Origin of the sequence: Burkholderia sp. Bp9090 (assembly GCF_003857985.1) — a bacterium.
In the GTDB taxonomy this organism is placed as follows: domain Bacteria; phylum Pseudomonadota; class Gammaproteobacteria; order Burkholderiales; family Burkholderiaceae; genus Burkholderia.
This window is the reverse complement of record NZ_QTPV01000001.1, coordinates 171,665-229,335: the sequence shown is the minus strand read 5'-3', so window position 1 is coordinate 229,335 and position 57,671 is coordinate 171,665. Positions and strand designations below refer to the sequence as shown.

The window sequence follows — 57,671 nt, the reverse complement described above, 5'->3', positions numbered from 1 at the left end:
GGCAGCAACATAAATTGTCAGTAATTCTCATATAACGAAATCGCATTTCACAAGACGGTGACGTTTCTTTATGATTAGGGTTATCCCTAACTCGCCACCTACATGGGGCTTCGTCATGCAAACGTCTAATGTCTCCGATCGTTCCACCCAATCCGCTGGCTGGCTCGCACGTGTCGGCGAGCTGCTTGCAGAAGCATGGGCACTGCACCTCGAGAACTGCGCAGTCATCGCTGAAGCGCACGCACGCCTGCCGCGCTGAGCGCGGCGCCCGGCCGCCAGCCGGCCACGCGCTATCTCCATCCGTCTGATGCGCCTTGCGGGGACGCGCGCCGAAAGGCCGCCGCGTCCGGCACGAGGCGCCGGACGGAAGTCGCAAAAAAAGGGCGCATACCCTCGATGGCATGGTGCTCACGCGCTGTGAGCACGGTCGCAGCGATGTCGATACGCGGATGCCGGTCCCGACGAACTTGTCGGCACGGTGTTGATCGCAGCTTCCCGGAATGTCCGGCCGCTGCGTAGCCGATGCATGCCCGCTGCGCGCCACGCGCCGGGCCTGGCCGTCACGGAAGATTCATCCGTTTTCCCGCCGCGCGGGCACGGCCTGCCGGTATCCGGCTCCGGGCCGCGCGCAACGGGCGCGACAGCCCGCTTCCCACCCTTCTCCAGCACCGCCGCGAACCGCGTCGTCACGACGCCGCGCGGCGCGTCGCCCCCGTCTTCACACCTGAATCGACGGCACGTCTTTCATGCACCGCAGCGCGAACATCGAGCGGCTGTGGCGAATGCTCGAAATCCTGTACAGCTTCTCGCGCAGGAAGCGTTCGTAGCCGGCCGTGCCGTCCACCGCGACCTTGATCCAGTAGTCGTATTCGCCCGATACGAGGTAGGCCTCGAGCACTTCGGGCAGTGCCGCGAGTTCGGCGCCGAAACGCGCGAGCGCATCGTCCTCGTGGCGATCGAGGGTGACTTCGAGGATCACGATGTCCGCGTAGCCGAGCATGCGCTGGTTGACCAGCGCGACGTAGCCGTCGATGTAACCGTCGAGTTCGAGCTGCCGCGTGCGGTTCCAGCAGGCGGTGGTCGACATGCCGATCTGTTCGGCCAGTTCGGCGTTCGACAGGCGCGCATTTTTTTGCAGTGCACCGAGGATCTTGCGGTCCTGGTTGTCGAGGGTTTTCGGCGTGCGTTCGCGGATAGCCATGACAGGAAGAATCTTCTACAGAAAATCCGCATTCTATCCGAACAGGCTTCCGGTTTCGGGTGCGTTTTACTGGAAAACAGGAAGCCTTTTAACCGGCCGGCTTGATACATTTTCTCCATGCCTGGTGTCCGGCACGCTCCCTGCGACAACCCCTTCGCACCGGGACGCCTGGCCGCAATCACGAGTTGCGGCGCAGGACACGCAGGCATGCAACGTCCCGCCCCCCGCGCGCCTACCCGGTCGCACGGGCCGGCGCCTGATCCTCCGTTTCCGCACTCCCGTCATGTCGTTCAGGCTTTATCTGTCGTTCCTCGCTGCGTCCGCCGTCCTCATCTACGCCCCCGGCCCCGTCAACCTCCTCACGATGAACCAGGCATTGCGCGCCGGCTGGCGCCGCGCGCTGCCGTGCGTCTGGGGCGGCACGCTCGCCGTGCTGCTGCAGCTCGCGCTTACAGCGCTGTGCCTGAATTCGCTGGTTCACCTCGACGAGCACGCGCTGACCGTGCTGCGCTGGGCCGGCGCCGCCTACCTCGTATGGCTCGGCTGCAAGCAATGGCTCGGCCGGGCGCCGGTCACCGCGCCCGCCGCGTCGACGGACGCCGGCAACACGGCACCCGACGACACCGCCACCGGACGCGCGCTGTTCTGGCGCGGCGTCGCCACCTCCGGCCTGAACCCGAAGACGCTGCTGTTCTTTCCGTCGTTCTTTCCGCAGTTCATCGTCCCGGATCCCGACTGGAGCCTGAACGCGCAATTCCTGCTGCTCGCGGCGAGCTTCGCGCTGCTGTTCGCCGGCGGCGTCGCGTCGATGGCGCTGTTCTCGCACCGGCTGAGCCGTGCGCTGCAGCGGCCGGCGCGGATGCGCGCGATGAATCGCGTGACGGGCGGGCTGCTGGTCGGGATGGGCGCGATCATGGTCGGATGGAACTGAGCGGCCGCCTGAGCGCGTGACGTCGCGCGCTGCGGCGCGCGCCACCCCACGCCGGCCGACGCGCGGCCGGTACGACCAGTACAATCGCGCGATGTCCGAACTGCTCACTTACGGCGGCCTGTTCGCCGTGTCGATGGTCGCCGCGACCCTGTTGCCGCTCCAGTCCGAAGCCGTGCTTGCGGGCCTGCTGCTCGCCGGGCGCGAACCGGTGTGGGCGCTGGTGCTGGTGGCGAGCGTCGGCAACGTCGCGGGCGCGGCGATCAACTGGACACTCGGCCGCGGCATCGAGCACTTCCGCGACCGCCGCTGGTTTCCGGTGAAACCGGCCGCGCTCGCGCGCGCCGAGGGCTGGTATCGGCGCTATGGCCGCTGGTCGCTGCTGCTGAGCTGGGCGCCGGTGATCGGCGACCCGCTGACGATGATCGCCGGCGTGCTGCGCGAGCCGCTGCCGACCTTCGTCGCGATCGTGACGATCGCGAAGGTCGGGCGGTATCTGGCGATCGCGTGGCTCGTCGTGCCTTGACGCCTTGACGCCTTGACGCCTTGACGCCTTGACGCCTTGACGCCTTGACGCCTTGACGCCTTGACGCCTTGACGCATTCACGTATCAAGGCGTCCGCCCGCACGACGCCCCGTCGACGTTACTTCTTGTCTCCCGCCAGGTCGATCGCCTTGTCCGATCCGACCGCGTTGCGCAGCTGGAATTTCTGGATCTTGCCGGTCGACGTCTTCGGCAGCTCGCCGAAGCGCACGACCTTCGGCACCTTGAAACCCGCGAGCAACTGCCGGCAGTGGGCGACGATCTCCGCCTCGGTCGCGCTCGCGCCTTCGCGCAGCTCGACGAACGCGCACGGCACCTCGCCCCACTTCGGGTCGGGCATTGCGACCACCGCCGCGACCGCGACGGCCGGATGCCGGTACAGCGCATCCTCGACCTCGATGCTCGAGATGTTCTCGCCGCCCGAAATGATGATGTCCTTGCGGCGATCCTTGATGCGGATGTAGCCGTCCGGCGTCAGCACGCCGAGATCGCCCGTATGGAACCAGCCGCCGTGGAACGCTTCCTCCGTCGCGTGCGGGTTCTTCAGGTAGCCCTTCATGCAGATGTTGCCGCGGAACATGATCTCGCCGAGCGTCTCGCCGTCGGCCGGCACCGGCGTCATCGTGTCCGGATCGAGCACCGTCGCGCCCGCTTCCAGGTGATAGCGCACGCCCTGCCGCGCATTGAGCCGCGCGCGCTCGTCGTCGGGCAGCTCGTCCCAGTGCGCCTGCTTCGCGCAGACGGTCGCCGGGCCATAGACCTCGGTCAATCCGTACACGTGCAGCAGGTCGAAGCCGATCTCCTTCATCTTCGCGATCACGGCCGGCGCGGGCGCGGCACCGGCGACCATCGCGTGCACCGTGTGATCGATGCCGGCGCGCAACTCGGCCGGCGCATTCGCGATCGCGCTCTGTACGATCGGCGCGCCGCAGTAATGCGTGATGCGCTCGCGGCGGATCAGGTCGAACACCGTCTTCGCGTCGAACTTGCGCAGGCACACGTTCACGCCCGCGCGCGCCGCGACGGCCCACGGGAAGCACCAGCCGTTGCAGTGGAACATCGGCAGCGTCCACAGATACACCGCGTGCTTCGGCATGTCCCATTCGAGGATGTTGCTGATCGCCGCGAGATACGCGCCGCGATGGTGATACACGACGCCCTTCGGGTCGCCCGTCGTGCCGGACGTGTAGTTCAGCGCGATCGCCTCCCACTCGTCGGCGGGCGGCGTCCATGCGTAGTCGGGGTCGCCGCCCGCGACGAACGCCTCGTAGTCGGTCGCGCCCGCGAAGCGCGCGGGGTCGGCCGGCATCGCATCGGCAACGCTGACGATCTTCAGGCCCGGCACTTCGAGCGCCGCGCGATGCGCGAGCTCCGCGTATTCGGTGTCGACGATCAGCACCTTCGCCTCGCCGTGACGCAGCATGAACAGCACCGATGAAATGTCGAGCCGCGTGTTGATCGTGTTGAGCACGGCGCCGGCCATCGGCACGCCGAAGTGCGCCTCGACCATCGCCGGGATGTTCGGCAGCAGCGCGGCCACCGTCTCGCCGCGCGCGACGCCGGCCCGCGCGAGCGCGCTCGCGAGCTGCTTCGCCCGCGTGTAGGTCTCGCCCCACGTGCGCCGCACGTCGCCGTGCACGATCGCGAGGCGCGCGCCGTAGACTTCGGCCGCACGGACCAGAAAGTCGATCGGCGTGAGCGGCACGTAGTTGGCATCGCGGCGGCCGAGTCCGGCCTCGAACATCTGCGTCATGATCCTGTCTCCCGTTTTCTGTCGACCGGCGCGTGCGTCGGCCTCGTATCCGGCAAGTGTGCATGCACCCCGACCGGTCTTGATGTGGTTCAATTGCCGACAGCCTAACGGGCGCTATTGTGAGCCGTCTGTCATCGAAACGACAGAGTGCCTCATGAGCGCTGCGCGTTATCCCTATCCTCGCAAACCCGCATCCATGCACGACCACCTCGTTGCGCCGCCCGACGCGGCCGCCGCCGCTGTCAGCCCGCCGGCCAGCCCGCCGGCCGACACGCCGCTCGAACCGGGCCCGTTGCCCGCCCTGTCCGTGCTGTTCGGCCAGTGCGCGTGGTTCCGCGCGCTGGCGCCGGAACACCAGGCGCTCGTGCTCGCGCAGTCGCGCGCCGAGCAGCACGAGGCCGGCGACGTGATCGCGCAGCGGCTCGCACCGTCCGAATACTGGATCGGCGTGCATCGCGGGTTGCTGAAGCTCGCGATCTTCAACGCGTCGGGGCGCGGCTGCACGTTTTCCGGCGTGCCGTCGGGCGGCTGGTTCGGCGAAGGCAGCGTGATCAAGCGCGAGCTGCGCAAGTACGAAGTCGTCGCCGTCCAGCGCTCGATCGTGCTGTTCGTCCCGGTCGACACGTTCCATGCGCTGCTCGACACGAGCCTGCCGTTCACGCGCTTCGTGATCCACCAGTTGAACAACCGGATGGGCGAGTTCATCGCGTCGATCCAGAACAGCCGGCTGCTCGATGTCGACGCGCGCGTCGCACAGGCGCTCGCGCAGCTGTTCAACCCCGCGCTGTACCCGGACACCGGCCCGTCGCTCGCGATCTCGCAGGAGGAACTGGGAATGCTCGTCGGCGTGTCGCGGCAGCGGATCAACCAGGCGTTGCAGCAACTCGAGAAACTCGGCGTGCTGCGGCTCGCGTACAACCAGATCGAAGTCGTCGACCTGGCCGCGCTCGCGCAGGTCGGGATGGAACAGATCTGAGCGACGCCCGATGAACGGAAGCGTCGCTGCTGCGGCATGCGCGTGCGGTGCGGCGGCCTTTTTCGGGCATCGGCGTCCGCGCGCGTTTTCATCCGATCAATCGGCCTGAAGTCGCCTCGGTCGCCGCGCGCCGAACCTGACAAATCCGCCAGTTTCGTGTCAGTGACTCGTTCAGCCCCGACGCCTATCATTCGGGTTCCCCTCACCGCCGCCTGATCACCGCCTGTCCCGCCGCCTCCATGTGGATCGTCAATCTCGCGCTCAGGCGCCCCTACACGTTCATCGTGATGGCCATCATGATCGTGCTGGCCACCCCGCTCGCGCTGATGCGCACGCCTGTCGACGTCCTGCCGGCGGTCAACATTCCCGTCATCAGCGTGATCTGGAATTACACCGGCTTCTCCGCGAAGGAGATGACCAACCGCATCACGGCCGTCCATGAACGGATCCTCACGACGACCGTCAACAACATCCAGCACATCGAGTCGACGTCGCTGCCGGGCATCGCGGTCGTGAAGGTGTTCCTGCAACCCGGCGCGAACGTGCAGACCGCGATCGCGCAGACGGTCTCGTCCGCGCAGGCGATCGTGCGGCAGATGCCGCAGGGCGCGACGCCGCCGCTCGTGATCACCTATTCGGCGTCGAGCATCCCGGTGATCCAGCTCGGGCTGTCGAGCAAGACGCTCAGCGAACAGTCGCTCGCCGACATCGCGCTCAACTTCCTGCGGCCGCAACTGATCACGATCCCGGGCGCGCAGATCCCGTTTCCGTACGGCGGCCGCACGCGCGTGGTCGCGATCGACCTCGATCCGCAGGCGCTGCTCGCGAAGGGCCTCACGCCCGCCGACATCGTCAACGCGGTCAACGCGCAGAACCTCGTGCTGCCGACCGGCACCGCGAAGATGGGCCAGACCGAATACCGGATCGACACGAACGCGTCGGCCGACACGGTCGCGGACATCAACGGCCTGCCGGTCCAGACCGTCAACGGCGCGACGACCTACCTGCGCGAGGTCGCGTCGGTGCGCGACGGCTTCGCGCCGCAAACGAACGTCGTGCGCCAGAACGGCCAGCGCGGCGTGCTGATGTCGATCCTGAAGACCGGCGACGCGTCGACGCTGAAGGTCGTGTCGGACCTGAAGGCACTGCTGCCGAAGGTGATCCCGACGCTGCCCGAAGGACTCACGATCACGCCGCTGTTCGACCAGTCGGTGTTCGTCAACGCCGCCGTGCAGGGCGTGATCCACGAGGCGCTGATCGCCGCCGTGCTGACCGCGATGATGATCCTGCTGTTCCTCGGCAACTGGCGCAGCACGCTGATCATCGCGATCTCGATTCCGCTGTCGATCTTCACGTCGCTGATCGCACTCTCCGCGCTCGGCGAGACGATCAACATCATGACGCTCGGCGGCCTCGCACTCGCGGTCGGGATCCTGGTCGACGACGCGACCGTCACGATCGAGAACATCGAGCGGCACCTGCATCTCGGTACGAATCTGCACGACGCGATCCTCGAAGGCGCGGGCGAGATCGCGGTGCCCGCGTTCGTGTCGACGCTGTGCATCTGCATCGTGTTCGTGCCGATGTTCTTCCTGACGGGCGTCGCGCGCTTCCTGTTCGTGCCGCTCGCCGAAGCCGTGGTGTTCGCGATGCTCGCGTCCTACGTGCTGTCGCGCACGCTCGTGCCGACGCTGGCGATGCTGCTGTTCCGCCCGCAGCAGGCCACGAGCGGCCCCGATCATGCGACGTCGCGGTTCGCGCGCCTCCATCACGCGTTCAACGCCGCGTTCGAGCGGCTACGCGCGTGGTACATCGTGCTGCTCAGCATGCTGCTGGTGCGCCGCCGCTTCTACGCGACGTGCTTCCTCGGCTTCTGCGTGCTGTCGACCGGCCTCGTGTTCGTGCTCGGCCGCGACTTCTTCCCGAACGCCGATTCCGGCAACCTGCGGCTGCACATGCGCGCGCCGACCGGCTACCGGATCGAGGAGACCGCGCGCCTTGCCGACCAGGTCGAGCGCGTGATCCGCGAAACCGTGCCGGCGGACGAGCTCGGCGCGATCGTCGACAACCTCGGGCTGCCGGTGAGCGGCATCAACCTGTCGTACAGCAATGCCGGCACGATCGGCACGCTCGACGGCGAACTGATGATCGCGCTGAAGCCTGGCCACCGCGCGACCGCGCACTACGTGCAGACGCTGCGCACGCTGCTGCCGCAGCGCTTCCCGGGCGTCGAGTTCTTCTTCCAGCCGTCGGACATCATCACGCAGATCCTCAACTTCGGTCAGCCCGCCGCGATCGACGTGCAGGTGCTCGGCAACGATCTCGCGAGTAACATGGCTATCGCGAGCAGCCTGATGAAGAAGATCAGGCAAATCCCCGGCACCGTCGACGTGCACGTACTGCAGCGCAACGACGAACCGACCCTGGTGGCCGACATGGACCGTACGCGCATGCAGCAGCTCAGCCTCTCCGCGCAGAACGTCGCGCAGAACATGCTGATCTCGCTGTCCGGCAGTTCCCAGACGACCCCGTCGTTCTGGATCAATCCGCGCTCGGGCGTCCAGTACCCGCTGCAGATCCAGACCCCGCAATACAGCATCGCGTCGATCGACGACCTGCTCGGCACGCCGATTTCCGCGAGCGGGCGCACCGGCATGCCGCTGCAATTGCTCGGCAACCTCGTGCAGATCCATCCCGTCGCGAACCCGGCGGTGATCACGCACTACAACATCCGCCCGGCGATCGACCTGTACGTGAGCGTCGAGGGCCGCGACCTCGGCTCGGTCGCGGGCGCGATCGACCGCATCGTGTCCGACGCGCGCGCGACGCTGCCGCGCGGCACCGACCTGTCGGTGCGCGGCCAGGTCGAGACGATGCGCACGTCGTACCTCGGCCTCGGCGCGGGAGTCGCGATGGCGATCGTGCTCGTCTACCTGCTGATCGTCGTGAATTTCCAGTCGTGGCTCGATCCGCTGATCATCATCAGCGCGATGCCGGCCGCGCTCGCCGGCATCGCGTGGATGCTGTTCATCACCGGCACGCACCTGAGCGTGCCCGCGCTGACGGGCGCGATCATGACGGTGGGCGTCGCGACCGCCAACAGCATCCTGGTCGTGTCGTTCGCGCGCCAGCGCCTCGCGACCGGCGCGCCGCCGCTCACGGCCGCACTGGAGGCCGGCGCGACGCGGATCCGCCCGGTGCTGATGACGGCGCTCGCGATGATCATCGGGATGGTGCCGATGGCGCTCGGTCTCGGCGAAGGCGCCGAGCAGAACGCGCCGCTCGGCCGCGCGGTGATCGGCGGCCTGCTGTTCGCCACCGTTTCGACGCTGCTGTTCGTGCCGCTCGTGTTCGGCGGCGTGCATGCGCGGCTGGCCCGCCGGCGCGCGCGCCCGGCCGGACACTGACTTTCTAGCCTATCGACCCGGTCAATTCATGGAAGAGAAACATCACAGCTCCGTCGGCATCCAGGTGGACGAACACGGCATGCACCTGCCGACGCGCACGTCGGTGTCGCGGCGCGGGCGGGTCGTCCTGATCGTGATCGGCGTGCTGCTGGCCGCGGGCGCCGCGCGCACGATCGTCGTCAACGTGCTGAACCGGAATCACCTCGACGCGGTGGCCGAGCAGAACACGCGCCAGTACGTGAGCGTCGTGCATCCGGTCGACGCGGCCACCGGCGGCAAGCTGGCGCTGCCCGGCACGCTGCGCGGCTTCGTCGAAGCGCCGATCTACGCGCGTGCGAGCGGCTACGTGCTGCGCTGGCAGGCCGACATCGGCGCGCACGTGAAGCAGGGGCAGCTGCTCGCCGAACTCGACACGCCCGAGCTGAACCAGGAACTCGCGCAGGCCACCGCGCAGCGCCAGCAGGCGCAGGCCGCGCTCGCGCTCGCGAAGACGTCGTTCGACCGCGCGCAGCAGCTGCGCCAGCGCGATGCGGTGTCGCAGCAGGAACTCGACGACCGGCAAGGCGCGTTCAACCAGGGCACCGCGAACCTCGCGGCGGCCGATGCGAACATGCGCCGGCTCACCGAGCTGAAAGGCTTCCAGCGCATCGTCGCGCCGATCGACGGGATCGTCACGCAGCGCAACGTCGACGTCGGCGACCTCGTCAATTCCGGCAACGCGGGCCGCGCGCTGTTCACGGTCGTGCAGGCCGACCGGCTGCGCCTGTACGTGCAGGTTCCGCAGGCTTATGCGCAGCAGGTGAAGGTCGGCCAGCGCGTGAGCGTCGCGCAGGCAGAACTGCCCGGCCAGACCTTCGACGGCACCATCACGCGCACGTCCCAGGCGATCGACGTCGCGACGCGCTCGCTGCAGATCGAGATCACGCTGCCGAACCCGGACGGGCGGCTGCTGCCCGGCGCATACGTGCAGGCGACCCTGCCGATGACGCCGGTCGGCCGCCTGCAGATTCCGGCCAACACGCTGCTGTTCCGCGCCGAAGGGCCGACGGTCGCGACCGTCGACGCGAACGGCCAGGTGCGCCTGAAGGCGGTGACGGTCGCGCGCACGATCGGGCAGACGCTCGAAGTCGACGGCCCGCTGACGCCGCACGACCGCCTCGTCGCGAACCCGAGCGATGCGCTCGCGAACGGCGACACCGTGATCGTGCAGGCGCCGCCGGTCGTGAAGCCGGCCTCCGCGGCCGCGGGAGCGCAGTCGTGAGCGCGCTGCGCGCCTGCCTGCCCCCCGCAGCGGTCGTGGCCGTCGTCGCGGCCGCGACGCTCGCCGGCTGTACGGTCGGCCCCGACTACCGGCGCCCCGCCGTCGAGACGCCCGCCACGTGGCGGCTCGACCCGGCCGATGCTTACTGGCACCCGGCCGCGCCGGCCCGTGCGCCGCTCGACCCGGCGTGGTGGACCGCGTTCGGCGACGCGCAGCTCGACGCGCTCGAAACCGACGCGCTGCGCGACAACCAGAACCTGAAGGCCGTCGCCGCGCGCTACGACCAGGCGAAGGCGACGCTCGCATCGGTCGCGTCCGCGCAGTATCCGGCCGTCGGCCTGAACGCGAGCGGCCAGCGCTTCAAGATCTCCGCCGACCGGCCGCAGACCAACTACGCGACGAAGAGCATGTCGACCGTGCAGAACGACATCCAGGTCGCCGCGAGCGTCAGCTACGAACTCGACCTGTTCGGCCGCGTGCGGCGCAGCGTCGAATCCGCGCAGGCCAGCTCCGAGCAGGCGCGCGACGATTTCGCGAACGCGCGCCTGGTGCTGAGCGCCGATCTCGCATCGAGCTACTTCGCGCTGCGCGAACTCGACACCGAGATCGACGTCGTCAGGCGTTCGATCGACCTGCAGCAAAAGGCGCTCGACTACGTGAGCGCGCGCCACGACCTCGGCGCGGTGTCCGGCCTCGACCTGCTGCAGCAGCGCGCGCAACTCGACGCGACGCGCACGCAGGCGCAGTTGCTGATCCAGCAGCGCGCTCAGGTCGAGACGGCGATCGCGACGCTGGTCGGCACGCCGGCCCCCGCGTTCTCGCTGCCGCTGCGCGTGGCGCCGATCAACGCGCCCGCGCTGCCGACCGGGATGCCGAGCGACCTGCTGCAGCGCCGGCCCGACGTCGCATCGGCCGAGCGCGCGATGGCCGCGGCGAACGCGCAGATCGGCGTCGCGCGCGCCGCGTATTTCCCGCGCATCGCGCTGTCGCCGGACCTCGGCTGGGACGCGACGCGCTTCTCCGGCCTGTTCACCGTGCCGGCGCTGCTGTGGTCGATCGGCGCGTCGGTCAGCCAGCCGCTGTTCGAAGGCGGCAAGCTGAAGGCCGGCGTCGATTTCGCGCAGGCGGGCTACGTCGCCGCGCAGGCCAATTACCGGCAGACCGTGCTCACCGCGTTCCAGGAGGTGCAGAATGCGGTGACGGGCCTGTCGGTGCTGGCCGAGGCCGCGCAGCAGGCGTCGGCGGCCGTCGACGACGCGCGCAAGCTCGTGTCGCTCGCGCAGGACCGCTATGCGGGCGGCCTGACGCCGTTCATCGACGTGCTGACGGCCCAGCAGCAGTTGCTGACGAGCGAGCGCCAGGCCGTGCAGATCCAGGGCCAGCGCGCGGCGCTCGTGGTGTTTCTTGCGAAGGCGCTCGGCGGCGGCTGGGACGGCGCCACGCCGACCGACGTCGCGGCGGCCGGCCCGCAACCCGCCACGAGCGTCACTCCCTAACCCGGTTACGCGGACCCACCCATGAAAGTCCTGATCGTCGAAGACGAACCGAAAGTCGTCGAATACCTGAAGAGCGGCCTGAGCGAGGAAGGCTGGGTCGTCGACACCGCGCTCGACGGCGAAGACGGCGCGTGGAAGGCCGTCGAATTCGACTACGACGTGGTCGTGCTCGACGTGATGCTGCCGAAGCTCGACGGCTTCGGCGTGCTGCGCGCGTTGCGCGCGCAGAAGCAGACGCCCGTGATCATGCTGACCGCGCGCGACCGCGTCGACGATCGCGTGCGGGGCTTGCGCGGCGGCGCCGACGACTACCTGACCAAGCCCTTCTCGTTCCTCGAGCTGATCGAGCGGCTGCGCGCGCTGACGCGCCGCGCGCGCGTGCAGGAATCGACGCTGATCTCGATCGGCGACCTGCGCGTCGACCTGATCGGCCGGCGCGCGACCCGCGACGGCACACGCCTCGACCTGACCGCGCAGGAATTCCAGCTGCTCGGCGTGCTCGCGCGGCGCAGCGGCGAGGTGCTGTCGAAAACGACGATTGCCGAACTCGTGTGGGACGTGAACTTCGACAGCAACGCGAACGTCGTCGAGACGGCGATCAAGCGCCTGCGCGCGAAACTCGACGGCCCGTTCGCGGAGAAGCTGCTGCATACGATCCGCGGCATGGGCTACGTGCTCGAGGCGCGCGAGGACGGCGACGCGGAGCGGCACGCATGAAACGCTCGATCACCCTGCGCCTGTCGGCGATGTTCGGCATCGTGTCGCTGCTCGTGTTCACGCTGGTCGGCTGCGGGCTGTTCGTGATGATGGAGCGCCAGCTGCTCGCCGAACTGCGTGCGACGATCGACACGCGCGCGAAGGTCGCGCAGATGATCGTGTCGCACGCGACCACGGCCGCGCGCGGCCGCCTGATGCAGGAAAAGCTCGCCGACCTCGAACCGCCCGACGGGTCGACGCGCTACCAGGTCGACAGCCCCGACGCCGACTTCCGCTTCGGCCGTCCGGTCGACGGCGTGCCCGTCGGCGAACCGTTCGGCGCGTTCCAGCAGTACGCGCTGAACCACAGCAGCTACGACGTGATGACGAAGACCGTCCCGATCGCAGGCAGCGGCGAGCGCCCCGACCTGAAGCTGATCGTCGCGTCGTCGTGCGAGCGCACGCAGCGCATGCTGCGTCGTTTCGCGTGGACACTCGCTGCGCTGATCGCGATCGCCACCGTCATCACGCTGCTGCTGAGCCGCGCGGTCGCACGCTTCGGGCTCGCGCCGCTCGAACGGATGTCGCAGGACGCCGCGGCCATCGGCGCCACCGACCGCCGCCAGCGGCTGCACACCGACGCGCTGCCGACCGAGCTGCGCGATCTCGCCGCGTCGTTCAACGGCGCGCTCGAACGCATCCAGCAGACCTACGCGCGGCTCGAGGCGTTCAATGCGGACGTCGCGCACGAGCTGCGCACGCCGATCAGCATCCTGATCGGACAGACCCAGGTCGCGCTGACGAGCCGCGACCGCTCGGTCGACCGGATGCGCCAGACGCTGCAGTCGAACCTCGAGGAATTCGAACGGTTGCGCGTGATCATCAACGACATGCTGTTCCTGTCGCGCAGCGATCGCGGCGAACGCGCGACCGACCTGAAGCACGTGTCGCTCGCCGACGAAGTGCGCCGCATGCTCGACTTCCTCGAGATTCCGCTCGACGAAGCGCAGTTGCGCGCCGAACTGCACGGCGATGCGCGCGCGGCCGTCGACCCGTCGCTGTTCCGCCGCGCGATGACCAACCTGCTGATCAACGCGATCCAGCATTCGGCGCCTGGCGCGACGCTGAACGTGACGATCACGCCGCGCGATACGCTCGTCGACGTGTCGGTCGCCAACCCCGGCGAGCCGATCGACCCGGTGCAGCGCGCGCACGTATTCGAGCGCTTCTACCGGCTCGAGGAAGCGCGCGCGAACAGCAAGGAGAATCACGGGCTCGGGCTGTCGATCGTCAAGGCCGTCGCGGAGATGCACGGCGGCAGCGTGTTCGTCGCATGCGCGGGCGGCGTCAACACGTTCGGCTTCTCGGTGTCGACGCAACCGGGAAGCAGCGGCCCGCTGCGCGCGGCCGACGCCGGCGACCCGCACGCGCTGCGGCCTGCGCACGCGCCGCGCGCGATGCATTGACGGCGGCCGCGCCTGTCGAAGTCCAGCCGCTTCCGATCGCCGCGTGCCCGCCACGGACGCGCCCGGGACGCGTCACGCGCGTGGCTTGCTGCCCTGCTCGCGCCACGCCCGCGGCGACATCGCGAACCGCTCGCGAAACACGCGACTGAAATGCGACATGTCGTTGAATCCCCAGCGCAACGCGATGTCGGACACGCGCAGCACCGCGCATTGCGGATTCACGAGATCCTGCGCGCACCGTTCGAGCCGCAGGTTCCATACGTAACGCATCAGCGACGTGTTCTCGGCCTCGAACAGCTTGTTGATGTACCGCGACGAAATCCCGATCGACCGCTCGATCATCAGCGGGTTCAGCTCCGGGTCGTGCAGGTGCTCGAGCAGATGCCGCTTCACACGCGTCAGCGTCAACGCCTTCATCCTCGACTGCGCGAGGTCGTTGCGCTGCATGCCCCCGAGCGTCATCGCGATCAGCGAGATCGCGGTATCCGACAACTGCCGCATCTCGTCCTCGGTCACGCTACCGATCTGCGACGACATCTGCTCGAGAAACGCGCGCATGACGCTGCCGACGCCCTCGCCGGTTTGCGTCGGGCTGGCCGTGCGGTGTTCCATCCCGACGACGAGCTGGTTCAGCGTCGTGCGGGGAATGCTGACGACGATCTCGCGCCACGACTGGCCGAACTGCAGGTGGTGCGGCCGTGTCGCGTCGTAGATCGCGAAATCCCCGGGGTGCAGCGTGACGATCTTGCCGTCCTGCTCGACCGATTGGCTGCCCTCGAGCATCAACACGCCGAAATACTTGTCCTCATACTCGCTGCGCGCCTGCCGATACCGCCGGATCACGGCCTGCTCGCTCGCGTGGATTTCCGAGATTCGCATCTTTTCGCATTTGCGCTGTCGCACCTGGCCGAAGAAATCGTCTTTCTGCACGGCCGCGATCTGCACGTCCGCGAACAGGCGCAGAATCGTCTCGCGCCAGAATTCGATACGCTGGCTGAGCGAGCCTTCGGTCGCCACCTCGATGGCCGAATTCGTCCGCTCATCCGGCGGGCTGTCGGACGCCGGGCCGGGCGCGTCGCCGCTTGCGGCGCGCGCGATAGGACGCATCGTCATGGTCGTGCCCCACATGGGTTAGCAAACACGCAGCCGGTAGCGTGCCCGTTCAAAAGCGCATTGTCCAATCGATCGCCGTGTACGCCGCGTTGCCGGTCGGACCGGCACGCGGCGCGGCGGCGATGCGCTACCGCTCCGGACATGTCATGCGAATGTCGTCTGCCGCCAGTCGGAAGACTGCTCATACGCATAGGCGCAGCGGTAGAGCGTCGCCTCGTCGAAGCGGCGCCCGACCAGTTGCAGCCCGATCGGCAGTTCGTCGGCCATCCCGCACGGCAGCGACATGGCCGGATGCCCGGACACGTCGAACGGCGCGGTATTCGCGAGCATCTCGAACGCCCGCGTCAGCGACTCGGACATCGCGCAACCGGGCTCCGGCAGTTTCGACGCGCGCATCGGAACGGTCGGCATCACCAATATGTCGTACGACTGCAGCGCCGCGTCGTAAGCCGATCGCAAGCGCCGCGCGAGGTTCTGGCACTTCGCGTAGTAGCGCCCGCGATACCGGCTCGTGAAATATTCGCCGAGCAGCATCGTCACCTTCACGGTATCCGGCAACTCGTCGGCGCGCTCGCGCCAGCCCGCGTGATGATCGATCATGCCGGTCACGTACAGGCCGCCCCAGTTGAAACCGTGACTGTTGCCCTTCATCATCTGCTGCGTCGCCCCCTCGGCCGCGATCGGCAGCCAGATCGCGGTGCCGGCCGCATGCAGCGGCACCGACACCTCTTCGACGCTCGCGCCCAGCTTGCGCAACCGGTGCGCGGCGACCAGCACGGCCTCGTCGACCACTTTCTCCGAATTCGCGAGCCCGAACGCCTCGCGCAGAATGCCGATCCGCAGGCCTGCGATGCCGTCGCGGATCCCTCCGAGATAGTCGGTGCGCGGCGGCAACGCCCGCTGGCGCGGATCAAGCCCGTCGTCGCCCGCGATGACATCAAGCAGCAGCGCGTTGTCGAGCACGGTGCTCGTCATCGGCCCCAGATGATCGACGGTCGCCTCGATCGGCATCGCGCCGGTGTAGGGCACGAGCCCGTGCGTCGGCTTCATCCCGTAGACGCCGCAATAGGCGGACGGGATCCTGACCGAACCGCCCTGGTCGCCGCCGAGCGCCATGTCGACCTCGCCGCTCGCGACCAGCGCGCCGCTGCCGGACGACGAGCCGCCGGACGAGTGCCCGGCCTTGCGCGGATTGTGCACGGGCCCCGACGCGCTCGTGTGCGAGCCGCCGGAAAAACAGTAGTACTCGCAGGTCGCCTTGCCGGCGATCGTGCCGCCGGCGTCGAGCACGCGCGTGACGACGGTCGCATCGATATCGGGCACGTAGCCCTCGAACGTGCTCGAGCCATTGCGCATCGGCACGCCGGCGACGCAGATGTTGTCTTTCACGGCCACCGTCTTGCCGCGCAGCTTGCCGTCGGCGGCGCCGTGGATCGTGCTCTTGCGCGCCCAGGCGCCGTACCGGTTCTCGTCGCCTTCCGGGCGGTAGCCGGGCGTGCGCGGATACGCGACGACGGGCAGATAGTCGGGCAGCGCGTCGATCGCGTCGTACGCGTCGAAGTTCGCCTGCAGCGCCTCGTCGTATTCGGCGAGTTGGCGGGAATCGACATGAAAGCCGAAACCGGCTGCAATGTCGGACAGTTGTTCGCGGGTCGGGCGTTTGATGGCCATCGACGTTCTCCAGTTCGGTAAGCGGCACCGCCGGCCCCCGGCGGTGCCGGCGGGATTCAGCGGGCGATGGCGACGGCGTCGCGCATGAGCCCCGTGCGCGGATGGCAGTTCACGTATTCGTAGACCTGATGCCTGGCGTCGAAGACGGAAACCTCGTGATACAGCCGCAGTTTCGACAGCCCGGTGACGACGCGGAAGAACGTGACGAAGATCCGCAGGTGCGTCGGATGGGATTCGGCCCAGCGCTCGAGGCGGTCGAGCGAGCGCCAGTGGCCGATGTTGTAGCTCTCGTCGAGCACGTTGCCGTCGAGATCGATCGAGCGCACGTAGCGATTGCTGTAGCAGCCGACGTCCGTGCCGTTGTCGCGCAGGAATTCCATTCCGCTGCGCAGCGTCGGCTCGATCTCCTCGAGATACAGTCGGCGCTCGTCGTGCTCGGCCGCACGCCAGTCCTGACCGGATCGAATCAGCGCGATGTTGTCGTGGGCCAGTACGACCACGCGGCCACCTCGGGCCGGATCGCCCTCGACGATGCGCAGCTCGCCGTCCGCGCGCATCCAGTCCGTCTGCGAGATCGGGAACCGGTCGCGCATCGATCCCCAGTAGCCGTGCTCCTCGATCTCGCCGCTGACGCCGTCCATGATCGCGCCGACGCCCGGGAAATCGCTCGTGAATGCGTAAAGCGTCTCGAACTGCTCGGCGCGCGGCGCGACGATTTCCCGGAAGTAGCCGATCCCGTCCGCGAGGCGCGCGTCGGAGGCCCACCATTCGACGAGTGCCGGCGACGCGATCCAGCGCGCATACGCGGCCGGATCGCGCCAGTAGCCGACGGCAATCAGGTTCTCGTAGCCCTGGTCGTCGGTGTGTTGCGTCAGATCGAAGTTGTTCGGCCCGTCCTGCGCACCGAAATCGGCGACGATCCGGCGCAACGCGGCCAGTGCCGTGGCGCGCTTGTCGGCGCCGCGATATTGCACGCCGAAATAGCCCATCACGACCTGGCTCAAGTCTTCGGCGGCCCGGGCGACGTACATCGGGAACGGCGGCTGGTAATCGTCGGCGACGCGGCGCGACAGCGTCCGCGGGCAGATCAGGTGTTTGTCGATGGCGGATTCCATGCGTGACCTCTCTGGAAAGGGAATCGGATGTCGAGGTTTCGACGTGGGGGACAAGGAGCGGCCTGCGCCGGGCGTATCCCGGCGCAGGCGGGTCGTCAGAAGATGTGCGCGTAACGCAGGCCGGCGAGCAGGCTGTTCTTCGGGCCGTTGCGCACGCTCAGGTCGGTGCCGAGCTGGATTTGCACCTGATCGGCCTTCGTCACGAATTTCGCCGCGGTGATCCGCATGCGCGTCGTGCGAAGCGCGTCGTTGTTGTCCGCGCCGCCGACGCTCGTTTCACCGCCCCAGAGCTGGGTGACGCCGATCCCGAGCGACGTGCCCGGATCGGGCATGTAACGCACCATCGCCTGTGCGCTGTAGCTCATCCGCTGATGCAGCGTCGTGCCGCTCGCGCCGTATGACGTGTTGTTGCCGTACCAGATCGCGTCGCCGACGAGATCGAGCGCCCACTGCGGCGAAAAGTGCTTGATGTAGGCCGCCTGGAAATCGAGCGACCAGCGGTTGGCGCCGAGATTGAGACCGCGGTTCTGGTCGTAACTCCCCGTGGGCGCGTAAACGTAGACCGTCGCGGCGACGACGTCCTTCGCGTCGTTCAGGCGGAATTTCAACGGCGCGGTCAGGATCACGTCGCCGACACCGTTCGTACTGCCAAGCGTTCCGGCGTTGCCGAAGCTGCTGACGTGACCGAACGGCAGCAACACCTGCGGATCGATCGTGAGCCTGTCGGTGAGCTGGAACACATGCAGCAGACGGGCGATGCCGACATTGGACTGCAGGTCGAAATCCGACGTCCGGTGGCCGTTCGCATAGTACGCGTTCGTCGCCGAATAGTTGTAGTACAGCACGCCGATCGTCGCGCCTACCGGATACTGCTCGTAGTCGCCGGGATCGACCTCGACCGCGCCCGCGTAATGCGATGCGACGACCATCAGCGACAAGCCGATCCAGCGCGCGATTCGCTTCAGTTTCATTCTGTTGCCGTTGTCCATCATGCTCCTCACCTGGATGCTCAGACACCGCCACGCTCGACGTACGACGAACGGGAACCGTTTCCGGACGATCAAATCGCGGGGTGCTGGCTGACTGTTGTTCCGCCGGTACTCGCGGGAGTGCCGGCGATTCGCGACATCGAACGGCCGTCGCTTGAGGGTGAGAATAGAAAGGCAAAATCCGCATTTCTGTTTTCCGGCGGAACAAGAAATTGGCTGTGGCGGACCTGTGCTGCCAGTGCCATACGGCGGTCGCAAAACGTGCGCGGGCGACCGCCGTCGCGAGCCGGGCGCCCCGTCGATGCCGCGAATCGCCGTGCATCCGATGCGCGCCGGCCCCTGCCGCGCGCGCGGGGCCGTCTCAGCATAGTTTCCGATCCGTGCCGGCAAAGAACCGCGCTTTTTCTCTTCTTACCCTGCTCGTCGAGCGTGGCCGACACCACGCCTTTGCACCCCGCCACGGCAGCCGCAACGCCACGGCGGCGGTCAACCCGAACCACCATAAGGAGCCCCACGATGAGCGCGACCCCTTCCGCGGAAACAGCCTCGACGCCCGGCGAACGTGCCTGGGCGCTGTTTCGCGTGATGAAAGAAAAGAACCTGATCCCCGACGGCTATATCGAAGGCCTGACCGAGCTGATGTCCACGACGTGGGATCCGGCCAACGGCGCGCGCATCGTCGCGCGTGCGTGGGTCGACCCGGCATTTCGCGAACTGCTGCTGAAGGACGGCACGGCCGCGTGTGCGCAGTTCGGCTACACCGGCCCGCAGGGCGAATACATCGTCGCGCTCGAGGACACGCCGACGCTGAAGAACGTGATCGTCTGCAGCCTGTGCTCATGCACGAACTGGCCGGTGCTCGGGTTGCCGCCCGAGTGGTACAAGGGCTTCGAATATCGTGCGCGGCTCGTCCGCGAAGGGCGCACGGTGCTGCGGGAACTCGGCACCGACCTGCCCGACGACGTCGTCGTGAAGGTCTGGGATACGACCGCCGAAAGCCGCTATCTCGTGCTGCCCGTACGGCCGGCAGGCAGCGAGCACATGACCGAGGAACAACTGCGCACGCTCGTCACGAAGGACGTGCTGATCGGCGTTGCGCTGCCGCGCGCGCACTGACGCGCCCCCCGTTTCGCTCTCGACCTTCATCTCGGAGATCACCTCATATGGACGGCTTTCACGACCTCGGCGGATTCCAGGGTTTCGGCCCGGTGCCGCACACGATCAACAGTTTCGGCTACAAGCCGGTCTTCAAGGAAGACTGGGAGCATCTCGCGTACAGCCTGATGTTCGTCGGCGTGGACCAACTGAAAAAATTCAGCGTCGACGAGGTACGTCACGCAGTCGAACGCATCGACGTGCGCCAGCACGTCGGCACGCGCTACTACGAGCGCTACGTGATCGCGACCGCAACCTTGCTCGTCGAAACCGGCGTGCTCACGCAGGACGAACTCGACCGCGCGCTCGGTTCGCATTTCCGGCTCGCGAACCCGCCGCGATCCGGCGGCCGGGCGGCGCCGCCCGACTCGACGCGGTTCGAGGTCGGCGATCGCGTCGTCGTGCGCGACGAATACGTCAGCGGCCACATCCGCGCGCCGGGCTACGTTCGCGGCAAGGAAGGCATCGTGCTGCACCGGACGACCGAATCGTGGCCATTCCCGGACGCGATCGGCCACGGCGACACCGGCGCCGCGCATCAGCCGACCTATCATGTCGAGTTCCGCGTGAAGGATCTGTGGGGCGACGCCGCCGACGACGGCTACGTCGTGGTCGACCTGTTCGAAGGCTACCTGGATCGCGCGTCCGGGCAGAACGCATGACGACGCCGGAACACCGGCGAGCGCCGGCCGCCGCGCCGCCGAGGATTCCGGTCACCGTGCTGTCCGGCTTCCTCGGCGCCGGGAAAACGACGTTGCTGAACCACATCCTGCGCAACCGCGCCGGCCTGAAGGTCGCCGTGATCGTCAACGACATGAGCGAAGTAAACGTCGACGCCGACGATGTGCGGCGCAACGTCGAGCTGCATCGCGGCGAGGACGAACTGGTCGAAATGAGCAACGGCTGCATCTGCTGCACGCTGCGTGCCGATCTGCTCGAGCAGATCAGCACGCTGGCGCGGCAGCGTCGCTTCGACTATCTGCTGATCGAGTCGACCGGCATCTCGGAGCCGATGCCGGTCGCGGAGACGTTCGCGTTTCTCGACCGCGACGGTTTCAGCCTCAGCGAGCTCGCGCGGCTGGACACGCTCGTCACGGTGGTCAACGGCGAGACGTTCGAGGACATGATCGCGTCGGCCGAACCGGTCACGCGCGACGCCACGCTTGCGGACGGCAGCGATTCCGGTCCGCCGCGCAAGCTGTCGGACCTGCTGATCGAACAAGTCGAATACGCGAACGTGATTCTCGTGAGCCGACTCGACCGGATCGGCCATGCGGGTTTCGACCGGCTGCGCGCCATTCTGGCGTCGCTGAATCCCTCTGCGCGAATCCTGCCGATGCAGCACGGCAAGGTCGATCCGTCAGACGTCCTGGATACGCGGCGCTTCGATCTCCCGGCGCTCGTCGAATCGCCGGGATGGATGCAACGCATGCAGGTCGACGAGCGCCCCTCGGAATCGGATGCGTACGGGATCGCATCGTGGACCTATCGCGAACGTGCGCCGTTTCATCCGGCGCGCCTGCTCGCGTTGCTGCGTCGCCCCTGGACCAACGGCCGACTGCTTCGCTGCAAGGGATATGTCTGGGTTGCGCACCGATATGCGGACATCGCCATGCTCGTGCAGACGGGCGGAGCGTTCCAGTGGGGTTACGTGGGGCGATGGTGGCGATTCGTTTCTCGGGCGGACTGGCCGCACGACGACTATCGTCGCGATGGCGTGCTGCAAAAATGGCAAGAGCCGACCGGTGATTGCCGGCAGGAAATCGTGTTCATCGGGCAGTCGATCGATCACGTCCGGTTGCGTCGCGAACTCGATGCGTGTCTGCTGACGGTCGAAGAAATCGACGCAGGCCCGGAGTCGTGGCTCCAGCTTCCGGAAGCCGACGCGTTCGACGCGCTCGCGACCACCGCCCGTCCGTGACGCGAGACTCGATGACTTCGGCCGCAACGCCAGCGTCCAGTGGCTTTCGGTCGCCGGTGAGCGCTGCGCCCGGTTCAGCGTGACGTGAATCCCGACAGCGCCGCCGAGGGCAGTTTTCTTCAATACGGACCTGCACGGCTTCTTTAGTCTCGATGCGACTTTGACATTCGCATGGAGGCAATCAATGAGCATGCTGGTTTCGATGGCCGCGTTCGCGCTGGCGTCGTCGATCACGCCCGGTCCCGTCAACATCGTCGCGCTCAGCGCGGGCGCACGCCACGGCCTTGGCGCGAGCCTGCGCTATGCGGCCGGCGCGACGCTCGGCTTCGTCGCGCTGTTCCTGCTGATCGGCCTCGGGCTGCACGCGGTGATCGCGCGCTGGCCGATGCTGACCACCGTCACCCAGTGGTCGGGGATCGCGTTCCTGCTTTACCTCGCGCTGCGGCTCGCGCTCGACGACGGCCGGCTGTCGGCCGATCCGGACGATCCGGCTGCGCCGAACGTCGCCGGCCCGTCGGCGGCGGCCGGCGCGGCGATGCAATGGCTGAATCCTAAGGCGTGGCTCGCGTGCGTGGCTGCGATGGGCGCGTATGCGGCCGACGGCGAGCCCGCGCAAGTGTGGCAATTCGCGGCGTTGTATCTGGTGATCTGCTTTGCGTCGATCGCGTGCTGGGCGTATGCGGGTGCGTCGCTGCGGCACCGGCTCGCGAATGCGCGGCGGATGCGGCTGTTCAACCGCGCGATGGCGCTGCTGCTCGCGGGCAGCGCGCTTTATCTGCTCGACGTTTAGTGCCGTTGTTTCGGTGTGTGGTCGCGGCGCCGGCACCGCCGCACGGTTCGCCGGTCAGCTCGCGGCGCTTCGATACTGCCCCGGCGTGGCGGCCGCGATGCGCCGGAATGCGCGCTGGAAATGCGCCTGGTCCGCGAAGCCCGCATCGAGCGCGACGTCGGCGATCGGCCGGCCGCGGCGCAACTCGGCCCGCCCGTACTGCACGCGGCGGTCGATCAGGAACGCATGCGGCGTCATCCCGTAGCGGGCGTTGAACGCGCGGATCAGGTAGGACGGCGACAAGTCGGCGGCCGCGCAGATCGCATCGAGCGAGACGGCCTGACGGCAATGCGCGGCGATGTAGTCGGCCGCGCGCGCGAGCTTCGCGTTGTCGGCCCCGCGCCGGGCGGCGTCGGGCAGTTCGCGATCGAGCGCGCCGTGCAGCCGTGTGAAGAACTCGACCGCCGCGCTCTCCTTGCCGAGCGGATCGACACCGGGCGCCACGAGCGTGCGGTAAAAGCCGCCGAACCGTGCGAACAGGTCGCGCCGTTCCGTCAATTTCGGCGAAAAGCCGTGAAAATCGCGGTTCGGGTCGCGCCCGAGCGAATGCTGCAGGCGGGTGAGCCACGGAACGTCCACGTAAACCATCCGGTACGCCCATGCGTCGGGGCCGTACGGATTGCACGCATGCACCTGCTCCGGATCGATGATCACGAGCACGCCGCGCCCGACGTGCTCCTTCGTCGCGCCGTTCAGGTAGGTGCTCGTGCCGCCGACGATCGCGCCGAGCGAAAACGTGTCGTGCGTGTGCTTCGCGTAGCAGATCGTCCGACCGTCGTCGACGGTGCGCGCCTCGATGAACGGCAGCGCGGCGTCGCGCCAGAACGGCGACGGTATGGCGAGGGGGTTGGCGGAACGGCTCACGCGACAGGCTCCCGGATTGGACGGCGAACGCACACCGTACAAGACTGCGCGACGCGACGCAACCGCGACCCGACGCTTCGCGTGCGGATCGCCTAAGCTTTGAATTCGGCCGCCGCGGCACGCCCGGCGGGTTCCGTTCCCTCTTCCAACCGGTACACTCATGCACATCGATCTATGCGGCCGACGGCATTGCAGCAAGTCGCCAATCTATATGACGCGATCACGGTCAACGCTCAAACCGCCTCTGGATACGCCTGTAGCGGCCAGCGTCAGAACCGCTGCATGAGCATGTAGCCCCCCACGTACAGGCATCGCGCTTTAGCTCTACCGCGTGACGACAATCTCAACGCGTCGGTTTTGCGAACGCCCATTGGTGGTTTTGTTGTCGCCGACCGGATCGGCATCGCCCTTGCCGACGGCTTCGAGACGATTGGCCGGGATGCCGGCAGCTTGCAGCATCTGCATCACCTGCGTCGCACGCTCGTCAGACAGTGCTTGGTTCGACGCAAACTGCCGGCTGCGGATCGGTATGTTGTCCGTGTAGCCGGTTACCGTCACCTGGCCCGGCACCTTGGCGATCTCGCCTGCGATCTTCGCAATCAGTGGGGCCATCGTCGCCTTCACTGACGCACCACCCGGTGGGAACATCGCATCGCCCCGGAACGTCACCGAACTGTGGTGCGCATCCTCAGCGACGCTCACGGTGCCCGCTACGATCTCGCTTTTCAGCAGTTGTTTCAGGTGCAGGGCCTGCGATACGGGTGGCGGCCTCATGTGGCCAATGTCGGCGATCTGCTTCTGGACTTCGGCCGCGCGGGTCGCAAGCTGGTACTTGTCATAGCCATACATGCCCAGCAGGACCACCGACAGCACCGAGACCGTGATCCATACCGGGAAGTTGTAGAACGACACGCGCCTGCCATTCGTATCCGGTCGCCAGTTCGGCGACAGCGCCACCGGCACGGGTTCCCGCCGCGACGTGATCTCATCGTAGAGCCGCTGCCTCACGGCCTCGTGCTTGCGGTGACCATCCGTTTCCAGTCGGTAGCGGCCCTCGAAGCCGAGACTCAGTACGCGATGGATCACTTCGAGCAGATCGAGGTGTTCGCCCGGATCGTTCATCAGCCGCCCGATCAGCAGATAAATCTTCTCGCCGCCCTGACGGTCTTCGTGAAAGACTGTCGCGAGGCCGTTCGTGATCCACGCCACCCCGTTTTCGCAGCTTTGCCCCCAGGCCGTCTGCATCGCCACCTCATCGAGCGCCGTGCACAGGCAGTAACGCGCACCGATCATGTGATCGCGCCGAATATTCGCCTGCTCGCACAGCTTCTGGAATGTGCGCATTTCCTGCGCGAGCAGCGAACGCAGCGCGGGGATAGCGTCCGTATCAAGGTATTCCGGTATATCCGCCAGGGCGCGCAGCAGCGGCCGGGCCGCTTCCAGCAACGGATTCCGGTGGGCGCGAACCGCTGCCAGGCGTTCGATAAAAGGTTCCGGCAGTGGAATCTCCTTGGGCACGTCAGGCGGTGTTGAGGCTTCGCTGGGTCGAGTGTTCATGGGCAAGAAACTCTTTCAGATAGGTATGGCGCAGGGTGCGGTCAGGCACGCAGCGTTGGCTCTCTTTACGGTTTGTTGAAACGCTCCGGGAAAAAACGCGACGTAGGCGGCGTTGACCCGAAGGTCATTTGGGCGGAATGACTGCCGGTGATGGAGTCGCAGCCGATGCAGCGCGAGCGCCATCGTCTGGCGTGTCGATGAACTCTATCGATTTGACTACGGTTAGAGCGAAAGGCAAGAGGTCGCTTTTCTGGTAAAAGGGACGAGCGATTTGTGGTGTGCCGCCGCATAGCATGACCGGGGGATGGCGCAAACAAAACGCAAACCGGCGGTCACGCGTCGTTGGATCACCGTTCGTCTGCTCTTGAGTTACGGCGATGCCCATGCTATTTGCTGCCTCCAGAGGAAATATCCGAGTGACCGGCTTCAGCAAGGCTACGTCTTCAGCAGACAACGCAGAAAAATCCTCTTTCCATTGCTTTCCGTTTTCGTCAAATGATGCGGGAACAATATTTCGGATTGCCTCAGCGTCATTAGAATTCACACACTCAAACTGTAGATAAAGTTCCCCGAGCCCCGTTCGTCGATACGGAAAGTGGTCGAGTACATATCTCGTTTCGGTAACACGGGCGTTATAAGGGTCGACAAGTCTGATCGGGCATTGAACTCCATCCGTGGTAACGACTATCTGCTTGACTTCCTTGGTCGGCTGTTCAGCATGTACGGAGGTGGCCCAGCAAAACGTCAGGCAGAATCCAACCGCCGCTCTAATCACGGTCCTGATCATTTGAAGGAGCTTTAGTGCAACCTGTTTTCGCTTCGTCATACGCGCCTCAATATCTGATTTTCCGGCGTCTCGCCGGGCTGCCCTTGCGCCGGGAACTTTGTTTCGCCTAACACCGACAACGCGACTGCATAGGCCACACAGCGGGCCTCAAAGCCGTTCAGACGGGCCGAGTACAGATCGCCGATTGCGCCGGGTAGATTTACCGCCGCTGACGCCTTCCAGAAGCTGGGGCTGCGGTAATAGCACTTCTGTCCGCCATTGGTCGCGACGATCACCCGTTCCAGAACGTGTGACTCATCAGCATGACTTACCATGTTCAGGCTGGCCCAGTAGAAGCCCGCACTCCAGGCTGCGTCAACCTTTTTCGAATCAGCAACGTCATCTCGCCAGCTAAGCATGTCTGGGGTCAGTTGGTGATCCGCAGCACGCAATGGCGCGTTGTTTCGTGTAGTGCCAGCCTGCTGCTGCGCAGTCAGCAATGAGGCACGCGCGGGGTCGGGAATCTGCGTGGACCTTCCCCTGAAATCCCAGTAGTCAAGATAGTTTTTCGGCCAGGTCAATTGCAGGAAGCCTCGACCGTCCCACGGCGCGTAGCGGGCTGTCGTCGCGCCTTCTGCCAGTTTCGTTAGCCACTGCGTCTCCTGGACCGCATTGCCGAAAAAGCTCGCCATCCGCTGTGGTGTATTGATGCCGAAGGTGCGCAACATTCGATTGATTGGGACAAGCTGTCTTCTGGGGAGTGTTCCAAGCTCAATGCTATAACGGTTAATCACAGGCTCCCACAACATGGTCCCATTGTGCTTGCGCATCGCGTACTTCGGGACGAGTTGCCTGAACTCGCTTTCGCTCAGCCATTTGCACCTTCTCAGGTGTTCGATAAACGCCTTTGGCGGAAAATGCCAGCAGTCGTCGGCTCGAATTTGCAGATCGCCTGTGCCATGCGTTCCCGCACGTCCCTGTTATGCAGCGCTTCTTTCGCTTCCGCATGCGTAACCTGGCCATCGCCGTCCAGGTCGAGCCAGCGTTTGATCGTTGGCGACTCGCACAGGCTGTCGGGTGTCGCATCGTCATCGATCAGGCTCCAGCCGGCCCAGTGCGGGAAATCCGCATCGCTGTAGACGCTGATTCCCGCATACGGCGTGGCACCGTAGTGACCTTCGTTTTTTGGCGCGTTCAGGTTGATCCAGCCGGTACCATCAGGCGTGGCAATCTTGCGCCAGTGGCCGAATTTCACGTTCCCCGGCATCGGCTCGCCAACTGCACGGCCAAAGCGCAGCATTTCGTAAATCAGGCTGGACGCTGGTGCCGCAGGGGCGGGCGCGGCGGGTTTGGTGCTGCCGTCGTGGTACTGCCCGTTCAGATGCATGGCTTCCGCATACAAGTTGTACTCGTAGTCGATCAAATATATAGAGAGGTTGCGCCAGAGCAGAGCCGGCGTAGCCTCCAATGGCACGGTGGTTACTGATGCGGGCGGACTGTCGGTGATGGAACTGTAGCCGATGCACCGCGAGCGCCATCGCCTGACGTATCAATGAATTCGATACTGCGCAGCAGTTGCATGACCTCAGGCTCGACGCTTTTGTGTTTGCCGTAGAGAGCATCGACAGACGTTCCTCCAAATAAGGTTGCTCCGCTGAGTGACGTTAAGCAAAAGCCGAGATTTCTGCCGCGGTTTTGCTCGTCGCCCGCTGTATCGCTTTCGATACGCACCGCGCCTGATCCATTGACGCTGCGAAGTTCGCGCACTTCTACGTGAGCGGCTTTGGGCGGCGGCCCCTGATCCAAGGTATCCCACGCGACCCAACCGTGGGCGGTATGCTCCACACCACCGAATTCGCGGCAAACCTGCACCGGAGGGCGCGTGTCACATCCAAACTGAATATGGAAGGCGTTCGGAAGAGTCTTTCTTCTTAGCTCCACGTTATAGTCAGCATAGGGGGGCGAGCCGCTAGGATTGGCTCTCAACTCTCCACCAAAGGTATCGGTAAGCTTGAATTCGCAGGCACCGACATTCGCCACGTGCACGATCGGTGAAATCACCTTTGGGTCATAAGCGGATGACGTCACGGCCAGAAATAGAAGGGCCATACATCCAAACAATATTGAAAGCTTTACCACGAAGTTCTCCGCTGGAAGTTTTCCGGCCATTCTTTCGCAACTCCATGTGCATCGGGAAATGATGGCGTATCGGTTAGTACTACGAGCGCGTTCGCATAAGCGCTGTAACGATCGGTAAGTCCGTTAACAGAGTAGTGGCCATAGACCGCGCCCGGAATGTTAACCATCGCGGCCGTCCTGCGTGCAGTTTCGTTGCTGTAGTACGCCTGCTGACCATGCACCACCGACACGCTATGGCGCACGTTAGGGTGTAGTTCGTCCGCGTACTGCAACGCAGTTTCAGTCGCATGAGGCGAGGACGAGCTGAATTGGAGCTTGGTCCAGTAAAAGCCTGCGCTTTGCGCGGCATCGTCCGGGTTATTAGCAACATCCTGACGCCATTGCAGAGTCTGACTGGTCGGTGGAATCGGAATTGGCGCGCGCCCACGCCACCGGAAGTAGTTGTAGTAGTTGTTATTGCCGTGATTCAGGTCGCCGTGGGGCGCGGTCAGTTGCAGGAAGCCCCGCCCGTACCATCCGTTATGCAATGCGGCATTTCTTCCGCCCCCCTCTTCGAGCGACCTGAACCAGTCACTTTCAACCGTCGCCTGTGCAAAAAATGCTGCTATGCGAGATGGCGTGGTAATACCGTACTTCCGCAGCGACTTGTTTAGTTCGGCACGATAGCGTTGAATAATTGCATCAGTACGGCCGTTATGTGGAACGGGTTCCCAATGGTGTTGACCATGCCCATCCTTGCGGACGATATGCATCGGCAGCAACTGCTGCATCTCGGCCTTGCTCAGCCATGTGCATTTTCTCAGGTGTCCGATGATTTCCTTCGGCGGCAGGTGCCAACATTCGGCAGCAGACGGCAGGTCCGGAGTCTGGATGTCCTCCCAGAACGCGAGCGCTTCGATGTGCGCCGTCAGTGTGTGGAAGTCTTCCCCGGTAAGCGGTGTCGCCAGCGCCTCATGCGGCGACTTGAGCCATCCCCAGCGCGTATCGATATCCTGCTTCGCCCATTCAACAGGGAATTTGCAGATCGCCTGCGCCATGCGTTTCTGCACGTCACCGCTATGCAGCGCTTCTTTCGCTTCCGCATACGTAACCTGGCCATCGCCGTCCAGGTCGAGCCAGCGTTTGATCGTTGGCGACTCGCACAGGCTGTCGGGCGTCGCATCGTCGTCGATCAGACTCCAGCCCGCCCAGTGCGGGAAATCCGCATCGCTGTAGACGCTGATTCCCGCATACGGCGTGGCACCGTAGTGACCTTCGTTCTTTGGCGCGTTCAGGTTGATCCAGCCGGTACCATCTGGCGTAGCAATCTTGCGCCAGTGGCCGAATTTCACGTTTGCGGGCATCGGCTCGCCGATCGCACGGCCAAGGCGCAGCATTTCATAAATCAGGCTGGGCGCAGGCGCTGCAGGCGCGGGTGCGGCGGGATTGGTGCTGCCATCGCGGTACTGCCCGTTCAGACGCATGGCTTCGGCGTACAGGCTGTACTCGTAGCCGTGTGTTTTCACCGGTTCGCCAACCCGAACGTAACGGCCGTCGCTGCCCAGCGTCAACGTCGTGAGCGTGCAATCGCCTCTTTCGTAATGCATCTGGATGAGCAGATCGACCTCCGTCGTACCGGCAGCCGGCTGTGTCTGCACCGAAGCGTGCGGCCCTTGAGGAGGCTCGGTGTCATCGCGCCGGTAAGGATGCGGCCGGTTCGCAAAGAACTTGAGGCCCTTGGGCACCTTGAACCAGATATCGCCGTAGATCGCGTCGGTGCGGCCCTGCGTTGCGGTGAGCGGTCCGGTCGTCCGTCCCACCAGCTTCTTCAGGTTGGCCGTGTCGCAGACAATCTCGAAATGCATCTGGCCGCGCTGCCCATAGATCTGTCCCGGCATACCGAGCAGGTCCTTTCGGTAGACAGGCTTGCCGAGCTTGACCGTGACGCTTTGCAGATGCATGTAGATCGAGTAGAAGGTGACTTTTGCGCTATCGCCTTCGCCAATCTCGGTCGTATGTTTGATCACGACGCAACCATCGTCAGTGCGGACATTGCGGTACTGCAGTGCGGGCTTCTCGCTTGCGTCGGTCTGGCGGACATAGACGACTTCGCCGTCGGCGATCGCGCGCACCGGCTCGGACTGGCCATTCGCGGCCTTGGGTGCGACGAGATGAGGTCCGCCGTGCCAACCCAGGCTGTAGCTGACCGGATAAGCGCCGTTACCGGGGGCGCATTCCTGCATGCCGGACTGACAGATGTCGTGCTCCGGCACGACGGTATGACCGGCGGTGGCCGAGTCCATTTCATGCCCGGTCCCGGACGATGGGGATGGCAGGAACGGCGGGCTGATGATCATTGGTCAAGACTCCTCGATGGTCACAGCGAAAACGGGAATGCCTGATTCACCTTCCCGGACGGGAACGACGGAAAATCAGCAGGTTTCGACTGTGGCGCGTCTGTCGCATGGTCATCCGCATGGACGAGAAACTGGCCGTCCGTGAAGCCGAGAATGCCCTTCGGGCTGATTTCGAGTTCAGTGCCGCCGCCATTCAGTCGGATGCCCTGCTTGGCGGTCAGGTTGATCCAGTCAGTCGTGCTCATCAGTTCAAGTACCTTCTTCGCGACGATCTCGACGTTGTCGCCCTGTGCCTCGATACGCACCTTTCCCGACGCCGCGACCAGCTTGATACCGAGCTTGTGGACAAACAGCGAAAACGCCTCCGCGACACTTGCGTAAAGCGACTTGCGCGCGGCAATCCCGACGTGGCCGCCCGTCGTGAGCGCAAGATTTTCGTCACTCGCAATGTGTGTGCTGCCGGCAGTGGTCGTTTCGATACCGGCCGGACTGGCGACCACCAGGTGCGGCGTGCTCATCTCGGGATGCGGATCATCGCGGGTCGGCGTGCCGCCCCGGATGGCATCGTTCTGCGTCTTGATCGCCTTCGTGACCTCACTCTGGTCGGCGTCCGCCTGCTGCGCTTCATGCTGTTGCGCGAGCCTGGTCAGGCTCACGTGAATGTTGTGCGCCTGCGTCAGGCGCTGGACCGTCTCCCCCATATCCTTCGCGTGCGACTGCGCACCGTTGCGCGCTTCGGTCGTGATCAGCAGCCCCATCGCCGCACGCACGACTCCCCAAAAATCGGTGCGAAGATCAAAGCCCTTGCCGCGTGCGTCCTGCCGTCCCTTGTTGCCCAGGATGCGCCGCACGAAACCGAGACTCAGTTGCGAGGTGCCGTAATCGCTTGACAACTGCGTCTGGATTTCGCCGCTCGTATCGTCCTGCACGAAGTGGTTCGACTGGCCGCATTTCAGTCCACGACTGCGGAAGCCCGAGAGCGCCTGGTTGTCCGGCAGCGCCCAGGCCGGCTGGTTGAACGCGTTCACCACGCGCCCCGTCACCACCGGCAGGTCAGGGTCGCCGTTGATGTGCTCCACCAGCACTTCCTGGCCGATGCGCGGCAGGTGCGTCGCACCGAACTGGTTGCCCTGCCACGGTGACGACACGCGCACCCAGCAGCTCGATGTGTGATCGCGCGCGCTCAACCGGTCCCAGAGGAACCGGACCTTCACGCGGCCATACGCGTCGGTCCAGATTTCCTGATCCGCGGGACCTGTTACCACCGCGTATTCCGGGCCGGACGTGCGCGGCTTCGTGAGGATCTGCGCCGGGCGGAACATTTCGCTCGTGGGCTGGATTTCGAATTCCGTCGTGCAACGGTAGTGCTGGCCGGTGCCGCTCGCCTGGGCCACTTCCTCGATCGTGAGCGTGCTGGAGACGACCAGGTATTCACGATTGGCCGCCTGCTGCGGGTAGTGTTCCAGCGTGAAGGTCTGCCCGGTCACGAGGCCACGCAGATTGCCCGCTCCCTTCGCACGCAGGCCGGTGCAGCGAAGCGCATCCATGCGCACCCGCATCAGATAGTCCGCTTCGCGCTTCGCATCGTTATGTTCGCCCGACAGGCCGCTCACACCCGCCTGCGGCTGCGCGTAGTCGCCCCATCCGTAATGCTCCTGACCGGCATGCGCGGTGTTCCGCGGGTTTTCATCGCGGCTCGTGAGGTCTGCGCGCGGACCGGTATAGTCGTAATCGACACTCGTGACGCGTCCGGTCGTCAGGTGGTTTTCTACCGACAGTTCATGGATGTGCTCCTGATCGATACGCTTGCCACCCGGCGCCTCGTAGCGGATCGCACGGTACGCCTCGCCATGCGGTCTGTGCGCGCCAATCGAGTCACAGAGGATCAACCGGTGATGTCCGTTGCCATGATCGAACCAGAAATAGATGCCCCATTCCTGCCACAGGCGGCAGACAAATCCGAAATCGCTCTCCCAGTTTTGCCGTTGGATGTCGCGCTTCGGGTAATGCCCGACCAACCATTTCTCGACCGGAAACATATAGGCGGACAGCACGGCATCCGTGACCTCCATCACATCCATGCCCTGGAACAGACGGCAGTCCTGATTTTTTGTGGCAAGCCACAGCCAAGGGCGCAGCGTAAGTTCGTACACCATCGCGCGGCCATCCTCGCGCACGAAGCGCGCGGAGGTGACCAGACCGGTGATCTCGCGTGTTCCCGCGCCGATATTGCCCATGCCGGTATTGCCTGGCATGCCGGGAGTAAAGATGCCGATTCCCTCGATCTCGACCAACACGGTGACCTCGGTGCCAATCAGCTTGTCCAGATCGACATTGGCAGTGATGCTCGGCGAGAACGCCAGCGTATCGACCGTCTTCAGTTCGAGCGTGTAGCAGAACAGTTCGCCAAGCGTTTCGGTACCCGACAGACGTGCCGGCACCAGGACCGGCGAACCGTTGAATACCGGCAATGCCGCGCCGGCAACAGCCAGCGTGCGGGACTGGAGAAAGTCTGGCATGGGTGGGTCCTTGCAGAAAATCAGCCGCGCATCAGGGTTGCGCCGCAACCGGTCTTGTCGCCCAGGTGGGCGACGCGCATGCCGTGATGGGTCCGCTTGCCGGTGGCGATGATAGGGAAGGTGCCGCCGCACATCGGGCATGCGACCCGATGGCCGTCAAGCGCGACGGCGACACCCAGGTGCTTCAGATCGGGGGCCGCCTCGATTATCTTGCCGCCGTGATCGGTCGTATCGCCAAGCTGCGCCATGTCGCAACCCTGTTCGTTTTTCATGCAAACTTCCCCTTGGCATTTACTGTCCGACCGATAACGCGACGGCGGCGCTGGGCTGAACGACTACACGAAGTGGATGAATAAAGCGTGCCCAAAATAATTCTCCTTTTTTTCTCATGGCACAATCGGATAAGTATGAAAATTAGCATCGAATCGATGCACCGGGTCGCTTTATCATCGATCGACTTTCGCCAGACTTTGGTCAATATGACCTCTATCGGGATAATAAAAATTCGATCAAAAAAACCCGCGTGTAGCGGGTTTTTTAAATTTAAAGATCTCTTTGGGCGCCAGACCCATCCAGCATTCTCATTCGGTTACACGCTCGCACATTTTTGCCTTGATAATGCAAATCAGCCCAAACCTGACTTGTTCCCTTTGCCTTCCAAGAAGACTGTCTATCAACATGTTCGCCGTAACGGAGATCAATCCGCTACGCGAGATGTTTACCTAAGCTTTGAATTCGGCCGCCGCGGCACGCCCGCCGGGTTCCGTTCCCTCTTCCAACCGGTACACTCATGCACATCGATCTGACAGGCAAGACCGCGGTCGTCACCGCTTCCACCGCCGGCATCGGGCTGGCGATCGCCGAAGGGCTCGCGCAGGCGGGCGCACGCGTCGTCGTCAACGGACGCAGCGACAAGTCGGTCGACGCCGCGCTCGCGCAGCTGCGCAGCGCCGTACCCGGCGCGGACCTCGACGGCGTCGCGGCCGACCTGTCCGACGCCGCCGGCGTCGCGCGCATCACGCAGCACACGCCGGAGGCCGACATCCTCGTCAACAACGCGGGCATCTACGGGCTGAAGGCGTTCTTCGACATCGACGACGACGAATGGGCCCACTACTTCCAGATGAACGTGATGTCGGGCGTGCGTCTCGCGCGGCACTACCTGAAGGGGATGCTCGCGCGGAACACGGGCCGCATCGTGTTCATTTCGTCGGAGTCCGGGCTGAACATCCCGGTCGACATGATTCACTACGGGTTCACGAAAACCGCGCAGCTCGCGATCGCGCGCGGCCTCGCGAAACTCGCGGCCGGGACGCGCGTGACGGTCAATTCGGTCCTGCCGGGGCCGACGATGTCGGAAGGCGTGCGGGCGCTGCTGAAGGAAACGGCCGACGCCACGGGCCGCAGCATCGACGACGTCGCGGTCGATTTCGTGCGCAGCGAGCGCGCGAGCTCGATCATCCAGCGGCCGGCGACGACGGAGGAAGTCGCGAATCTCGTTGTGTACGTGTGCTCGCCGCAGGCCTCGGCGACGACGGGCGCGGCATTGCGCGTCGATGGCGGCGTGGTCGACACGATAGCGTGACGACGGCGTGACACGCTCGCGCGGCGCATGGCGGCCGCGCTAGCGCGAGGCGGCCTTGTCCGATTGAAGCGTGCCCTTGCGATCGGCGTCCATGCAGGTATCGAAGCCGTGTTGCGTGACCGCACCGGCCTTGTCGAACACGACGAAGAAAGCCCGGTGATCGTTGTCGTGCTCGATGAAGTAGTTGTAGCAGACGCCGCTGCCGTTGCGGACCATCCACACGCTGCGCGGGTTGCCGCCGGCGCGGACGACGTCGGCGCGCGTCGCGCCGTGCCGCGACGCGGCCCTCGCCAGCGGCGTGCGCGAATACGAGAACGGCAGCCACGAGTCGAACCACGCGCAACCGTGCAGCATCAGGCAGCTGGCGGCCAGGGACAGCGTCGCTGCGGGGCGGGACATCGGAATCAATCGCATGCTTGGTGAAATCTGCTGCGCCATGCCGGCGTGATCGAAAGCCCCATGCTACTCGACCTTTGGGTCCGGATCGAAAAGAAATGTAGAGACTTGTGTCCGATGCGCTGCCCGACGCAGTCCGGCGCGTGCCCGATCGTCACGAATCGTGGCCGTGCCGGGCGCGTTCGCGCGCCCGCCTTCTGACGTCGATGCGTCGGAGCGGCGCGACGGGCGGCGTCGTCAAGCAACCCATTCCGCCCACAGCATGGTCAGCACCGTCATCAGCGCGGGGCCGACGAACAGCCCGATCAGGCCGAACGTCTCGGCCCCGCCGAGGATGCCGAACAACACGAGCAGGAACGGCAGGCGGGTCGAGCTGCCGATCAACACCGGCCGCACGAAATGCTCGGCGACGAACACGACCACGAAGCCGAGCACCAGCACCACGACGGCCCACGCGGTCGCGCCCTGCACGAACAGCCAGAGCGCCGCGCCGCAGAACACGATCGGCGCGCAGAACGGCAGCATCGCGGCGACGGCCGTGACGAGGCCGAGCAGCGCCGCATGCGGAACCCCGGCGAGCGCATACGCGACACCGAGAATGGCGCCCTCGCCCAGCCCGACGACGACCAGCCCGGTCACCGTGCCGTACACGGCCGAGACCATCCGTTCGATCAGGTCCGCGCCTCCGCGGCCGAACGCGCGCCGCGCACCCTGTAGTAACGCGCCCGACAGCTTGTGGCCGGCCCGCATGATCACGAACAGCGTGACCAGCATGAAGCCGAACTCGAACAGCGCATGCGCGAGCTTCGTGCCGAACTGCCGGCCGAACGCGATGAACTTCTCGCCGCTCGCGCCATGCATCGCGCTGCCCGCGTGCAGCGGATGACCGAGATTGGCCTGCCACCACTCGGTGACCTGCGCGGCACCGTACGGCAACCGGCCGACGACGTCCGGAAGCGGAATGCCGTTGTCCTGGATCGAATGCAGCCAGAGGCGCAGGTCGTGCGCCTGCGAGATCGCCTGCGCGAGCGCGATCGCGACCGGCAGCACGACCAGCAGCGACACGCCGGCGGTAATCACGGTCGCGATCAGGGTCGGCCGGTCGCGAAACCAGCGGTGGGATTCGAAGCGTTTCAGCAGCGGCCACAACGCGATCGCGATCACGCAGGCCCACGCGATGGCGGGCAGGAAATCGCGGATCACCCACAGCGCGAGCACCAGCAGCGCCGCATACAGCACGGCGCGGGCGATCTGCTGGGCACGCGGCCGCGTGGCGGAATCCTGGGAAGGCGAGACATGTGCGCGCATGGCACCTCGGTCGAAATGAAAAAATGGCGGTCGTGCAGGCCGCGAGCCTGTACGAACCGCCATTCTATCCATCGACGCCGCAACGGCATGCGCACGCACTGCCAAGCATCGTCAAATGCGTGCCGCGAACGCCGCACCGCCGCGCGGTGCAACGCGTGCTCAAGCCGCCTTGTCGGCGACGCGGTAGCGTTCGAGCCAGTGCGCGTACGGCGCGGGCAGCGTCCACGACGGCCGCTCGACCCCGAGCTGCCTGGCCGCGTAGTACGGCCAGTGCGGATCGGCAAGATGCGCGCGGCCGACCATCACGAGATCGAGCTGCTGCTCGGCGACGACGCGCTCGGCCAGTTGCGGCGTATCGATCCCCCAGGCGGACGACACCGGCAAGCCGGCCTCGCGGCGCACGCGTTCCGCGATCGGCGCGAGGAACGCCGGGCCCCACGGAATGCGCGCGTCGGGCGTCGAGAAACCGACCGACACGCTCAGCATGTCGAGGCCTTCCTGCTTCATCCGCTGCGTGAGCGCGATCGATTCGGCGAGCGTTGCTTCATCGCGCCCGTCGTATTCGATCACGCCGAGACGCGCGGTCAGCGGCAGGTGCTCCGGCCAGACCTGGCGGACGGCCTTCAGCGTGTCGACGAGGAAACGGCCGCGGTTTTCCGCCGAACCGCCGTACTCGTCGTCGCGCTGGTTCGAATGCACGGAGAAGAAGCTCTGGCCGAGGTAGCCGTGCGCGAAGTGCAGTTCGAGCCATTCGAAGCCGAGGTCGCGGGCGCGCTTCGCCGACGCGACGAAGTCGGCCTGCACGCGGGCGATGTCGTCGTGCGTCATCGCGCGCGGCGTCTTCGGCAGGTGCGCGCCGAACGGCACCGCCGACGGTGCGATGGTCTGCCAGCCGCGCGGATCGCCGTCGGCGATGTGGTCGTCGCCTTCCCACGGACGGTTCGCGCTCGCCTTGCGGCCCGCATGCGCGATCTGGATGCCGGGCACCGCGCCGGCCGCCTTGATCGCCGCGACCGACGGCGCAAACGCCGCGGCCTGCGCATCGGTCCACAGCCCGGCACAGCCCGGCGTGATGCGGCCTTCCGGCGACACGGCCGTCGCCTCCGCGATCACGAGGCCCGCGCCGCCGCGCGCGATACCGGCCAGATGCACGTGATGCCAGTCGTTGACGACGCCGTCTTCGGCGACGTACTGGCACATCGGCGGCACCGCGATGCGGTTGCGCAGCGTGACATCCTTGAGTTTGAACGGTTCGAACAGGGCAGACATCCACCACTCCTTTGCTTGGTTCTGCGAAACGACCGGCTGAGCCGCCGCGCGGTGCGCACGGCGGAACGATGCGAGCCGTCGCCGGGACGGTCGCGCCCGACGACGGAAACCATCCGGCGCCGGTCATGCCGGCGCCGGGCTCGGCTTACTGACGGCCGAGCTTCGCGAGCAGCGCCTCGGCTGCCGGCTCCGACGACGCGGGGTTCTGCCCCGTGATCAGCAGCCCGTCGGTGACGACATGCGGCGCCCAGTCGGCGCTGCGCTCGAACTGCGCACCGTTGGTCTTCAGCATGTCCTCGACGAGGAACGGCACCACTTCCGTCAGCTCGACGGCCGCTTCCTCGCTGTTGGTGAAGCCCGTCACACGCTTGCCGCGCACGACCGACTCGCCGGTCTTCGGGTCCTTCACGTGGCGCAGCACGCCCGGCGCGTGGCACACGGCCGCGACCGGCTTGCCGGCCGCCAGCGCGCGCTCGATCAGGCCGATCGAATGCAGGTCCTCGGCGAGATCCCACAGCGGGCCATGCCCGCCCGGATAGAACACCGCGTCGTAATCGTCGACCGACACCTCGGCCAGCTTGCGCGTGGCGGCGAGTTCGGCCTTGGCCGCCGGATCCGCGTCGAAGCGGCGCGTCGCGTCGGTCTGCGCGGACGGATCGCTGCTTTTCGGATCGAGCGGCGGCTGGCCGCCCTGCGGCGACGCGAGCGTCAACTCGACGCCCGCATCCTTGAACGTGTAATACGGCGCGGCCAGTTCCTCGAGCCAGAAGCCGGTCTTCTTGCCGGTGTCGCCGAGCGTGTCGTGCGAGGTCAGGACAACCAGAATCTTCATGATCGGACACTCCTTATAAATGGGGGAACGGGGCCGCGTCGCGGCGGCGGCGACGGCGCGCCTGCGGGTTAGGCCGCTGGCGCGCGTCAACGTGCCGGCTCCGTACCAAAAATATTGCCAGGCCTAATAGACCAGTCGTCTAGAAATGGCTCGAAAAAAAGCGACGGCATCACCTGCGCGCCCAGCATCGCAGCGCGATATGGCATTTTCGCGACGTCACATTTCATGAGGCTGGATGATAGCGTCGAATTAGACCGGTCGTCTAGAAACCCGGCATTCGGCCCTGCCGCCGTCATGGCTTTTGCGACGGAGCGCGTGCCGCAACGGCCGTTGCGGAGCGCGCCCCGCTCCCCGGTTCGCGCCGCGTCGGCTACCCGTGCAGCGGCCCGTCCGTATCGCCGGCGTCGATCACCGGCATCTCGAGCCGATGGCCGCGAACGCCGTCCGTGAGCAACGCCAGCATCAGGTCCGCGAGCGCACACCCGGTCGCATGTCCGGTCGGCTGCACCACCGCCGTCACGCGATGCGGATGCGCGACGTCCGGCGGCACGCCGTCGTAGACGATCAGCGACATGTCCCGCCCAAGCTGCAAGCCGCCGTCGATCAGCGCCCGGAACGCGCCGCCGCCCACGATGTTGTTGTCGACCAGCAGCGCGGTCGGTCGTTCGGCCCGGGTGAGCAGCGCCTGCACGCCCTGCTGCCCGCCCTCGCGCGTAAACGGACACTCGACGAGCAGTGCCGGATCGGGCGCGATACCGGCCTCGCGCAGCGCCGCAAGATACCCGGCGCGACGCTGCATCGCGAAATTGAGCGACAGCGGCGCACTGATCATCGCGATACGGCGATGACCGAAGCCGATCAGGCGCCGCACCGCATCGCGCGCGCCCGCCTCGTTGTCGAAATCGAACCATGCGTAGGGCTCGGCGGCTTGCGTGCGGCCGTACGCGACGTACGGAAACGCTTGCGAACGCAGGTACGCGAGGCGCGGATCGTCGACCAGCGTGCGCGCGACGATCAGCCCGTCGACGAGCTTCCCGTCGACGAGCCGGCGATACGTGTCCAGTTCGGCGTTCGGCCGCGCGGCCGCGATGATGAAGTCGAGATTGCGCTCGGCGAGCCGTTCGGTGATGCCCGCGACGACCTCGCCGAAGCGCGGATCGCCGAGATCTCCCGCGCCGAACGGGTACACGATGCCGATCGCATCCGAGCGCCCCGTCGCCAGCCGGCGCGCGGTCGGATCCGCGACATAGCCAAGGTCGCGCGCGGCCTTCATCACGCGCTCGCGGGTCGCCTCGCTCACGTCGTCATAGCCGTTCAGCGCCCGACTGACCGTCGTGCGCGACAGCCCGAGCGCATCCGACAGTGCCTTCAGATTCACCTTCACGTCGCTCCTCGCGTTGTGCATGCCATTCGGCCGCGCCGCTCGCGCAGCAATTATTGCCGAATGGTAGTTATTACCGTCAAATATTTATCTTTTGACGTCCAAACCGGTTTGAATTAGCATCCAAACCGGTTTGGATATCGATATCCCGTCAGCAGTTCCTTCTCACCGTCAACGGAAACTACGCCTACATGACTTACTTTCCTTTTTGCCGCGCGACCGCGGCCAAACGTTTGCTGTTCGCTGGCGCGGCACTGGCCGCCTTCGCGTCCGCGTCGGGCGTCGCCCATGCGCAGAGCACCGGCGCCCCCGCGCCCACGCCGCATACGCAGCAGGCCTATGACCCCGAAGGCAACTTCACGATGCGCTGGACCCGCGCGGACATCCGCCAGATCGTCGCGCAGTCGCACACGGCCGGCGCCGACAAGAACTCGCTGCCGCAGGCGCTGACGATGCCGGACATCCCGCAGGATTTCCCGCTGATCAACTCGAACGTGTGGGTCTGGGATACCTGGCCGCTCGCCGACCTGCGCGCGAACCAGCTCAGCTACAAGGGCTGGGAGGTGATCTTCTCGCTCACGGCCGACCCGCATGCCGGCTACACGTTCGACGATCGTCACGTCCACGCGCGCATCGGCTTCTTCTACCGCCGCGCCGGCATTCCCGCGTCGCAGCGGCCCGCGAACGGCGGCTGGACCTGGGGCGGCCACCTGTTCCCGGACGGGGCGAGCGTCAAGGTGTTCGGCACGTCGCCGATGACCAACAACGCCGAATGGTCGGGCTCCGCGCGCCTCACGCAGGGCGACAACGTCAGCCTGTACTACACCGCGACGTCGTTCAACCGCTCGGCGCCCGGCGGCGCCGACATCACGCCGCCGCAGGCGATCATCACGCGCGCCGACGGTCATATCCATGCCGACGACAAGCACGTGTGGTTCAGCGGCTTCGACGATCACAAGGCGCTGCTGCAGCCGGACGGCAACTACTACCAGACCGGCCAGCAGAACACCTACTTCTCGTTCCGCGATCCGTTCGTGTTCACCGACCCCGCGCATCCGGGCAAGACCTACATGGTGTTCGAAGGCAACACGGGCGGCCAGCGCGGCGCCCGGACCTGCACCGAGGCCGACCTCGGCTACGCGCCGAACGATCCGTACCGCGAAGACCTCAACGCCGTGATGAACTCGGGCGCAGTGTATCAAAAGGCCAACGTCGGCCTGGCGGTCGCGACGAACCCGCAACTGACCGAATGGAAGTTCCTGCCGCCGATCCTGTCGGCGAACTGCGTCGACGACCAGACCGAGCGCCCGCAGATCTATCTGAAGGACGGCAAGTACTACCTGTTCACGATCAGCCACCGCACGACGATGGCCGCGGGCGTCGACGGGCCGGACGGCGTCTACGGCTTCGTCGGCAACGGCATCCGCAGCGACTTCCTGCCGCTGAACGGCGGCAGCGGGCTCGTGCTCGGCAACCCGACCGACTTCTCCGCACCGGCCGGCGCGCCGTATTCGCAGGACCCGAACCAGAACCCGCGCGAATTCCAGTCGTATTCGCACTTCGTGATGCCGGGCGGGCTCGTCGAGTCGTTCATCGATGCGATCGGCCCGCGTCGCGGCGGCACGCTCGCGCCGACGGTGAAGGTCAACATCAACGGCACGTCGACGGCGGTCGACCGCACGTACGGACGTGGCGGCCTCGGCGGTTACGGCGACATCCCGGCGAACCTGCCGGCGACGGGCGCCGGTCACTGACGGCGACGCGGGCACCCGCCCGTGACGAGTCCGTAAAGGGCTCGCTACGAACGCGGCGGGCACCGCCCGCGTCGAGGCGGCGCACGTCATGCGTGTCGCGTGCGCGCCGCCTCCCTCCTTCGCAGAAATCGCGCATGCCGCCGTCGCAAGCGGCGTGCGCGTTCCTTTCCCGCTTCGCGCGCCGAAGCACGGAACCCCGCATGAAATCGACGTCTTTTCGCTTTTCCCGCTGGATCGCCCGGCTGCTGTTCGCGTGTGCGGCAAGCGCGGCCTGCACGCACGCCACCGCCGCGCCCTGCGGCACGCCGCCCGGGAACGCCACGCCACAATGGCGACCGGCCGTGCATTACACGCCGCAACGCAACTGGATGAACGATCCGAACGGCCTCGTGTACGAGAACGGCCGCTATCACCTGTTCTACCAATACAACCCGCTCGGCCACGACTGGGGCAACATGTCGTGGGGCCACGCGACCAGCACCGACCTCGTCCACTGGCGCGAGCAGCCGGTCGCAATGCGCGCGAGCGCGACGGAGGAAATCTTCTCCGGCTCGATCGTCGCCGACACGCACAATACGTCCGGCCTCGGCGCGGCGGGCGAGACACCGCTGGTTGCGCTTTACACGAGCGTCTACAAGGACGGCTCGGGTCACGCAGCCGGCACGCAGGCGCAGTCGCTCGCGTACAGCCTCGACCACGGCGCGACCTGGCGGCCCTACGCGCGCAATCCGGTGCTCACGCTCGATCCGGAATCGAAGCAGTTCCGCGACCCGAAGGTGTCGTGGTACGCGCCGGGACGCTACTGGCTGATGACGACCGTCGTCGCCGATGCGCAGGTCGTGAAGCTCTACCGTTCCGACGACCTGATTCACTGGTCGTTCCTGAGCGATTTCACGCTGCCGGACGTGCCGCATGCGGGCGCGTTGTGGGAAATGCCCGACCTCGTGCCGCTGCCCGTCGACGACGATCCGCGGCACATCAAGTGGGTCATGATCGTCAACGTCAACCCGTGGTCGATCGCCGGCGGTTCCGGCGCGATGTATTTCGTCGGCGACTTCGACGGCCGCACGTTCGTCCCCGACCGGGTCGCACCGGCCGGTTCCGATCCCGCACGATTCCGCTGGGTCGATCACGGCGCCGACTTCTACGCGGCCGGCACGTTCTCCGGCGCGCCGGGCGCGCGCCCTGTCGCGATTGCATGGATGAGCAACTGGGACTACGCGGCGAAAGCGCCGACGGCGCCCTGGCGCGGCGCGACGACGGTGCCGCGCGAACTCGCGTTGAAGACGATCGGCGGTGAACCGACGCTCATCGTGACGCCGGCAGCCGCGTTCGATGCGTGGGCCGACGGGCGGCCCGCCGTGCATGAAGGCAACCTGAACGTCGAGTCCGCCACGCGCACGCTGTCGGACGCCACGCGCGGCACCGTCCAGCGCATCACGGTGACGATCGCGCCGCGGCGCGCGGCCCGCGCGGGTTTGATCGTGCGGGGCTCCGCGGATGGCTCGATCGGCACCCGGATCGTGTACGACACGGCGAAGCGCACGCTGACGCTCGACCGCTCGCGCTCCGGCGCCACGGATTTCGCGGGCACGTTCAGCCGCGAGCACATCGTCGATCTGCCACTCGAGCACGGGCAGCTGCGGCTCGAAATCGTCGTCGATCGCGGTTCGGTCGAGGTGTTCGCGAACGGCGGCCGCGTCGCGCTGACGGACCTGATCTTCCCGCCGCCCGATGCGGACCGCGTCGCCGTGTTCGCCGAGCACGGGAGCGCGACGTTCTCGGGGTTGACGGTCACGCAGCTCCACGGACGCGATCAGGCCGGCGACGTCCGTGACGCCTGTGCATCGCGCTAGCGATGCGGTTGCACGGCGGGGCTGCACAGCCTGACCTCGCGTCAGGCCGTGCAGCCCCGCCGGTTCCACGCTCAAAGCAAGCCCATCCCGCCCGACGCGATGATTTCCGCGCCGACGATGAACGCCGACTCGGGTGCGCTCAGGTGCAGCACCGTCGACGCGATTTCATCCGGCGTGCCGAACCGGCCGATCGGGACGAGCCCCCTGATCTTGTCGGCCGTCTCGTCGAGCGTCGCCGCATCGAGGCCGAGCTTGCCGTACAGCGGCGTCTGGACCGGCCCGGGGCTCACCACGTTCACCCGTACGCCGTGCGGCAGCAGTTCCGTCGACAGCGTCTTCGCGAACGAATTGACGGCCGCCTTGCTCGCCGCATACACGGACGACCCCGGCATCCCGATGTGCGCGTTGATCGAGCCGTTGATCACGATCGACGCGCCGCGGTTCAGCAGCGGGACGAGCGCCTGGATCTGGAAATACGCGCCCTTCACGTTCGTGTCGAACACGAGGTCCCACAACGCCTCGTCGATATCCGCGAACGGCGCGAGTTTGGCGACGCCCGCGTTGATGAACACGGCGTCGAGGCGCGCGCCGGCGGCCGCGATCGCGTCCGCGAGCGCTCGCGCCGACGCGACGCTGCCGGCCTCGTTGCGGATCGCGAGCGCGCCGTCGCCGAGCGACTCGCGCGCGGCGGCAAGCGTCTGCTCGTCGCGGCCGGTGATGACGACCCGCGCGCCTTCGGCCGCGAATGCCCGTGCGGCCGCCAGGCCGATGCCGCTGTTGCCGCCCGTGACGAGGACCGTTTTTCCTTCGAAGCGTTGCATGATGTTCTCCTTGAACCGGTGAGTTGACCGTGAACACAGGATGCGCGCGGTGCCCGGCCTTGCCGTACGACCGGCGCGGCAGACATGTGCGAAATCTTCGAACGTGTTTGCCCCGGCCGTCCGGCGCGTGTCGGCCCGGCGCGCTCAGCCCGACACGTCGATCCCGTCGAGCAGGCGCTGCGCGAGCCGCGGTTCGCGCAGTTGCTCCAGCCACCATTGCAGCGCGCGGCCGTCGCGGTCGCCGCGCCACGCGACATACAGCACGTTCGGCTCGCGCGGATCGGCTGTTTCCTTCTCGACCAGCTCGCCGCGCGCCAGCAGCGACGCGACCCGCCGGCGCGGCACCCAGCCGACGCCGAGCCCGTCGCGCTGCGCGAGGATCTTCGCGCGCATCGACGGCACCGCGAGCACCGCCTGCCCGCCGAGCAGTCCGTACACACGGCCGACGGCCTGCCGCGACGAGTCGGCGACGACGACCGCGCGATGCGCGCCGATCGCGTCCCGGGTCAGCTGCGCGCCCGCCGACGCCAGCGGATGGCGCGGCGCGACGGCGAACACCCACTCCATCGCGCCGAGTTCGAACCATTTGAAGCCCGGAATCGCCGGCGGCTCGTTGGTCGCGCCGACGACCAGATCCGCGCGACCATCGCGCAGCGCTTCCCAGGTGCCGCCGAGCACTTCGTGCGTGAAACGCAGCGACACGCCCGAATCGAGCGCATCGAATGCGCGGACGACCGGCAGCAGCGTATCGAATTCCAGCACCTCGTCGCTGACGATCCACAGCCGGTCCTCCCAGCCGCTCGCGACCTGCCGCACGCGCTGCGTGAGCCGCGCGACGTCCAGCGCGAGGCGCGATGCCTCGTCGGTCAGCAGCTGGCCGGCCGGCGTGAGCTGCAGCCGGTAGCCGCGGCGGTCGAACAGCAGCGCGTCGAAGCGTGTTTCGAGCTGCCGCGCGGCGTGCGACACGGTCGACGGCGCCTTGCCGAGCCGTGCGGCCGCCCGCGACAGGCTGCCGGTGGCGCGGATCGCATCGAGCAGCGCGAGTTCCTCTTCGGACAGCATGAGCGCACTCCGGTCGGGGGGTCTGGTGGATCGTAAGGCAGCGGCGGGCGCCAACGCAATCGAATGGCACTGCCGGCAGCGGGCGGATGCCGTGCCGGCCGGGGCACCGTAGCGCGCCGTGCCATTTGCCGCATCCGGCGCGCGTTGCGTGCCAGGTGCCGCCTTTCCCTGCCCCCTCGACGCCACGCGCGTGCCCTGGCCGAGCGATGCCGCCCGCGCATGCGCGAACGCCGATCCGGCCATGAACTTCCGGTATGCTGATCGACGTCACATTTCCGCATTCGAGGTAACCACTGCGATGGACATCGCGATCCGCATCGAAGGCCGTCACGACCTGACCGGGCAGATCTTCCGGCAGTTGCGCACCGCGATCGTCGACGGGCGGCTCGAAGGCGGCGCCCGGCTGCCGTCGACGCGCGATCTCGCGAAGCAGCTCGGCGTGTCGCGCAAGACGACGCTCGACGCGTTCGAACGTCTCGTCGCCGAGGGTTACCTGAACACGCGCGCGGGCGACGGCACGTTCGTCGCCGGCGGCCTGGCGCGGGTTCCGCACGCGGCGGCGGCCGCGACGCCGTCGCTCGTCGAGGACGCGCCGCCCGTCCATGCCGTCGACGCACGCGCGCTGTGGGACGAGTTGCCCGACGCGCTCGCGATGCCCACCCCGCAGGACACGCCCGCGTTCGACTTCCGCGGCGGCGTGACCGACAAGGCACTGTTTCCGTTCGACGCATGGCGTCGCTGCCTGCATCACGCGCTGCGCCAGCAGGCGCGCGGCCCCGGCCAGTACCATGCGCCGGCCGGCGATCCACAGCTGCGCGGCGCGATCGCGCGCTACGTCGCGTTCAGCCGCGCGGTCGCGTGCGGCTGGGACGACGTGCTCGTCACGCAAGGCGCGCAACAGGCGCTCGACCTGATCGCACGCGTGGTCGTGCGGCCCGGCGACGTCGTCGCGGTCGAGAATCCCGGTTATCCGCCGGCGCGCGCGGCGTTCGCGTCGCTCGGCGCGACGGTGATCGGCGTGCCGGTCGATGCGCACGGCCTCGTCACCGGGCGGCTGCCCGACGACGCGCGCCTCGTCTACGTGACACCGTCGCACCAGTTCCCGCTCGGGATGCCGATGACGCTGGAGCGGCGCGTCGCGCTGCTCGAATGGGCGCAGCGCCGCCGCGCGGTGATCATCGAGGACGACTACGACGGCGAGTTCCGCTTCGAAGGCCGGCCGGTGGAATCGCTGAAGAGCCTCGACCGCACGGGTCTGGTCGCGTACGTCGGCACCTTCTCGAAGACGATCTTTCCTGAACTGCGGATCGGCTACGCGATTCCGCCGCGCGCGCTGCGCGGCGCGCTCGCCAAGGCGAAGCAGATCGTCGACTGGCACACCTGCACGCTGACGCAGGCGGCGCTCGCGCGCTTCATGCTCGAAGGCGATTTCGCGCGGCACCTGCGGCGCGCGCAGAAACACTACGACGCGCGCCGCAAGATGCTGCTCGCGCATCTGCGCGGCGGCCTCGCGCCGTGGTTCGACACGATCGTGCCGACCGCCGGCATCCACCTCGCCGCGCACCTGAAACCGGGGCTCGACGAAGCCGCGCTGGTCCGCGCGGCGCGTGAGCACGACATCGGCCTGTACGGGATCACCGCGTTCCACGTCGGCTCGGCGGCCCGCGCGGGGCTGCTGTTCGGCTATGGCGGGATCGACGCGCTTCGCATCGACACCGCGCTCGCGAAGCTGGCCGCGCTGCTGGATTCAGGCCGGGTCGGCGGACCGCCACTGGTTACCTGAATTTTCCAGGAATTGGCCATTCAAGCAGGCCAGTGGCCCGCTTAAAGTGGGTCCTGTCGCGCCACCGGGCGCATCCAACCGAACAGGACCTGCCATGCAACCGCGTCTGAACTTCTATACCGCCAGCCCGAACGCCATCAAGGTGATGCGCAACGCCGAGGAATTCCTCGCGAAAAGCTCGATCGAGAAGCCGCTCGCCGAACTCGTCCGGCTGCGCGCGTCGCAGATCAACGGCTGTGCGTTCTGCGTCGACATGCACACCACCGACGCACGCAACGGCGGCGAAACCGATCGCCGCCTGGCGACGGTCGTCGTCTGGCGCGAAACGCCGTTCTTCACCGAGCGCGAACGTGCGGCGCTCGAATGGACCGAAGCGCTGACGCTGGTCGCCGACAACCACGTGCCCGATGCCGTGTGGGAAGCCGTGAAGCCCCATTTCAGCGACACGGAGTTGTTCGAGCTGTCGATGCTGATCGCGACGATCAACACGTGGAACCGCTTCGCGATCGCGTTCCGCAAGATGCCCGAGTAAGGGGAGACGACGATGATGCGCTCCAGCCCCACGCTCCGCCGCGCGATGCTGTGCACGTCGCTCGCGCTCGGCGCCGCGTTGCCGGCCGCCGCCCGCGCGCACGATACCGGCGACAGCGTGCACGCGATCATGCAACAGGCCGTGCCCGAAGCGCCCGGCAAGCTCGCCGTCGTCGCGACCGTCGACTATGCGCCCGGTCAGGCATCCGAAGCGCACAAGCACCTCGGCTCGGTGTTCGCGGTCGTGTCGAAAGGCGAAGTGCTGTCGCAGGTGAACGACGGCCCGGTGCGCCGCTATCGCACCGGCGAAGGCTGGTACGAGCCGCCCGGTTCGCGCCACCAGATGTCGCGCAACGCGAGCGCGACCGAGCCCGCGCAAATTGTCGTGTTCGGGCTGACGGGCGAGCATGTGCCGCTGAAGTCGCCGATCGATCAGTGATTTAGGAGGCCGTGCCGCGTCGGGCGCGCCGCCGTGCTGCACGGCCGGCGTCCCGCCCCGTGCCGCGCGACTTCCTCGCAGGTGTCGGGCTCGGCCGTTTCGCCCGCTGTTTCGCCGCTGTTTCGCCCGCTGTTTCGCCCGCCGTTTCGCCGGCCGTTTCACCCACGTTTCGATCAACGTTTCACCCGCCATTTCCCCCGTCGATCACCCGCCAGTTCCCCGCCAGTTCCCGCGTCTTCCCCATTAGCCGCTCCCTACACTTCACCGTCGGCGCACGCCCGTTCCCTACCCTCAGCCCCGCCCGTCCGCCCCGCCATTCGCCACTCGCCTGATCGCGATCAACGCGGGCGAAAACCCTGCCTTGAAATTAACTAACTCATCAATTAGCGTCGATTTCATGAACGCGAAATCCACCGTCTCCAGGCCGCGCGGGCGCCGCCCGTCGGTGGACGACTTCGACCTGCGCGACCACATGCTCGACGTCGCGATGCAGCTGTTCGCCGAGCGCGGCATCGCCGCGACGACGGTCGCGCAGATCGCTGCGGCCGCCGGCGTCACGTCGGCGATGGTTCACTACTACTTCACGAATCGCGAGCAGCTGCTCGACGCGATCGTCGAGGAGCGGCTCGCGCAGGTCATCGCGTTCGTGTGGCGGCCGACCGCGCCGCAGATCGAAAACGATCCGTTCGCGCTCGTCGCCGAACTCGTCGACCGCTTCTTCGACGTCACGCATCACATGCCCTGGCTGCCGTCGATCTGGCTGCGCGAGATCGTCCACGAGGGCGGGCTGCTGCGCGAGCGGATGATCCGGCGCATTCCGCTCGAGCATGTCGGGCGGTTTGCCGAGCGCATCCGCGCCGCGCAGCAGGCCGGCACGCTGAACCCCGCGCTCGAACCCGCATTCCTGTTCCATTCGATCATCGCGCTGGTGATGCTGCCGCTCGCCACCGCGAAGCTGTGGCAGAGCGCGCGCGGCCTGCCGCCGATCGATCGCGACGTGCTGCAGCGCCACGTCCGCGCGCTGCTCGGTTCCGGCATGCAACCGCCCGCCGCCGCGCCGGATCCCGACGCGCATGCGCGACGGAGGCCGTCGTGAACGCGCCCCGCCCGCTGCCGCTCGCGCTGGCCGCCGCCGTCGCGCTGCTCGCCGGTTGCGGACGGCCGGCGAACGACGTCACGACCTTCCAGGGCTATGTCGAAGGCGAGTTCGTATACCTGTCGTCGTCGCAGGCGGGCACGCTGACGCAGCTGTCGGTCGAACGCGGCCAGGCCGTCGCGGCCGGCGCGCCGGTGTTCTCGCTCGAAGCCGTCAACGAAACGGCCGCGCTGCGGCAGGCGCAACACCAGCTCGAGGCCGCGCGCGCGCAGCTTGCCGACCTGCAGACCGGCAAGCGCCCGCAGGAAGTCGCGGTCACGCGGGCCCAGCTCGCGCAGGCCGCGGCACAGGCCGCGCGGGCCGCCGCGCAATTCGCGCGCGACGAACGTCAGTACGCGGCCGGCGGCCTGTCGAAGCAGCAGCTCGACGATTCGCGCACGTCCGCGCAAACCACCGCAGCACAGGTGCGCGAGTTGCAGAACCAGGTCGACGTCGCGCGCCTGCCGGGCCGCGCGCAGCAGGTGGCGGCCCAGGCCGCGCAGGTCGATGCCGGGCAGGCGGCCGTCACCGAAGCGCAATGGAAACTCGACCAGAAGCGCGTCGCCGCGCCCGCCGCCGGGCGCGTGTACGACACGCTGTACCGCGTCGGCGAATGGGTGCAGGCCGGCAATCCGGTCGTGCAGATGCTGCCGCCGCAGAACCTGAAAGTGCGGTTCTTCGTGCCGGAGGCCGCCGTCGCATCGATCGCGCCGGGGCGCACGGTCGCGATCCGCTGCGACGGCTGCCCGGCCGACGTCCCCGCGCGCGTCACCTACGTGTCGCGCGCGGCCGAGTACACGCCGCCCGTGATCTACAGCAACGAGAGCCGGACCAAACTCGTGTTCATGGTCGAGGCGCGCCCCGCCGTCGCCGACGCGCCGAAGCTGCACCCGGGCCAGCCCGTCGCCGTGAGGATGCGATGAACGCACCGCCCGCCCCGTATGCGATCGACGTCGACCGCCTGAACAAGCGCTTCGGCGACAAGCACGTCGTGAAGGACGTCTCGCTGCGCGTCGCGCGCGGGGAGATCTTCGGCTTTCTCGGGCCGAACGGCAGCGGCAAGACGACGTCGATCCGCATGATGTGCGGCCTGCTCACGCCCGACTCGGGCAGCGGCACCTGTCTCGGCTACGACATCGTGCGCGACAGCGCGCAGATCAAGCGCCGCGTCGGCTACATGACGCAGCGCTTCTCGTACTGGGAAGACCTGTCGATCCGCGAGAACCTCGATTTCGTCGCACGCGTGTACGGGATGCCCGATCGTCAGGCGGCTGTCGCGCGCGCGCTCGACGGGCTCGGTCTCGCGAGCCGCGCGGACCAGCTCACGGGCGCGTTGTCGGGCGGCTGGAAACAGCGCCTCGCGCTCGCCGCGTGCATGCTGCACGAGCCGGAGCTGCTGCTGCTCGACGAACCGACCGCCGGCGTCGATCCGGCCGCGCGCCGCGACTTCTGGGAAGAGCTGCACCGGCTGGCCGCGCAAGGCATCTCGGTACTCGTCAGCACGCACTACATGGACGAGGCCGAGCGCTGTCACAAGCTCGCGTACATCGCGTCCGGCGAACTGCTCGCGCAGGGCACGGCCGCGGAAATCGTCGCGTCGCAGCACCTGTCGACGCGCACGGTCACCGGCGGGCACCTGGCGGAACTGTCCGCGCGCCTGCGCACGATGCCGGGCGTCGACCAGACGGTCGTGTTCGGCTCGACGCTGCACGTGAGCGGCCGCGATCGAGCGCTGCTCGACGCGACGCTCGCGCAGGTCGCGGCGCAGCCCGGCACGCAGGAGAACGGTCACGCGCCGCTGCAGGTCTCGCCGATCGACACCGGGCTCGAAGACGTCTTCATCTACATGATGGGCCGCGCATCCGGGCCGCCCGGCGGAGTGGCGACATGAGCACGTGGACGGGCCTGCGCGACGCGTTCTCGGTCGCGCGCTGGTGGAGCATCGTGCTGAAGGAATTCCTGCAGCTGCGCCGCGACCGCGTGACGTTCGCGATGATCGTCGGCGTGCCGATCATCCAGCTCGCGCTGTTCGGCTTCGCGATCAACACCGATCCGAAGCACCTGCCGACCGCGGTGATCGTCGCCGACTCGAGCCCGTTCGCGCGCAGCTTCATCGCCGCGATGCGCAATTCCGCGTATTTCGACATCGTCGCGACGCTGCCCGACGAAGCGGCCGGCCGGCATGCGCTCGCACGCGGCGACGTGCAGTTCGTGCTGAGCGTGCCGGCCGACTTCTCGAAGCGGCTGCTGCGCGGCGAGCGCCCGTCGCTGCTCGTCGAGGCGGACGCGACCGACCCCGTCGCGACCGCATCGGCGCTCGGCGCGCTGCCGGGCCTCGTGCAACCCGTCGCCGACAAGGACCTGACGGGCCCGCTCGCGCACCTGAACGGCCGCCCGGCCGCGTTCGACATCGTGCTGCACCGCCTGTACAACCCGGAAGGCATCACGCAGTACAACGTCGTGCCGGGCCTGATGGGCGTGATCCTGACGATGACGATGGTGATGATGACGGGCCTCGCGATCACGCGCGAACGCGAGCGCGGCACGATGGAGAACCTGCTGGCGACGCCCGTGCGGCCGCTGGAGGTGATGACGGGCAAGATCGTCCCGTACGTGTTCATCGGGCTGATCCAGGTGTCGATCATCCTCCTGGCCGCGCGCTACGTGTTCCACGTGCCGTTCGTCGGCGGCATGGTCGCGATCTACCTGTCCGCGCTGCTCTTCATCGCCGCGAACCTGACGGTCGGCATCACGCTGTCGTCGCTCGCGCAGAACCAGTTGCAGGCGATGCAGCTCGCGGTGTTCTACTTCCTGCCGAACATCCTGCTGTCGGGCTTCATGTTTCCGTTCGCCGGGATGCCGAAGTGGGCGCAGTTCATCGGCAACCTGCTGCCGCTCACCTACTTCAACCGCCTGGTGCGCGGCATCCTGCTGAAAGGCAACGGCTGGGCCGACCTGTGGCCGTCCGTGTGGCCCGTCGCGCTGTTTACGCTCGTCGTGATGGGCGTCGCGCTGCGCTTCTACCGGCGCACGCTCGACTAGGGGCCGCACGATGAAACCGGCTTCGCGTCGCGCCCGCCCCGCCGCCCGCCGCAGCGCATGGGCAGCCGTTGCGCTGCTCGTCGCCGGTTGCACGGTCGGGCCGGATTTCCGCACGCCCGACGCGCCGGCCACACGGCAATACACGCGCGATGACCCGCCGGTCACGACGGCCGCCGCCGGCGGCCCGGCCGGCGACGCGCAGACGTTCGCATCGGCCGCGCACACGCCGCAACAGTGGTGGACCGCGTTCGGCTCGGCACCGCTGAACCGGCTCGTCGATACCGCGTGGCACAACAGCCCGACGCTCGCCGGGGCCCGCGCGCGGCTCGACGAAGCGCGACAGAACCACGCGGCCGAAGCCGGCGCGACGATGCTGCCGCGCGTCGATGCGAACCTGTCCGCCACGCGCGAGAAGGTCGACATCGCTGCATTCGGGCTGCCCGCCAACGTGCCGAATCCGGGGCCGTTCACGCTGTACGACGCGTCGGTGAGCGTGTCGTACGCGCTCGACGTGTTCGGCGGCAACCGGCGCGCGCTCGAGGCGTTGCGCGCCCAGGTCGACTATCAGGCGTACCTGCTCGACGCCGCACGCCTGACGCTCGCGGGCAACGTCGTCGCGACTGCGATCCTGCGCGCGTCGCTCGCGCAGCAGATCGCGCTCACGCGGCAGCTCGTCGACGCGCAAGCCCGGCAGTTGCGCATCGTCGACGCGCGCTTCGCGGCGGGCGGCGTATCGCAGGCCGACGTGCATGCGCAGCGCACGCTGCTCGCGCAGACGCAGGCGTCGCTGCCGCCGCTCGCGGCCCGCTACGCGCAGGCCGGCCACCGGCTCGCGATCCTGCTGGGCGCGCCGCCGTCCGGCGCCGAGCTGCCCGACCTCGCGCTCGACACACTCACGCTGCCGCGCACGCTGCCGGTCGCGCTGCCGTCGACGCTCGCGCGCGAACGGCCCGATATCCGCGCGGCGGAGGCCCTGTTGCACCAGGCGAGCGCGAACGTCGGCGTGGCGACCGCGAACCTGTATCCGCGTTTTTCGATTTCGGCGGGGATCGGTTCGGAACGCACGCGCATCGCGGATATCGTCAGCGGGCTGAATGTGTGGAATGTCGGCCTCGGCCTGACGCAGCCGCTCTTTCATGGCGGCGAGCTGCACGCGAGGAAGCGCGCGGCCGAAGCCGCGTACGACGCCGCGTTCGCGAGCTATCGGGAAACCGTGCTGCTGGCGCTCCAGCAGGTCGCCGACGCGATGCGCGCGGTCGAACACGATGCGACGGCGCTGCAAGCGCGGGACACGGCCGCACGGGAAGCGGCGGCAGGCAACGCGATCGCCGGCGACCGTTACGCGGCGGGCGGGATCAGCGCGTTCGCGCTGCTCGACGCCCAGCGGCAGGCATTGCAGACCGCGCTCGACCGCACGCGCGCGCAGGCCGACCGGCTGGCCGACACGGCGGCGCTGTTCCAGGCGCTGGCGGGGAACTGGATGGATGAGGCGGCGCGGTGACCGACAGGACGGCGTCGGCACCGACCGGGCATTGCCGGCCTGCACGTCATGCACCGCATGAACGGCACACTTGTCGGGCTCGACAGCCGTCGCCGCGCGCTTCCATTCGACGACCATCCATGACCGAACCCGCAATACGCACAACGCGTGCCGCAAATGGAAAAACCGGCCCGAAGGCCGGTTTTCGTACCGCAAGCCGTAAGCGGCGCTCGCGCGCCGCGCGGCATCAGAAGCGGTGGATCAGGCCGACGCCGGCCGCGATCTGGTTCTGCTTCGAACCTGCGCCCACGCCGTCGCCGATCGACGTCGTTGCATTGACGATGCCGCCGGTCAGGCCGCTGATCGTGTTGCCGGTAGCGTGCTGATACGCTTCAACCGCGTACAGGCCCGTGCGCTTCGACAGGCTGTAGTACTGCGACAGCGTGACCTGATGGTACTTGGCCGAGCTCGAGATGCCGTTCGACTGGGTCGCACGCGTGTACGAGTAGCCTGCCGCGAAGTCCCACTGCGGCGCTGCCTTCCAGTGCAGCACTGCGCCCGCCGTGTTGAAGATCGCCGTATTGTGGAATGCCGACAGGTTGCCCGGGATGTACTGGACGTTCGAGTACGACACCGAGATGTCCCACGCCGGCGTGAACTGGTAACCGGCCGTCACGGCGACACGTTGCTGCGACTGTGCCGTCTTGTAGCCGCCGTTGATCGACGACACGGCCTGCTCCGCACCGTTGCCGCTCGAATCCAGACCGTTTTGCGCGGTCGAGTTCGCGCCCCACACGCCGCCGCCGAGCGTCGCGTTGTTGATGCGCTGATAGCCAACCGCGATGCCTGCCGGGCCGTTCAGGTACTGGACCGCCGCGCTCCAGGTCGAGCCGCGGTTGAAGCTGCCTGCCACGCCGCCGAGCGAGTACGAACCGCCGACCGTGAAGCCGTAGAACTTCGGCGACATGTAGACGAGCGAGTTGTTCGCGCGGTAGCTGGTGTCGAGCGAGTCGATATCGCCCGGGTGCGCGCCGTAGTAACCGGTCAGCCAGGTCGTCGGGCTATACGGCGACAGCAGCGTGTAGTACGCGGTGTACTGGCGGCCGGCCGTCAGCGTACCGTACGTCGCGTTGGTCAGACCAACCCACGCCTGACGCGTGAAGATGCCGTTCGTCCATTGCGACGAGCCGTTGTTCGCGTTGAAGCCGGCTTCCAACTGGAAAATCGCCTTCGTGCCGCCGCCGAGGTCTTCGCTGCCCTTCAGGCCGAAGCGGCTGCCTGCCCAAATGCCGGTGGCCATCTGCACCTTCGAGTGACCGCCCGAAACCGCGCTGGTGGCCGACGAGTTGTTCTGCCAGGCGATAGCGTTATCGACGATACCGTACAGGGTCACGCTGCTCTGGGCGTGGGCTGCGGTAGCGGCTGCGAGACCCGCTGCCGTCATGGCGAAAGCGACGCGCTTTTTCATTGATTCTCCGTCCTCAAAGAATGATTTCTTTTCTGGTGTGGTTTTATGACTGACACATGTGCGAGTACATGCCGGTGCGATTCTGACGGATTACCAATCGTTTCCCAACATGTGCGGTCGGTCATCGTATGATCGACGCAACGCGGGGGTTCACCAAACGGTTACATAACACCTGAAAACGCTTACGCAGCGGGCCTTTCCGACATTTCCCGGTGAAAACCCTAGCTTTACATTTTTACTGGTGCATCGCGACCGTCCAATGTCGTCAGACGCCCTCGGCAACAACCTTCCTACGAATGCGCGAGCGCGGCTGACGCCGCGATTCACGCCGCCGCGCAGGATCGCTGACATTCATGACACCCACGTTTCGGGAAGCGAAATCGTGAAAACGTTTCAGTCCGCGCGCGGACAATCGGACGGGAGACGTGAGCGGCCCGGCGAACGCGGGCCGAGGGGCGATGCCGATGCAGGTCGCGCCACGCGCCGGCATCGTTCAGCGCGATTCAGCGCGCGGACGGCTGCGCGATCCGCGCGTTCACCGCGTCGACGAGCGCGGTGATCCGCGCACGGATCGCGGCGTTCGAACCGACGAGCGCGAGCGACGACGCCATGATCCGGTAGATCCGCTTGCGCGGCACCTTCGCCGGCGTCGCCGGATCGAGCCACGCATCGTGGCCGGCCAGCAGTTCGAGCGTTTCGAGGCCGATCATGATCGGCCACAGGCACGCGAGTCGCAGCCGCACGAAGCGGCGCGGAATCGCGAGCGTGTAGCGGCACGCGTCGCGATACTGGTCGAGCGTCACGCGCAGCAGGTCGACCAGCACGCCGCGCGCGCGCGCCGACGCATCGGGTGTCATCAGGTCGGCGACGCCGACGCCGTATGCGGCCAGCACGTCCTCCGGCAGATAGCAGCGGCCGATCCGCAGATCCTTCGCGCAGTCGCGCAGGATGTTGGTCATCTGCAGCGCCTTGCCGAAACGGATGCCCTTCTCGCGCATGTCCGGCACGTCCCAGCCGCGCGCGGCGCGCGTGTGCGCGCCGGTCATGTCGGTCCAGAATTCGCCGACGCAGCCGGCGACCAGGTACGTGTAGCGATCGAGCTCGGCACGGTTCGGCAGCGACGCGACGCGGCCCGACTGTTCGTCGGGGAACGTGCGCAGGTCGAATTCCATCCCCGACGTCAGCGTCGCGACGACCTTGCGGATCGATGCGCAGTCCGCATCCGGCTGCGCGCGCAGCAGCGCGAGCATCGGCTGCATCGAGCCGAGCAGCACGTGTTCGTGCGAATCCGTCTGCATCCGCGTCACGTCCTCGAGCGAACGCGACAGCGCCGCGCCGTCGCCGAGCCGCTCGACTTCGTTCCGCAGGTCGGTCAGCAGCGCCGCGCGGCGATCGGGCGCGACCAGCGCCGTGTCGGCGATCGTGTCGGCCGCGCGCGCGAGCAGGTAGGCCAGGCCGACCGGGTCGCGCATGCCGTCGGGCAGCACGCGCAGCGTCAGGTAGAAGGAGCGGGAAACGTTCTTCAGCAGGTCGCCGAGCAGGTAGGCGGGATCGGTATGCGTCGTCATGGGTCGGTAAAAATCGGCCGGCGCGGGCCCCGGACGCACGCGGGCGCCGGGCGCCCGCGCCGGCCCGCGAGTCGCCGCATCGCCGTGCGCGGGCGGGTGTCGGCCCGGCGCGGCGATGCAAAAGTCCCGCAAGTTTAGTGCATCCGGCGACCACGCTCGCGATCCGTCCGACGAAGTGGGCGCGTGACCGCCGAACCGCGTCGGCGCGACGATCGCGGCGCCGGCTGGCGGCGACGGGCGGATCGCACCGTCTCGACCGCGACGTGTTCCCGCAATTCTCGCGCCTGACGCGACAACAAAACAGAAAGGCGCAAGTAATACATATGTAATGATCCGGTGCGACGATCGCGTCCCGTTCGCTCACGCGGCCCCGCATCGCCGGACCGCTTGCCCTTTCACCGACTTCCGTTCCGAAGGTTCATCGACATGCTCTTCCCGCGCCCGACCGCCCTGCGCTGCATCCCGTTCGCCTGTGCCGCCGCCGTCCTGCTTGCCGCCTGCGGCGGCGACGACGTCTCGGCGTCCGATTCCGCCCGGCCGATCTCCGCGAAGGTCCAGGTGGTCGGCCATCGCGGCGCGAGCGCGCTGCGCCCCGAGCACACGCTTGCGTCGTACCGCAAGGCGATCGAGGACGGCGCGGACGTGATCGAGCCCGACCTCGTCGCGACCCGCGACGGCGTGCTCGTCGCGCGCCACGAGAACGAGATCTCCGGCACGACGAACGTGTCGACGCTGCCGCAGTTCGCGAGCCGCAAGGCGACCAGGACGATCGACGGCACGCAGCTGACCGGCTGGTTCACCGAGGACTTCACGCTCGCCGAGCTCAAGACGCTGCGTGCCCGCGAGCGCATTCCGCAGGTGCGCCCGGCGAACACCGCGTACAACGACCAGTTCGAGATTCCGACCTTCGACGAGATCGTCGCGCTCGCGAAACAGATGTCCGCGCAGACCGGCCGCACGATCCACCTGTATCCGGAAACCAAGCACCCGACCTACTTCCAGTCGATCGGCCTGCCGCTCGAGGACCGTCTCGTCGACGCACTGCTGAAGGATCCGTACACGGCGCGCACGGCGACCGTCTACATCCAGTCGTTCGAGGTCGCGAACCTGAAGGCGATCCGCAACCGGATCAAGTCGAGCCAGCCGAACTGGAAGCTCGTGCAGTTGATGGACGAAGCCGGCCAGCGTCCGTACGACTTCGTGAAGGCGAACGACAAGCGCACTTACGGCGACCTGTCGACGCGCGACGGGATGCGCGA

General features: G+C 66.9%; 48 protein-coding genes (1 of these 48 cut by a window edge). 24 read left to right on the top strand and 24 right to left on the bottom strand.

The genetic code is table 11. The features are described from left to right. Window positions 1-718: 718 nt before the first annotated feature. Window positions 719-1,201 carry an Lrp/AsnC family transcriptional regulator gene (locus tag DIE16_RS00985; protein ID WP_124519633.1) on the bottom strand — a complete coding sequence of 161 codons (483 nt, stop codon included), beginning with the start codon at window positions 1,199-1,201 and terminating at the stop codon, window positions 719-721. A 283-nt stretch (window positions 1,202-1,484) separates the two neighbouring features. On the opposite strand from DIE16_RS00985, the gene DIE16_RS00980 reads away from it, so the two are divergent. After that, window positions 1,485-2,132, top strand: coding sequence for a LysE family translocator (locus tag DIE16_RS00980; protein ID WP_124484905.1), 648 nt, complete (start codon window positions 1,485-1,487; stop codon window positions 2,130-2,132). Window positions 2,133-2,223: 91 nt separating this feature from the next. Further along, window positions 2,224-2,655: a YqaA family protein gene (locus tag DIE16_RS00975; protein ID WP_124519518.1), complete on the top strand. Its 432-nt coding sequence runs from the start codon at window positions 2,224-2,226 to the stop codon at window positions 2,653-2,655. Between the two features lie 118 nt (window positions 2,656-2,773). Here the strand turns inward: DIE16_RS00975 and DIE16_RS00970 are convergent, their stop codons facing one another. Then, complete coding sequence (locus tag DIE16_RS00970; protein WP_124484907.1) at window positions 2,774-4,426, bottom strand: acyl-CoA synthetase; 1,653 nt, start codon at window positions 4,424-4,426, stop codon at window positions 2,774-2,776. A gap of 196 nt (window positions 4,427-4,622) precedes the next feature. Between DIE16_RS00970 and DIE16_RS00965 the strand changes: the two genes are divergently transcribed. From DIE16_RS00965 to DIE16_RS00940, 6 genes are all read left to right on the top strand, one after another. Then, window positions 4,623-5,402, top strand: a complete 780-nt coding sequence (locus DIE16_RS00965) for a Crp/Fnr family transcriptional regulator (RefSeq protein WP_124519635.1) — start codon at window positions 4,623-4,625, stop codon at window positions 5,400-5,402. Between the two features lie 239 nt (window positions 5,403-5,641). Then, window positions 5,642-8,809: an efflux RND transporter permease subunit gene (locus DIE16_RS00960; protein WP_124519637.1), complete on the top strand. Its 3,168-nt coding sequence runs from the start codon at window positions 5,642-5,644 to the stop codon at window positions 8,807-8,809. Window positions 8,810-8,837: 28 nt separating this feature from the next. Next, complete coding sequence (locus tag DIE16_RS00955; RefSeq protein WP_124519522.1) at window positions 8,838-10,070, top strand: efflux RND transporter periplasmic adaptor subunit; 1,233 nt, start codon at window positions 8,838-8,840, stop codon at window positions 10,068-10,070. A gap of 5 nt (window positions 10,071-10,075) precedes the next feature. Further along, entirely contained in the window at window positions 10,076-11,566 is a 1,491-nt protein-coding gene (locus DIE16_RS00950; RefSeq protein ID WP_124891644.1) for an efflux transporter outer membrane subunit, read from the top strand. A 21-nt stretch (window positions 11,567-11,587) separates the two neighbouring features. Then, window positions 11,588-12,283, top strand: a complete 696-nt coding sequence (locus DIE16_RS00945; protein WP_044843022.1) for a heavy metal response regulator transcription factor — start codon at window positions 11,588-11,590, stop codon at window positions 12,281-12,283. After that, complete coding sequence (locus DIE16_RS00940) at window positions 12,280-13,728, top strand: heavy metal sensor histidine kinase (RefSeq protein ID WP_124519639.1); 1,449 nt, start codon at window positions 12,280-12,282, stop codon at window positions 13,726-13,728. Before DIE16_RS00945 ends, DIE16_RS00940 begins: the two co-directional genes overlap by 4 nt. Window positions 13,729-13,800: 72 nt before the next feature. Here DIE16_RS00940 and DIE16_RS00935 read toward each other — a convergent pair whose 3' ends face one another. From DIE16_RS00935 to DIE16_RS00920, 4 genes are all read right to left on the bottom strand, one after another. Next, complete coding sequence (locus tag DIE16_RS00935; RefSeq protein WP_044843148.1) at window positions 13,801-14,841, bottom strand: helix-turn-helix domain-containing protein; 1,041 nt, start codon at window positions 14,839-14,841, stop codon at window positions 13,801-13,803. Between the two features lie 144 nt (window positions 14,842-14,985). Then, complete coding sequence (locus tag DIE16_RS00930) at window positions 14,986-16,512, bottom strand: amidase (protein WP_124891634.1); 1,527 nt, start codon at window positions 16,510-16,512, stop codon at window positions 14,986-14,988. Window positions 16,513-16,568: 56 nt separating this feature from the next. Beyond that, window positions 16,569-17,627 carry a phenylacetaldoxime dehydratase family protein gene (locus DIE16_RS00925; protein ID WP_124519525.1) on the bottom strand — a complete coding sequence of 353 codons (1,059 nt, stop codon included), beginning with the start codon at window positions 17,625-17,627 and terminating at the stop codon, window positions 16,569-16,571. Between the two features lie 95 nt (window positions 17,628-17,722). Next, window positions 17,723-18,619, bottom strand: a complete 897-nt coding sequence (locus tag DIE16_RS00920; protein WP_124519644.1) for a transporter — start codon at window positions 18,617-18,619, stop codon at window positions 17,723-17,725. A gap of 513 nt (window positions 18,620-19,132) precedes the next feature. On the opposite strand from DIE16_RS00920, the gene nthA reads away from it, so the two are divergent. The 4 genes from nthA to DIE16_RS00900 all read left to right on the top strand — a co-directional run bounded on the left by nthA (window position 19,133) and on the right by DIE16_RS00900 (window position 22,482). Beyond that, complete coding sequence (gene nthA / locus DIE16_RS00915) at window positions 19,133-19,732, top strand: nitrile hydratase subunit alpha (RefSeq protein ID WP_124891633.1); 600 nt, start codon at window positions 19,133-19,135, stop codon at window positions 19,730-19,732. Window positions 19,733-19,779: 47 nt separating this feature from the next. Beyond that, window positions 19,780-20,433 (top strand): nitrile hydratase subunit beta, encoded by a 654-nt coding sequence (nthB, locus tag DIE16_RS00910; RefSeq protein ID WP_124891632.1) that lies wholly within the window; start codon window positions 19,780-19,782, stop codon window positions 20,431-20,433. Beyond that, the gene (locus tag DIE16_RS00905; protein ID WP_124570035.1) at window positions 20,430-21,692 is read left to right on the top strand and encodes a GTP-binding protein; all 1,263 of its coding nucleotides are present in this window, start codon (window positions 20,430-20,432) and stop codon (window positions 21,690-21,692) included. Before nthB ends, DIE16_RS00905 begins: the two co-directional genes overlap by 4 nt. Window positions 21,693-21,876: 184 nt before the next feature. Next, window positions 21,877-22,482 carry a LysE family translocator gene (locus DIE16_RS00900; protein WP_124484912.1) on the top strand — a complete coding sequence of 202 codons (606 nt, stop codon included), beginning with the start codon at window positions 21,877-21,879 and terminating at the stop codon, window positions 22,480-22,482. A gap of 54 nt (window positions 22,483-22,536) precedes the next feature. Here the strand turns inward: DIE16_RS00900 and DIE16_RS00895 are convergent, their stop codons facing one another. The 9 genes from DIE16_RS00895 to DIE16_RS00855 form a co-directional block, all read right to left on the bottom strand. Further along, the gene (locus tag DIE16_RS00895; protein WP_124484913.1) at window positions 22,537-23,385 is read right to left on the bottom strand and encodes an AraC family transcriptional regulator; all 849 of its coding nucleotides are present in this window, start codon (window positions 23,383-23,385) and stop codon (window positions 22,537-22,539) included. 324 nt (window positions 23,386-23,709) lie between these two features. Next, a complete protein-coding gene (tssL, locus tag DIE16_RS00890) occupies window positions 23,710-24,942 on the bottom strand; it encodes a type VI secretion system protein TssL, long form (RefSeq protein WP_124891631.1) in 1,233 nt (410 codons plus the stop codon). A gap of 124 nt (window positions 24,943-25,066) precedes the next feature. Next, on the bottom strand, window positions 25,067-25,768 hold the full coding sequence (locus tag DIE16_RS00885; protein ID WP_124891630.1) for a hypothetical protein: 702 nt from the start codon (window positions 25,766-25,768) through the stop codon (window positions 25,067-25,069). Then, window positions 25,765-26,538 carry a hypothetical protein gene (locus DIE16_RS00880; RefSeq protein ID WP_124891629.1) on the bottom strand — a complete coding sequence of 258 codons (774 nt, stop codon included), beginning with the start codon at window positions 26,536-26,538 and terminating at the stop codon, window positions 25,765-25,767. The genes DIE16_RS00885 and DIE16_RS00880 overlap by 4 nt, the downstream gene beginning before the upstream one ends. 56 nt (window positions 26,539-26,594) lie before the next feature. Beyond that, complete coding sequence (locus DIE16_RS00875; RefSeq protein WP_124891628.1) at window positions 26,595-27,110, bottom strand: hypothetical protein; 516 nt, start codon at window positions 27,108-27,110, stop codon at window positions 26,595-26,597. Between the two features lie 77 nt (window positions 27,111-27,187). Beyond that, window positions 27,188-27,877, bottom strand: a complete 690-nt coding sequence (locus tag DIE16_RS00870; protein WP_124891627.1) for a hypothetical protein — start codon at window positions 27,875-27,877, stop codon at window positions 27,188-27,190. Next, on the bottom strand, window positions 27,841-30,183 hold the full coding sequence (locus tag DIE16_RS00865; RefSeq protein ID WP_124891626.1) for a peptidoglycan DD-metalloendopeptidase family protein: 2,343 nt from the start codon (window positions 30,181-30,183) through the stop codon (window positions 27,841-27,843). Before DIE16_RS00865 ends, DIE16_RS00870 begins: the two co-directional genes overlap by 37 nt. A 20-nt stretch (window positions 30,184-30,203) precedes the next feature. Further along, the gene (locus DIE16_RS00860) at window positions 30,204-32,702 is read right to left on the bottom strand and encodes a type VI secretion system Vgr family protein (RefSeq protein WP_124891625.1); all 2,499 of its coding nucleotides are present in this window, start codon (window positions 32,700-32,702) and stop codon (window positions 30,204-30,206) included. Window positions 32,703-32,722: 20 nt separating this feature from the next. Beyond that, a complete protein-coding gene (locus DIE16_RS00855) occupies window positions 32,723-32,974 on the bottom strand; it encodes a PAAR domain-containing protein (protein WP_124891624.1) in 252 nt (83 codons plus the stop codon). Window positions 32,975-33,492: 518 nt separating this feature from the next. On the opposite strand from DIE16_RS00855, the gene DIE16_RS00850 reads away from it, so the two are divergent. After that, window positions 33,493-34,287 carry an SDR family NAD(P)-dependent oxidoreductase gene (locus tag DIE16_RS00850; protein ID WP_124484914.1) on the top strand — a complete coding sequence of 265 codons (795 nt, stop codon included), beginning with the start codon at window positions 33,493-33,495 and terminating at the stop codon, window positions 34,285-34,287. 39 nt (window positions 34,288-34,326) lie between these two features. On the opposite strand, the gene DIE16_RS00845 is transcribed toward DIE16_RS00850, so the two are convergent. From DIE16_RS00845 to DIE16_RS00825, 5 genes are all read right to left on the bottom strand, one after another. Further along, a complete protein-coding gene (locus tag DIE16_RS00845) occupies window positions 34,327-34,701 on the bottom strand; it encodes a hypothetical protein (protein ID WP_044843011.1) in 375 nt (124 codons plus the stop codon). Window positions 34,702-34,920: 219 nt separating this feature from the next. Next, complete coding sequence (locus tag DIE16_RS00840) at window positions 34,921-35,991, bottom strand: AI-2E family transporter (protein WP_124891623.1); 1,071 nt, start codon at window positions 35,989-35,991, stop codon at window positions 34,921-34,923. 159 nt (window positions 35,992-36,150) lie between these two features. Continuing rightward, the gene (locus tag DIE16_RS00835; protein ID WP_044843009.1) at window positions 36,151-37,260 is read right to left on the bottom strand and encodes an NADH:flavin oxidoreductase/NADH oxidase; all 1,110 of its coding nucleotides are present in this window, start codon (window positions 37,258-37,260) and stop codon (window positions 36,151-36,153) included. Between the two features lie 145 nt (window positions 37,261-37,405). Then, entirely contained in the window at window positions 37,406-38,092 is a 687-nt protein-coding gene (locus tag DIE16_RS00830; protein WP_044843008.1) for a type 1 glutamine amidotransferase domain-containing protein, read from the bottom strand. A gap of 370 nt (window positions 38,093-38,462) precedes the next feature. Next, complete coding sequence (locus DIE16_RS00825) at window positions 38,463-39,497, bottom strand: substrate-binding domain-containing protein (protein WP_124891622.1); 1,035 nt, start codon at window positions 39,495-39,497, stop codon at window positions 38,463-38,465. Between the two features lie 167 nt (window positions 39,498-39,664). On the opposite strand from DIE16_RS00825, the gene DIE16_RS00820 reads away from it, so the two are divergent. Together DIE16_RS00820 and DIE16_RS00815 are read left to right on the top strand one after the other, a co-directional pair. Beyond that, on the top strand, window positions 39,665-41,227 hold the full coding sequence (locus DIE16_RS00820) for a glycoside hydrolase family 68 protein (RefSeq protein ID WP_124484917.1): 1,563 nt from the start codon (window positions 39,665-39,667) through the stop codon (window positions 41,225-41,227). A gap of 200 nt (window positions 41,228-41,427) precedes the next feature. Continuing rightward, the gene (locus DIE16_RS00815) at window positions 41,428-43,083 is read left to right on the top strand and encodes a glycoside hydrolase family 32 protein (RefSeq protein ID WP_124891621.1); all 1,656 of its coding nucleotides are present in this window, start codon (window positions 41,428-41,430) and stop codon (window positions 43,081-43,083) included. 71 nt (window positions 43,084-43,154) lie between these two features. Here DIE16_RS00815 and DIE16_RS00810 read toward each other — a convergent pair whose 3' ends face one another. Next, window positions 43,155-43,904: an SDR family oxidoreductase gene (locus DIE16_RS00810; RefSeq protein WP_124665847.1), complete on the bottom strand. Its 750-nt coding sequence runs from the start codon at window positions 43,902-43,904 to the stop codon at window positions 43,155-43,157. A 144-nt stretch (window positions 43,905-44,048) separates the two neighbouring features. Then, window positions 44,049-44,966, bottom strand: a complete 918-nt coding sequence (locus DIE16_RS00805; protein ID WP_124891620.1) for a LysR family transcriptional regulator — start codon at window positions 44,964-44,966, stop codon at window positions 44,049-44,051. A 298-nt stretch (window positions 44,967-45,264) separates the two neighbouring features. On the opposite strand from DIE16_RS00805, the gene DIE16_RS00800 reads away from it, so the two are divergent. The 8 genes from DIE16_RS00800 to DIE16_RS00765 all read left to right on the top strand — a co-directional run bounded on the left by DIE16_RS00800 (window position 45,265) and on the right by DIE16_RS00765 (window position 53,397). Then, window positions 45,265-46,749: a PLP-dependent aminotransferase family protein gene (locus tag DIE16_RS00800; protein ID WP_124891619.1), complete on the top strand. Its 1,485-nt coding sequence runs from the start codon at window positions 45,265-45,267 to the stop codon at window positions 46,747-46,749. A gap of 94 nt (window positions 46,750-46,843) precedes the next feature. Next, window positions 46,844-47,281, top strand: coding sequence for a carboxymuconolactone decarboxylase family protein (locus tag DIE16_RS00795; protein ID WP_044843002.1), 438 nt, complete (start codon window positions 46,844-46,846; stop codon window positions 47,279-47,281). Between the two features lie 12 nt (window positions 47,282-47,293). Further along, window positions 47,294-47,719 (top strand): cupin domain-containing protein, encoded by a 426-nt coding sequence (locus DIE16_RS00790; protein WP_124484922.1) that lies wholly within the window; start codon window positions 47,294-47,296, stop codon window positions 47,717-47,719. Between the two features lie 397 nt (window positions 47,720-48,116). Continuing rightward, window positions 48,117-48,815 (top strand): TetR/AcrR family transcriptional regulator, encoded by a 699-nt coding sequence (locus tag DIE16_RS00785; protein WP_124891618.1) that lies wholly within the window; start codon window positions 48,117-48,119, stop codon window positions 48,813-48,815. Beyond that, a complete protein-coding gene (locus tag DIE16_RS00780) occupies window positions 48,812-49,777 on the top strand; it encodes an HlyD family secretion protein (RefSeq protein WP_124891617.1) in 966 nt (321 codons plus the stop codon). The genes DIE16_RS00785 and DIE16_RS00780 overlap by 4 nt, the downstream gene beginning before the upstream one ends. Then, complete coding sequence (locus DIE16_RS00775) at window positions 49,774-50,745, top strand: ABC transporter ATP-binding protein (protein WP_124891616.1); 972 nt, start codon at window positions 49,774-49,776, stop codon at window positions 50,743-50,745. Before DIE16_RS00780 ends, DIE16_RS00775 begins: the two co-directional genes overlap by 4 nt. Next, complete coding sequence (locus DIE16_RS00770; RefSeq protein WP_124484926.1) at window positions 50,742-51,896, top strand: ABC transporter permease; 1,155 nt, start codon at window positions 50,742-50,744, stop codon at window positions 51,894-51,896. Before DIE16_RS00775 ends, DIE16_RS00770 begins: the two co-directional genes overlap by 4 nt. A gap of 10 nt (window positions 51,897-51,906) precedes the next feature. Continuing rightward, the gene (locus DIE16_RS00765; RefSeq protein ID WP_124891615.1) at window positions 51,907-53,397 is read left to right on the top strand and encodes an efflux transporter outer membrane subunit; all 1,491 of its coding nucleotides are present in this window, start codon (window positions 51,907-51,909) and stop codon (window positions 53,395-53,397) included. 226 nt (window positions 53,398-53,623) lie between these two features. Here DIE16_RS00765 and DIE16_RS00760 read toward each other — a convergent pair whose 3' ends face one another. Further along, window positions 53,624-54,844, bottom strand: coding sequence for a porin (locus DIE16_RS00760; protein ID WP_044842995.1), 1,221 nt, complete (start codon window positions 54,842-54,844; stop codon window positions 53,624-53,626). Window positions 54,845-55,347: 503 nt separating this feature from the next. After that, window positions 55,348-56,412, bottom strand: a complete 1,065-nt coding sequence (locus DIE16_RS00750) for a phytoene/squalene synthase family protein (RefSeq protein WP_124484928.1) — start codon at window positions 56,410-56,412, stop codon at window positions 55,348-55,350. A gap of 426 nt (window positions 56,413-56,838) precedes the next feature. On the opposite strand from DIE16_RS00750, the gene DIE16_RS00745 reads away from it, so the two are divergent. Continuing rightward, window positions 56,839-57,671, top strand: partial view of a glycerophosphodiester phosphodiesterase gene (locus tag DIE16_RS00745; RefSeq protein WP_124891613.1) — the 5' portion only. 313 nt of this gene lie beyond the right edge of the window; only the first 833 of its 1,146 coding nucleotides appear in the window; its start codon is at window positions 56,839-56,841; the stop codon falls past the right edge of the window.

Bases quoted from the DNA above. Each gene is read 5' to 3' on its own strand.
- DIE16_RS00970 (WP_124484907.1), bottom strand. From the start codon at position 4,426: ATGACGCAGATGTTCGAGGCCGGACTCGGCCGCCGCGATGCCAACTAC.
- DIE16_RS00750 (WP_124484928.1), bottom strand. From the start codon at position 56,412: ATGACGACGCATACCGATCCCGCCTACCTGCTCGGCGACCTGCTGAAG.
- DIE16_RS00820 (WP_124484917.1), top strand. From the start codon at position 39,665: ATGACTTACTTTCCTTTTTGCCGCGCGACCGCGGCCAAACGTTTGCTG.
- DIE16_RS00930 (WP_124891634.1), bottom strand. From the start codon at position 16,512: ATGGCCATCAAACGCCCGACCCGCGAACAACTGTCCGACATTGCAGCC.
- DIE16_RS00855 (WP_124891624.1), bottom strand. From the start codon at position 32,974: ATGAAAAACGAACAGGGTTGCGACATGGCGCAGCTTGGCGATACGACC.
- DIE16_RS00965 (WP_124519635.1), top strand. From the start codon at position 4,623: ATGCACGACCACCTCGTTGCGCCGCCCGACGCGGCCGCCGCCGCTGTC.
- DIE16_RS00960 (WP_124519637.1), top strand. From the start codon at position 5,642: ATGTGGATCGTCAATCTCGCGCTCAGGCGCCCCTACACGTTCATCGTG.
- DIE16_RS00760 (WP_044842995.1), bottom strand. From the start codon at position 54,844: ATGAAAAAGCGCGTCGCTTTCGCCATGACGGCAGCGGGTCTCGCAGCC.
- DIE16_RS00860 (WP_124891625.1), bottom strand. From the start codon at position 32,702: ATGCCAGACTTTCTCCAGTCCCGCACGCTGGCTGTTGCCGGCGCGGCA.
- DIE16_RS00985 (WP_124519633.1), bottom strand. From the start codon at position 1,201: ATGGCTATCCGCGAACGCACGCCGAAAACCCTCGACAACCAGGACCGC.
- tssL (WP_124891631.1), bottom strand. From the start codon at position 24,942: ATGAACACTCGACCCAGCGAAGCCTCAACACCGCCTGACGTGCCCAAG.
- DIE16_RS00845 (WP_044843011.1), bottom strand. From the start codon at position 34,701: ATGCGATTGATTCCGATGTCCCGCCCCGCAGCGACGCTGTCCCTGGCC.
- DIE16_RS00940 (WP_124519639.1), top strand. From the start codon at position 12,280: ATGAAACGCTCGATCACCCTGCGCCTGTCGGCGATGTTCGGCATCGTG.
- DIE16_RS00865 (WP_124891626.1), bottom strand. From the start codon at position 30,183: ATGATCATCAGCCCGCCGTTCCTGCCATCCCCATCGTCCGGGACCGGG.
- DIE16_RS00870 (WP_124891627.1), bottom strand. From the start codon at position 27,877: ATGGCCGGAAAACTTCCAGCGGAGAACTTCGTGGTAAAGCTTTCAATA.
- DIE16_RS00830 (WP_044843008.1), bottom strand. From the start codon at position 38,092: ATGAAGATTCTGGTTGTCCTGACCTCGCACGACACGCTCGGCGACACC.
- DIE16_RS00775 (WP_124891616.1), top strand. From the start codon at position 49,774: ATGAACGCACCGCCCGCCCCGTATGCGATCGACGTCGACCGCCTGAAC.
- DIE16_RS00785 (WP_124891618.1), top strand. From the start codon at position 48,117: ATGAACGCGAAATCCACCGTCTCCAGGCCGCGCGGGCGCCGCCCGTCG.
- DIE16_RS00955 (WP_124519522.1), top strand. From the start codon at position 8,838: ATGGAAGAGAAACATCACAGCTCCGTCGGCATCCAGGTGGACGAACAC.
- DIE16_RS00770 (WP_124484926.1), top strand. From the start codon at position 50,742: ATGAGCACGTGGACGGGCCTGCGCGACGCGTTCTCGGTCGCGCGCTGG.
- DIE16_RS00765 (WP_124891615.1), top strand. From the start codon at position 51,907: ATGAAACCGGCTTCGCGTCGCGCCCGCCCCGCCGCCCGCCGCAGCGCA.
- DIE16_RS00835 (WP_044843009.1), bottom strand. From the start codon at position 37,260: ATGTCTGCCCTGTTCGAACCGTTCAAACTCAAGGATGTCACGCTGCGC.
- DIE16_RS00885 (WP_124891630.1), bottom strand. From the start codon at position 25,768: ATGACGAAGCGAAAACAGGTTGCACTAAAGCTCCTTCAAATGATCAGG.
- DIE16_RS00795 (WP_044843002.1), top strand. From the start codon at position 46,844: ATGCAACCGCGTCTGAACTTCTATACCGCCAGCCCGAACGCCATCAAG.
- DIE16_RS00905 (WP_124570035.1), top strand. From the start codon at position 20,430: ATGACGACGCCGGAACACCGGCGAGCGCCGGCCGCCGCGCCGCCGAGG.
- DIE16_RS00800 (WP_124891619.1), top strand. From the start codon at position 45,265: ATGGACATCGCGATCCGCATCGAAGGCCGTCACGACCTGACCGGGCAG.
- DIE16_RS00920 (WP_124519644.1), bottom strand. From the start codon at position 18,619: ATGATGGACAACGGCAACAGAATGAAACTGAAGCGAATCGCGCGCTGG.
- DIE16_RS00810 (WP_124665847.1), bottom strand. From the start codon at position 43,904: ATGCAACGCTTCGAAGGAAAAACGGTCCTCGTCACGGGCGGCAACAGC.
- nthB (WP_124891632.1), top strand. From the start codon at position 19,780: ATGGACGGCTTTCACGACCTCGGCGGATTCCAGGGTTTCGGCCCGGTG.
- DIE16_RS00825 (WP_124891622.1), bottom strand. From the start codon at position 39,497: ATGCACAACGCGAGGAGCGACGTGAAGGTGAATCTGAAGGCACTGTCG.
- DIE16_RS00880 (WP_124891629.1), bottom strand. From the start codon at position 26,538: ATGCGCAAGCACAATGGGACCATGTTGTGGGAGCCTGTGATTAACCGT.
- DIE16_RS00850 (WP_124484914.1), top strand. From the start codon at position 33,493: ATGCACATCGATCTGACAGGCAAGACCGCGGTCGTCACCGCTTCCACC.
- DIE16_RS00980 (WP_124484905.1), top strand. From the start codon at position 1,485: ATGTCGTTCAGGCTTTATCTGTCGTTCCTCGCTGCGTCCGCCGTCCTC.
- DIE16_RS00900 (WP_124484912.1), top strand. From the start codon at position 21,877: ATGAGCATGCTGGTTTCGATGGCCGCGTTCGCGCTGGCGTCGTCGATC.
- DIE16_RS00935 (WP_044843148.1), bottom strand. From the start codon at position 14,841: ATGACGATGCGTCCTATCGCGCGCGCCGCAAGCGGCGACGCGCCCGGC.
- DIE16_RS00925 (WP_124519525.1), bottom strand. From the start codon at position 17,627: ATGGAATCCGCCATCGACAAACACCTGATCTGCCCGCGGACGCTGTCG.
- DIE16_RS00815 (WP_124891621.1), top strand. From the start codon at position 41,428: ATGAAATCGACGTCTTTTCGCTTTTCCCGCTGGATCGCCCGGCTGCTG.
- nthA (WP_124891633.1), top strand. From the start codon at position 19,133: ATGAGCGCGACCCCTTCCGCGGAAACAGCCTCGACGCCCGGCGAACGT.
- DIE16_RS00975 (WP_124519518.1), top strand. From the start codon at position 2,224: ATGTCCGAACTGCTCACTTACGGCGGCCTGTTCGCCGTGTCGATGGTC.
- DIE16_RS00945 (WP_044843022.1), top strand. From the start codon at position 11,588: ATGAAAGTCCTGATCGTCGAAGACGAACCGAAAGTCGTCGAATACCTG.
- DIE16_RS00805 (WP_124891620.1), bottom strand. From the start codon at position 44,966: ATGCTGTCCGAAGAGGAACTCGCGCTGCTCGATGCGATCCGCGCCACC.
- DIE16_RS00790 (WP_124484922.1), top strand. From the start codon at position 47,294: ATGATGCGCTCCAGCCCCACGCTCCGCCGCGCGATGCTGTGCACGTCG.
- DIE16_RS00840 (WP_124891623.1), bottom strand. From the start codon at position 35,991: ATGCGCGCACATGTCTCGCCTTCCCAGGATTCCGCCACGCGGCCGCGT.